The sequence below is a fragment of the Halocynthiibacter styelae genome (assembly GCF_016123485.1).
Taxonomy (GTDB): Bacteria; Pseudomonadota; Alphaproteobacteria; order Rhodobacterales; family Rhodobacteraceae; genus Halocynthiibacter; species Halocynthiibacter styelae.
Map to the genome: position 1 here is coordinate 56,347 of NZ_JADCKQ010000004.1, position 57,671 is coordinate 114,017.

The 57,671-nt window shown below is 56.1% G+C and carries 54 protein-coding genes (2 of these 54 only partly in view); 21 read left to right on the top strand and 33 right to left on the bottom strand.

The window, feature by feature from the left end; genetic code table 11:
* The 10 genes from H1D41_RS06505 to H1D41_RS06550 form a co-directional block, all read right to left on the bottom strand.
* On the bottom strand, positions 1-423 hold the 5' portion of the coding sequence (locus H1D41_RS06505) for a crotonase/enoyl-CoA hydratase family protein (protein WP_228848133.1). The gene continues 369 nt to the left of window position 1, outside the view; 423 of the gene's 792 nt are visible here — the first part of the coding sequence; it begins with the start codon at positions 421-423; its stop codon lies beyond the left edge, outside the window.
* A 71-nt stretch (positions 424-494) separates the two neighbouring features.
* Positions 495-1,349, bottom strand: coding sequence for a hydroxymethylglutaryl-CoA lyase (locus tag H1D41_RS06510; RefSeq protein WP_228848134.1), 855 nt, complete (start codon positions 1,347-1,349; stop codon positions 495-497).
* Positions 1,346-2,029, bottom strand: a complete 684-nt coding sequence (locus H1D41_RS06515; protein WP_228848135.1) for a glutathione S-transferase family protein — start codon at positions 2,027-2,029, stop codon at positions 1,346-1,348. Before H1D41_RS06515 ends, H1D41_RS06510 begins: the two co-directional genes overlap by 4 nt.
* Positions 2,026-2,364, bottom strand: coding sequence for a hypothetical protein (locus H1D41_RS06520; protein ID WP_228848136.1), 339 nt, complete (start codon positions 2,362-2,364; stop codon positions 2,026-2,028). The genes H1D41_RS06515 and H1D41_RS06520 overlap by 4 nt, the downstream gene beginning before the upstream one ends.
* A complete protein-coding gene (locus tag H1D41_RS06525) occupies positions 2,361-4,313 on the bottom strand; it encodes an acetyl/propionyl/methylcrotonyl-CoA carboxylase subunit alpha (RefSeq protein WP_228848137.1) in 1,953 nt (650 codons plus the stop codon). Before H1D41_RS06525 ends, H1D41_RS06520 begins: the two co-directional genes overlap by 4 nt.
* The gene (locus H1D41_RS06530; protein WP_228848138.1) at positions 4,313-4,819 is read right to left on the bottom strand and encodes a hypothetical protein; all 507 of its coding nucleotides are present in this window, start codon (positions 4,817-4,819) and stop codon (positions 4,313-4,315) included. The genes H1D41_RS06525 and H1D41_RS06530 overlap by 1 nt, the downstream gene beginning before the upstream one ends.
* A gap of 5 nt (positions 4,820-4,824) precedes the next feature.
* Positions 4,825-5,490 (bottom strand): hypothetical protein, encoded by a 666-nt coding sequence (locus H1D41_RS06535; protein ID WP_228848139.1) that lies wholly within the window; start codon positions 5,488-5,490, stop codon positions 4,825-4,827.
* A 140-nt stretch (positions 5,491-5,630) separates the two neighbouring features.
* Positions 5,631-7,235 (bottom strand): carboxyl transferase domain-containing protein, encoded by a 1,605-nt coding sequence (locus H1D41_RS06540; protein ID WP_228848140.1) that lies wholly within the window; start codon positions 7,233-7,235, stop codon positions 5,631-5,633.
* The gene (locus H1D41_RS06545; protein WP_228848141.1) at positions 7,236-7,793 is read right to left on the bottom strand and encodes a hypothetical protein; all 558 of its coding nucleotides are present in this window, start codon (positions 7,791-7,793) and stop codon (positions 7,236-7,238) included.
* Positions 7,793-8,311: a lysozyme inhibitor LprI family protein gene (locus tag H1D41_RS06550; RefSeq protein ID WP_228848142.1), complete on the bottom strand. Its 519-nt coding sequence runs from the start codon at positions 8,309-8,311 to the stop codon at positions 7,793-7,795. Before H1D41_RS06550 ends, H1D41_RS06545 begins: the two co-directional genes overlap by 1 nt.
* Before the next feature lie 166 nt (positions 8,312-8,477).
* Between H1D41_RS06550 and H1D41_RS06555 the strand changes: the two genes are divergently transcribed.
* On the top strand, positions 8,478-9,083 hold the full coding sequence (locus H1D41_RS06555; RefSeq protein WP_228848143.1) for an OmpW/AlkL family protein: 606 nt from the start codon (positions 8,478-8,480) through the stop codon (positions 9,081-9,083).
* Between the two features lie 56 nt (positions 9,084-9,139).
* On the opposite strand, the gene H1D41_RS06560 is transcribed toward H1D41_RS06555, so the two are convergent.
* On the bottom strand, positions 9,140-10,303 hold the full coding sequence (locus H1D41_RS06560; protein WP_228848144.1) for an isovaleryl-CoA dehydrogenase: 1,164 nt from the start codon (positions 10,301-10,303) through the stop codon (positions 9,140-9,142).
* Between the two features lie 111 nt (positions 10,304-10,414).
* Between H1D41_RS06560 and H1D41_RS06565 the strand changes: the two genes are divergently transcribed.
* Positions 10,415-10,969, top strand: a complete 555-nt coding sequence (locus tag H1D41_RS06565) for a hypothetical protein (RefSeq protein WP_228848145.1) — start codon at positions 10,415-10,417, stop codon at positions 10,967-10,969.
* A gap of 189 nt (positions 10,970-11,158) precedes the next feature.
* Here the strand turns inward: H1D41_RS06565 and H1D41_RS06570 are convergent, their stop codons facing one another.
* The 4 genes from H1D41_RS06570 to H1D41_RS06585 form a co-directional block, all read right to left on the bottom strand.
* Positions 11,159-11,608 carry an SRPBCC family protein gene (locus H1D41_RS06570; RefSeq protein ID WP_228848146.1) on the bottom strand — a complete coding sequence of 150 codons (450 nt, stop codon included), beginning with the start codon at positions 11,606-11,608 and terminating at the stop codon, positions 11,159-11,161.
* A 119-nt stretch (positions 11,609-11,727) separates the two neighbouring features.
* Complete coding sequence (locus tag H1D41_RS06575; protein WP_228848147.1) at positions 11,728-12,255, bottom strand: GNAT family N-acetyltransferase; 528 nt, start codon at positions 12,253-12,255, stop codon at positions 11,728-11,730.
* Positions 12,256-12,276: 21 nt separating this feature from the next.
* Positions 12,277-13,482 carry a DegT/DnrJ/EryC1/StrS family aminotransferase gene (locus tag H1D41_RS06580; protein WP_228848148.1) on the bottom strand — a complete coding sequence of 402 codons (1,206 nt, stop codon included), beginning with the start codon at positions 13,480-13,482 and terminating at the stop codon, positions 12,277-12,279.
* Between the two features lie 12 nt (positions 13,483-13,494).
* Positions 13,495-14,163 carry an HAD-IA family hydrolase gene (locus H1D41_RS06585; RefSeq protein WP_324250266.1) on the bottom strand — a complete coding sequence of 223 codons (669 nt, stop codon included), beginning with the start codon at positions 14,161-14,163 and terminating at the stop codon, positions 13,495-13,497.
* A gap of 138 nt (positions 14,164-14,301) precedes the next feature.
* Here H1D41_RS06585 and glmU point away from each other — a divergent pair, with 138 nt between their 5' ends.
* Genes glmU through H1D41_RS06600 form a run of 3 tightly spaced genes read left to right on the top strand, consistent with a single transcriptional unit; the run spans position 14,302 to position 18,156 of the window.
* Positions 14,302-15,657: a bifunctional UDP-N-acetylglucosamine diphosphorylase/glucosamine-1-phosphate N-acetyltransferase GlmU gene (glmU, locus tag H1D41_RS06590; RefSeq protein ID WP_228848149.1), complete on the top strand. Its 1,356-nt coding sequence runs from the start codon at positions 14,302-14,304 to the stop codon at positions 15,655-15,657.
* Between the two features lie 4 nt (positions 15,658-15,661).
* The gene (glmS, locus tag H1D41_RS06595) at positions 15,662-17,479 is read left to right on the top strand and encodes a glutamine--fructose-6-phosphate transaminase (isomerizing) (protein ID WP_228848150.1); all 1,818 of its coding nucleotides are present in this window, start codon (positions 15,662-15,664) and stop codon (positions 17,477-17,479) included.
* Positions 17,476-18,156, top strand: a complete 681-nt coding sequence (locus H1D41_RS06600; RefSeq protein ID WP_228848151.1) for a DNA alkylation repair protein — start codon at positions 17,476-17,478, stop codon at positions 18,154-18,156. Before glmS ends, H1D41_RS06600 begins: the two co-directional genes overlap by 4 nt.
* Before the next feature lie 326 nt (positions 18,157-18,482).
* Here the strand turns inward: H1D41_RS06600 and H1D41_RS06605 are convergent, their stop codons facing one another.
* On the bottom strand, positions 18,483-20,105 hold the full coding sequence (locus tag H1D41_RS06605; RefSeq protein WP_228848152.1) for an AMP-binding protein: 1,623 nt from the start codon (positions 20,103-20,105) through the stop codon (positions 18,483-18,485).
* A 66-nt stretch (positions 20,106-20,171) separates the two neighbouring features.
* Positions 20,172-20,369, bottom strand: a complete 198-nt coding sequence (locus H1D41_RS06610) for a hypothetical protein (RefSeq protein WP_228848377.1) — start codon at positions 20,367-20,369, stop codon at positions 20,172-20,174.
* Here H1D41_RS06610 and moaA point away from each other — a divergent pair.
* Complete coding sequence (moaA, locus tag H1D41_RS06615; RefSeq protein ID WP_228848366.1) at positions 20,301-21,275, top strand: GTP 3',8-cyclase MoaA; 975 nt, start codon at positions 20,301-20,303, stop codon at positions 21,273-21,275. The two genes, H1D41_RS06610 and moaA, sit on opposite strands and share 69 nt — an antisense overlap.
* 84 nt (positions 21,276-21,359) lie before the next feature.
* On the opposite strand, the gene H1D41_RS06620 is transcribed toward moaA, so the two are convergent.
* The 5 genes from H1D41_RS06620 to H1D41_RS06640 form a co-directional block, all read right to left on the bottom strand.
* On the bottom strand, positions 21,360-22,283 hold the full coding sequence (locus H1D41_RS06620) for a CehA/McbA family metallohydrolase (RefSeq protein WP_228848153.1): 924 nt from the start codon (positions 22,281-22,283) through the stop codon (positions 21,360-21,362).
* Positions 22,284-22,432: 149 nt separating this feature from the next.
* Positions 22,433-23,602 (bottom strand): M20 aminoacylase family protein, encoded by a 1,170-nt coding sequence (locus tag H1D41_RS06625; RefSeq protein WP_228848154.1) that lies wholly within the window; start codon positions 23,600-23,602, stop codon positions 22,433-22,435.
* A gap of 59 nt (positions 23,603-23,661) precedes the next feature.
* On the bottom strand, positions 23,662-24,828 hold the full coding sequence (locus H1D41_RS06630; protein WP_228848155.1) for a M20 aminoacylase family protein: 1,167 nt from the start codon (positions 24,826-24,828) through the stop codon (positions 23,662-23,664).
* A gap of 5 nt (positions 24,829-24,833) precedes the next feature.
* Positions 24,834-26,018, bottom strand: coding sequence for an acetylornithine deacetylase (gene argE / locus H1D41_RS06635; RefSeq protein WP_228848156.1), 1,185 nt, complete (start codon positions 26,016-26,018; stop codon positions 24,834-24,836).
* 151 nt (positions 26,019-26,169) lie between these two features.
* The gene (locus H1D41_RS06640; RefSeq protein ID WP_228848157.1) at positions 26,170-27,990 is read right to left on the bottom strand and encodes an ABC transporter ATP-binding protein; all 1,821 of its coding nucleotides are present in this window, start codon (positions 27,988-27,990) and stop codon (positions 26,170-26,172) included.
* 445 nt (positions 27,991-28,435) lie between these two features.
* Between H1D41_RS06640 and H1D41_RS06645 the strand changes: the two genes are divergently transcribed.
* The 3 genes from H1D41_RS06645 to H1D41_RS06655 all read left to right on the top strand — a co-directional run bounded on the left by H1D41_RS06645 (position 28,436) and on the right by H1D41_RS06655 (position 32,248).
* A complete protein-coding gene (locus H1D41_RS06645) occupies positions 28,436-30,136 on the top strand; it encodes a peptide ABC transporter substrate-binding protein (RefSeq protein WP_228848158.1) in 1,701 nt (566 codons plus the stop codon).
* Between the two features lie 101 nt (positions 30,137-30,237).
* Complete coding sequence (locus H1D41_RS06650) at positions 30,238-31,245, top strand: ABC transporter permease (RefSeq protein ID WP_228848159.1); 1,008 nt, start codon at positions 30,238-30,240, stop codon at positions 31,243-31,245.
* The gene (locus tag H1D41_RS06655) at positions 31,238-32,248 is read left to right on the top strand and encodes an ABC transporter permease (protein ID WP_228848160.1); all 1,011 of its coding nucleotides are present in this window, start codon (positions 31,238-31,240) and stop codon (positions 32,246-32,248) included. Before H1D41_RS06650 ends, H1D41_RS06655 begins: the two co-directional genes overlap by 8 nt.
* A gap of 93 nt (positions 32,249-32,341) precedes the next feature.
* Here the strand turns inward: H1D41_RS06655 and H1D41_RS06660 are convergent, their stop codons facing one another.
* The gene (locus tag H1D41_RS06660; protein WP_228848161.1) at positions 32,342-32,782 is read right to left on the bottom strand and encodes a helix-turn-helix domain-containing protein; all 441 of its coding nucleotides are present in this window, start codon (positions 32,780-32,782) and stop codon (positions 32,342-32,344) included.
* A gap of 73 nt (positions 32,783-32,855) precedes the next feature.
* On the opposite strand from H1D41_RS06660, the gene H1D41_RS06665 reads away from it, so the two are divergent.
* Entirely contained in the window at positions 32,856-33,347 is a 492-nt protein-coding gene (locus tag H1D41_RS06665; RefSeq protein ID WP_228848162.1) for a DUF2938 domain-containing protein, read from the top strand.
* A gap of 2 nt (positions 33,348-33,349) precedes the next feature.
* On the opposite strand, the gene H1D41_RS06670 is transcribed toward H1D41_RS06665, so the two are convergent.
* From H1D41_RS06670 to H1D41_RS06680, 3 genes are all read right to left on the bottom strand, one after another.
* On the bottom strand, positions 33,350-34,618 hold the full coding sequence (locus tag H1D41_RS06670) for a DUF3422 family protein (RefSeq protein ID WP_228848163.1): 1,269 nt from the start codon (positions 34,616-34,618) through the stop codon (positions 33,350-33,352).
* Positions 34,619-34,772: 154 nt separating this feature from the next.
* Positions 34,773-35,177, bottom strand: a complete 405-nt coding sequence (locus H1D41_RS06675; RefSeq protein WP_228848164.1) for a PaaI family thioesterase — start codon at positions 35,175-35,177, stop codon at positions 34,773-34,775.
* A gap of 58 nt (positions 35,178-35,235) precedes the next feature.
* Positions 35,236-35,679: a helix-turn-helix domain-containing protein gene (locus H1D41_RS06680; RefSeq protein ID WP_228848165.1), complete on the bottom strand. Its 444-nt coding sequence runs from the start codon at positions 35,677-35,679 to the stop codon at positions 35,236-35,238.
* A 143-nt stretch (positions 35,680-35,822) separates the two neighbouring features.
* Here H1D41_RS06680 and H1D41_RS06685 point away from each other — a divergent pair, with 143 nt between their 5' ends.
* Entirely contained in the window at positions 35,823-36,509 is a 687-nt protein-coding gene (locus tag H1D41_RS06685; RefSeq protein ID WP_228848166.1) for a YqiJ family protein, read from the top strand.
* 47 nt (positions 36,510-36,556) lie between these two features.
* Positions 36,557-38,245 (top strand): flotillin family protein, encoded by a 1,689-nt coding sequence (locus H1D41_RS06690; RefSeq protein WP_228848167.1) that lies wholly within the window; start codon positions 36,557-36,559, stop codon positions 38,243-38,245.
* Positions 38,246-38,315: 70 nt separating this feature from the next.
* Here H1D41_RS06690 and H1D41_RS06695 read toward each other — a convergent pair whose 3' ends face one another.
* Together H1D41_RS06695 and H1D41_RS06700 are read right to left on the bottom strand one after the other, a co-directional pair.
* Complete coding sequence (locus H1D41_RS06695; RefSeq protein ID WP_228848168.1) at positions 38,316-39,842, bottom strand: NAD(P)(+) transhydrogenase (Re/Si-specific) subunit beta; 1,527 nt, start codon at positions 39,840-39,842, stop codon at positions 38,316-38,318.
* Between the two features lie 13 nt (positions 39,843-39,855).
* Positions 39,856-41,427, bottom strand: coding sequence for a Re/Si-specific NAD(P)(+) transhydrogenase subunit alpha (locus H1D41_RS06700; RefSeq protein WP_228848169.1), 1,572 nt, complete (start codon positions 41,425-41,427; stop codon positions 39,856-39,858).
* A gap of 342 nt (positions 41,428-41,769) precedes the next feature.
* On the opposite strand from H1D41_RS06700, the gene kynU reads away from it, so the two are divergent.
* Genes kynU through kynA form a run of 3 tightly spaced genes read left to right on the top strand, consistent with a single transcriptional unit; the run spans position 41,770 to position 44,293 of the window.
* Positions 41,770-42,963, top strand: a complete 1,194-nt coding sequence (gene kynU, locus H1D41_RS06705) for a kynureninase (RefSeq protein ID WP_228848170.1) — start codon at positions 41,770-41,772, stop codon at positions 42,961-42,963.
* Positions 42,921-43,439: a GNAT family N-acetyltransferase gene (locus H1D41_RS06710; protein WP_228848171.1), complete on the top strand. Its 519-nt coding sequence runs from the start codon at positions 42,921-42,923 to the stop codon at positions 43,437-43,439. Before kynU ends, H1D41_RS06710 begins: the two co-directional genes overlap by 43 nt.
* An 8-nt stretch (positions 43,440-43,447) precedes the next feature.
* Positions 43,448-44,293 (top strand): tryptophan 2,3-dioxygenase, encoded by an 846-nt coding sequence (kynA, locus tag H1D41_RS06715; protein WP_228848172.1) that lies wholly within the window; start codon positions 43,448-43,450, stop codon positions 44,291-44,293.
* 121 nt (positions 44,294-44,414) lie between these two features.
* On the opposite strand, the gene H1D41_RS06720 is transcribed toward kynA, so the two are convergent.
* Positions 44,415-45,026: a TetR/AcrR family transcriptional regulator gene (locus H1D41_RS06720; protein WP_228848173.1), complete on the bottom strand. Its 612-nt coding sequence runs from the start codon at positions 45,024-45,026 to the stop codon at positions 44,415-44,417.
* A gap of 90 nt (positions 45,027-45,116) precedes the next feature.
* Between H1D41_RS06720 and H1D41_RS06725 the strand changes: the two genes are divergently transcribed.
* Positions 45,117-45,578, top strand: coding sequence for a (2Fe-2S)-binding protein (locus H1D41_RS06725; RefSeq protein WP_228848174.1), 462 nt, complete (start codon positions 45,117-45,119; stop codon positions 45,576-45,578).
* A gap of 3 nt (positions 45,579-45,581) precedes the next feature.
* Positions 45,582-47,822 (top strand): xanthine dehydrogenase family protein molybdopterin-binding subunit, encoded by a 2,241-nt coding sequence (locus tag H1D41_RS06730; protein ID WP_228848175.1) that lies wholly within the window; start codon positions 45,582-45,584, stop codon positions 47,820-47,822.
* Positions 47,823-48,494: 672 nt separating this feature from the next.
* On the opposite strand, the gene H1D41_RS06735 is transcribed toward H1D41_RS06730, so the two are convergent.
* The 3 genes from H1D41_RS06735 to H1D41_RS06745 all read right to left on the bottom strand — a co-directional run bounded on the left by H1D41_RS06735 (position 48,495) and on the right by H1D41_RS06745 (position 51,962).
* Positions 48,495-49,253: a gamma-glutamyl-gamma-aminobutyrate hydrolase family protein gene (locus tag H1D41_RS06735; protein WP_228848367.1), complete on the bottom strand. Its 759-nt coding sequence runs from the start codon at positions 49,251-49,253 to the stop codon at positions 48,495-48,497.
* 132 nt (positions 49,254-49,385) lie between these two features.
* Complete coding sequence (locus tag H1D41_RS06740; RefSeq protein WP_107497579.1) at positions 49,386-49,814, bottom strand: GlcG/HbpS family heme-binding protein; 429 nt, start codon at positions 49,812-49,814, stop codon at positions 49,386-49,388.
* A 3-nt stretch (positions 49,815-49,817) separates the two neighbouring features.
* Positions 49,818-51,962 carry a malate synthase G gene (locus H1D41_RS06745; RefSeq protein ID WP_228848176.1) on the bottom strand — a complete coding sequence of 715 codons (2,145 nt, stop codon included), beginning with the start codon at positions 51,960-51,962 and terminating at the stop codon, positions 49,818-49,820.
* A 287-nt stretch (positions 51,963-52,249) separates the two neighbouring features.
* Between H1D41_RS06745 and H1D41_RS06750 the strand changes: the two genes are divergently transcribed.
* The 3 genes from H1D41_RS06750 (at position 52,250) to H1D41_RS06760 (ending at position 56,569) form a co-directional block, all read left to right on the top strand.
* Positions 52,250-53,062 (top strand): hypothetical protein, encoded by an 813-nt coding sequence (locus H1D41_RS06750; RefSeq protein ID WP_228848177.1) that lies wholly within the window; start codon positions 52,250-52,252, stop codon positions 53,060-53,062.
* Between the two features lie 167 nt (positions 53,063-53,229).
* Positions 53,230-55,773: an aminopeptidase N gene (gene pepN, locus H1D41_RS06755; RefSeq protein ID WP_228848178.1), complete on the top strand. Its 2,544-nt coding sequence runs from the start codon at positions 53,230-53,232 to the stop codon at positions 55,771-55,773.
* 268 nt (positions 55,774-56,041) lie between these two features.
* Positions 56,042-56,569, top strand: a complete 528-nt coding sequence (locus tag H1D41_RS06760; protein ID WP_228848179.1) for a hypothetical protein — start codon at positions 56,042-56,044, stop codon at positions 56,567-56,569.
* Between the two features lie 9 nt (positions 56,570-56,578).
* Here H1D41_RS06760 and H1D41_RS06765 read toward each other — a convergent pair whose 3' ends face one another.
* Entirely contained in the window at positions 56,579-57,163 is a 585-nt protein-coding gene (locus H1D41_RS06765; RefSeq protein WP_228848180.1) for a transglycosylase SLT domain-containing protein, read from the bottom strand.
* A gap of 159 nt (positions 57,164-57,322) precedes the next feature.
* Between H1D41_RS06765 and gatB the strand changes: the two genes are divergently transcribed.
* Positions 57,323-57,671 carry the beginning of an Asp-tRNA(Asn)/Glu-tRNA(Gln) amidotransferase subunit GatB gene (gene gatB / locus H1D41_RS06770; protein ID WP_228848181.1) on the top strand. Its footprint extends 1,163 nt past the window's final position, so the window shows 349 of its 1,512 coding nt (coding positions 1-349); its start codon is at positions 57,323-57,325; its stop codon lies off the right edge, out of view.

Sequence of the window (57,671 nt, forward strand, 5' to 3'; positions counted from 1 at the left end):
GCGTGTTTCCGTCAGCCCGAATTTCGCACCGTCCACACCGATGGCAATGTCACAGACAGACAGCATCCCGATGCCGCCGCCAAAGGCATTGCCCTGCACCCGCCCGATCAGCGGTTTTGGCATGGTGTTCAGCGCCTGCAGCATCTCTGCCAGTTTACGTGCTTCTTTCATGCGTGTCACAGGATCTGCGGCCATCTGATCCTGCATCCAGCGCAAGTCACCCCCGGCACAAAAGCTTTTGCCCGCGCCTGTCAGCACGACAACACGCACTGCCTCATCCGCGCCCAGCTGCCCTGCCACATCCGTCAGTTCTGCCAGCATCTGTGCGCTCATGGCGTTGTGTTTCTCAGGACGATCAAGCGTCAGCCTGGCAATACCGCGATCATCAACGCCAATATCCAGCGTTTCATAAGAATAAGTCATCATATCTCTCCACTCGCATCCGGAATTTTTGAAAAATTCCGACACAGATTTTTTCAAAAAATCTGCGCGCCTCAGCTTTCCCGCATTTTACGTGCCATTACAGCCGCTTCCTGCACGATGTTCGCATCAAGCCCGGTATCAATCCCGATCCGTTCGCAATGCTCCATCACTCGTTCCGTGGCCACATTCCCCGCAGCCCCCGGCGCATAAGGACAGCCGCCAAGACCGCCCACGGCTGCATCAAAGACCTTCACCCCAAGCGAAATCGAGGCATCAATGTTATCAATCGCCCGCCCGCTTGTGTCGTGATAATGCCCCGCCAGACGGTGCACCGGCACAACGTCACGCACAGCCAACAGCATCTTCGCAATGCTATCAGGTGTGGCCTGGCCAATCGTGTCACCCAGGGAAATCTCATAGCAGCCCATGGCAAACAACGCTTCAGCCACACGCGCGACTTCACCCGGATCAACCTTGCCGTCATAGGGGCAATCCGTCACGCAAGACACATAGCCCCGCACCGGCAGATCCACATGACGCGCCGCTTCCATGATCGGCTTAAACCGCTCTAAGCTTTCTTCAATCGTCGCGTTAATATTAGCCTTTGAGAAGCCTTCAGACGCCGATCCAAAGATCGAAATCTCATCCGCTTTCGCTGCGATCGCCCCTTCATAACCACGCATATTCGGCGTCAAAGCCGCATAACTGATACCTTCACCCCGGGTGATACCCGCCAGAACATCCGCACTATCGGCCATCTGTGGCACCCATTTCGGTGACACGAAACTGGCGCATTCAATCCGGCGAAAACCAGCACGCGACAGGCAGTCCACCAAAGCAATCTTTTCAGCCGTTGGGATCTGGCGTTTCTCGTTCTGCAAACCATCCCGCGGCCCACATTCAAAAATCTCAATCGCTTCTGTCATGATGTTTCCTCCGGTTTCCCCACCTCAGGCGGCGGGTAAAAGTCTTTGCGGTAAATCAGCGCCTCCCCTTCCTTGGGCAATGCTTTCGCAAAGCCCGGGCGCGCTTTAAATCTGTCCCACCATGCGCTTAAGTTCGGCATATCATCAAGGCTTGTGAATTTCTCACCGACAAACACGCCATAGGCCAAGGCACAATCCACCGCAGAAAATCCGCCCGCCAGCATCCAGTCGCGCCCGTCCTCCAGCTGCGCCTCAAGCCGCCTCAAAGTCACCGCCAGGCGTTTGGCTTCAAGCCCCATCTGCGTCGGGGATTTCATCCAATCCTGGTACAAAACAATATGCGCCTGGGTCAGGTTCGCACAATGCTGCCCCGTGGTTTCTGCATAATGCAGCAGATCCAGATATTCGGCCCGATCCGGTGTTCCCGGCGCACGCGACAACGCCCCCTCGCCCAGCTCCGCCAGGTATTCAACCGCCGCGCCACTTTCACAAATCACCTGGCCATTCCCGATCTCAAGCGCAGGCACACGCCCCGCCGGGTTCAACGCCTTATATTCCGCACTGCGCAGACTTTTATCAAAGAAGTTGTAACTGACCAGTTCATACTCCAGCCCCAATTCCTCCAACATCCAGATCACCCGCATAGAGCGCGCCTGTGGTGCATGATGTAAACGTATCATAGTCTTCCCCTCACCAGAGCCAATGCCCCGTTTCGATCACATGCTGCGCATAGCCAACAAGAAACGCCACCAAGAGCAGCAGCCAGTAAAACACCGACGTTTTTTTCATTTTCAGGTTGCGCCTCAGTACGCAGCGCATCCTTCCGGAAGACATCCACTATGATCCCGATGGTCCAGCCGAACATCTTCCCAATCGTTAGATAGATCACAAGATCCAGCACTAGCCAGGCCGTGACAATAAGCAACAACCAAGGGTGCAACCCGACAAAATAAGAGCCTACACAGAAGGCCGGGAGAAGCAGCCATTCCAGCAGCGTTCCCCACCCGATCTTCATGCTGCGACCTCGCCTTCATCAGCCAGACGGATCAATGCCGCACCAGCCTCAACCTGCCCGCCTGCTGCGCACAGAACCTCTGCCACCACGCCATCGCGGGCTGCCGCCAATGTGTGTTCCATTTTCATGGCTTCCAGCACCGCCAGGGCGTCGCCTTCTTTTACGACGGCCCCCGCTTCAACCATAACGGCCTTCACCAGCCCCGGCATGGGGGCTTCGATCAGGCTCGGATCACCGCCAGCCCCATGGGCCACGTCCAGCACGTCCACAGCTTCAAAGTGGTAATTGTTGCCCCAGAACACCGTGACATTATCACCCAGAACAGCAATCTGCGCAGGCGTTTTGTCACCGCCAACCCACCAAATACCATCCGTGCGTGTCACCGTGACAAAACCGCCACCCAGCTCAATGTGGAAATTACGATCAGTCATCGTGGTGATCCGTGCTTCGATCTCCTCACCCTTATGGGAAAATTTCACTGTCACAGGCACACGCGCCCAAAGGCCAAAACCGGTTTCCGGCGTATTGTCCCCCGCAAGCCCCGCAAAGCCCAGAGCCGCCAGGCTACGCGCCTTAATGCAAGGCACAGGATCCGGCGTCAGCGTGTCAATATCACGATCAATCAAGCCGGTATCCACACGGCCCGCCGCAAAATCATCATGGCGCACGAGGGCCCGCAAAAACGCAAGGTTTGTCACCGATCCCGCCACCTGGGTTTCCGCCAGGGCCTGGGCCATCTTGCCCAGCGCAATGTCACGTGATCCGCCATGGGTGATGATTTTCGCAATCATCGGATCATACCAAGGCGAAATTTCATCGCCCTTGCGCACCCCACTGTCAGACCGCGCGCCTTCAGGGAATTGCAAATGCGTCAGCGTGCCCGTGGCAGGCAAGAACCCCGCAGGCACATCTTCTGCGTACAAACGCACCTCAAAACTATGGCCATTGATCGTCAGATCTTCCTGACACGCTGGCAGGCTTTCACCACTGGCCACACGCAGCTGCCATTCCACCAGATCAACGCCGGTAATGGCCTCGGTCACAGGGTGTTCCACCTGCAAACGCGTGTTCATTTCCATGAACCAAAACCCATCAGCGCGCAGGCCATCCGACCCATCAACGATAAATTCCACCGTGCCTGCGCCGGCGTAGCCGATTGCCTCGGCCGCGCGCGTGGCCGCGTCCCCCATGGCTTTGCGCACTTCCGCAGTCATGCCCGGCGCCGGGGCTTCCTCAATCACCTTCTGGTGACGGCGCTGCAGGGAACAGTCCCGTTCAAACAGATGCACCGCATCTGTGCCGTCGCCAAAAACCTGCACCTCAATGTGACGCGGGGATGTCACAAATTTCTCAATCAGCACCGCATCATTGCCAAAGGCGGTTTTCGCCTCGCCCATCGCGCTGGCCAAAGCCGCGTCAAATTCAGCTTCCGCCTCAACCAACCGCATGCCTTTACCGCCGCCGCCGGCAACCGCTTTGATCAACACCGGATAGCCGATCTTGCCAGCTTCCGCCTTCAAAAGCGCAGGATCCTGGTCCTCACCGTGATAGCCCGGGACAACCGGCACGCCTGCTTCAATCATCAGGGCCTTGGCCGCGTCTTTCAGACCCATCGCCCGGATCGCTTTCGCAGACGGGCCGATGAAAGCGATACCCGCCGCATCACAGGCCTCTACGAAATCCGGATTCTCGGACAGAAAGCCATAGCCCGGATGAATACCCTCAGCGCCCGTGTCTTTTGCGGCCTGCAGAATACGTTCCTGCACAAGGTAACTGTCCGCAGGCGCATTCGCCCCGATATGCACGGCCTCATCCGCCATGGCGACATGTTTCGCCTTTGCATCCGCATCGGAATAGACAGCCACGGTTTTCACGCCCATGCGGCGCGCTGTTTCCATCACCCGGCAGGCAATCTCACCCCGGTTGGCGATCAGGATTTTCTTAAACATCAGTTTTCTCCCGCGTTATGCGTTTGTGCGGGGGCTCTGCCCGCAGAATTTTCACCCGGCCAGCTGCGATAGCGGTGCCGGAAGGTCAGGTTCGCCCGATCACTGTCGAGCAGATAAAACATCACAAGAAATGACATGCCGCCCGCCACAACGCCCGTGAAAGGCCCCGTCAGTGCAAGCGCAACAGAGGCAGCAAAATGCACGGCGGCAAACATGACGGTCGCCTGCCCCCGTATGGCAAACCCCAGCAGGATCAACACGGTCAGGATCAACAGCACCCCGTGGATCAGCACACCAAAGAAGTTCTCAATCGGGTAATAGCCTGTCAACGCAGCAATGCTGAACAGCGCCACAGAAAGGTAATACAGGATCGCTCCCCACATCAGCCCGCCAACACGGCCCAGCCTGTGCCCATGGGCAACATGGCGCGGCACATAAACCCACTGCGCCCCGGTTGAGGGGTCCAGATCACCACGTTCAAATGTGATTTCGTTCTTCTCTATCATATCCCTCACCACCATGATCCGCTTTTTGCGTCTCTCAGATGTTCCCGTACATAAGCAGGCAAAGGCCAGGCATCCCTATCCATCCTGCTGATCTTTCCCTTCAGCCCGTCGCGATACGCATAATCGTAAAGCTCGGGGTGGATCGTGATCTCAACCCGGCTCAGGGCCTCTTCCACCTGGCAGCGGGTTTTCTCAAACTCATCCACCAGCTTCGCTTCGTCACTTTTTCCGCGCAGAAGCCCCGCAAGCCCGGTCAGGTTCAAAATCTGCTTCCCCGTGCCCAGCGCAATCGCCAGCAAAAGGTTCGCAATGAACCCACCCAGTTTTTCAGCCAGGTTTGTCCCCGGGATCCCCCAGTTCAACCAGCCACCTGATGTTTCGCCAGCCTCCGCCCGCATCCGGTCAAACTCTGCCGCAAACACCTCACGGAACTGACGCGCAAAGCGCAAGCGGCTGAAATCATCGCGCCCGGCAAAAATCCGGATCACAGGGCGCACAAACATCCCGGCTTCGGACCGCGCTTTGAATTCCTCAAAATCAAAGAGGAAAACGTAATCCTCCGCCCCGGCAGAATTATGCACCATATACACCGCGATCTCCGCCTCGCGGGTCATCTCCGGCAGCTTAAACTCCGGCAGATAATCCAGGATTGCCTTGCCAATCGCCATCATGCCCACGCCCCTTCATCTTGCCACAAATACTCCGGGGGAGTCCCCAGGACGGGGGCAGCGCCCCCCTGCAAGAGGGCAGCTGTATACAATTTATATGCATAATATGTGCATAGGATGTGCATGTGTTGTGTATCGCCCGATTACATCCGGAAAACGCCGAATTTGGTTTCCTCAATCGGCGCGTTCAGGGCAGCGATCAGCGACAGATACAGAACCTCACGGGTGTCACGCGGATCAATGATCCCGTCATCCCACAGACGCGCAGACGCATACAGCGGGTGGCTTTGTTCCTCAAACATATCAATGGTTGGCTGTTTGAACTGCGCCTCTTCTTCAGCAGACCACTCGCCACCCTGACGTTCAATCGCATCGCGTTTTACGGTGGCCAACACGCCTGCCGCCTGTTCGCCACCCATCACGGAAATCCGCGAATTCGGCCAGGACCACATGAAACGCGGCTGATAAGCGCGGCCGGACATACCATAGTTACCCGCGCCAAAGGATCCACCAACAACCATGGTGACTTTTGGCACTTTGGTTGTGGCAACAGCTGTCACCATCTTGGCACCATGACGGGCAATACCCTCATTCTCATATTTCCGGCCTACCATGAAACCGGTGATGTTTTGCAGGAATACCAGCGGGATATTGCGTTGCGAGCACAGTTCCACAAAATGCGCACCCTTCTGTGCGGCCTCGGAAAACAGCACGCCATTGTTGGCTACAATCCCGATCGGGCAGCCTTTCAGATGGGCAAACCCTGTGACAAGCGTTTCACCATAGCGCGGCTTGAATTCATCAAATTTTGAGCCATCCACAACGCGGGTAATCACTTCGCGGATGTCATAAGGCGTCTTCAGATCGCCCGGTACAACGCCCAGCAGTTCCTCTGCATCATACAGCGGTTCTTCCGACTCCTGCCATTTCACGGTTGTGGGTTTGGTCAGGTTCAGGCTTTCCACAGCCCGGCGCGCCAGCGCCAGCGCATGTGTGTCATCTTCCGCAAGGTAATCCGCAACACCAGACAGACGCGTGTGCACGTCCCCGCCACCAAGATCCTCGGCAGACACAACCTCGCCCGTCGCGGCCTTCACCAAAGGCGGGCCAGCAAGGAAGATAGTCCCTTGTTCTTTCACAATAATTGACACATCAGACATGGCAGGTACATAGGCCCCGCCCGCCGTACAAGACCCCATCACAACCGCGATTTGCGCGATGCCCATTGCGGACATATTGGCCTGATTGTAGAAAATCCGACCAAAGTGATCACGATCCGGGAAGACCTCATCCTGGTTCGGCAGGTTCGCCCCGCCGCTGTCCACGAGGTAAATACAGGGCAGACGACATTCCTGGGCAATTTCCTGGGCGCGCAGGTGTTTCTTCACGCTCATCGGATAATAAGTGCCACCTTTGACGGTCGCGTCATTGCAGACCACCATCACGTCCTGCCCATGCACGCGCCCAATCCCGGCGATCACACCCGCTGCCGGGGCTGCACCATCATACATGCCGTGGGCGGCAGTTGCGCCGATTTCCAAGAAAGGAGAGCCCGGATCCAGCAGGTTCATCACCCGTTCGCGTGGCAACATCTTCCCGCGTGACAAATGCCGCGCCCGCGATTTCTCGCCCCCACCCGCAGCGGCTGCGGCAGCAGCTTCACTGATGGTTTCAATCATCCCCTCATGCGCCGCCACATTGGCTTTGAATGCGTCAGAGGTTGGGAGGGCTTTGGTGGTGAGTTTCATTTAGTTGTCTCCGTTTTCGGATGAATTGCTCTGGACCATTCGGTTCAGTACTCGAACAGAATGCAGATGCATGGCACTTTCCAGCGCCTCACAATAGTTTTCAGAATATGCATCAGGAACCTCGCAGTTATCAGTCCTGTCTGGTCCCTGACGTGCGGATTCGAGCCTCCGCTTATAACTTCGTGGGGCGAAGCCAGTGCCTTGAATTTCTTCGGGTAACCTACTTAGAATCTTAGCCGCACGATCATTGATCTCAGTCATGACAGCACTCAGACACTCAGGATCAGCCTGGCCACCCTCTTCACAATATCCCAATGGCGTTGAGAGGCATTCAGTATCCAGGCGCGAAGTCAGTACCGACATTGCAATATAGCGCGAACTGCTCCGCTCAGCTTCATCCCGTTGATCCGCTGCATAATCTGTCGTTTCCAGGCAGGCATCCAGATAGGAAACAGCATGCTCAACCGGAGACATTTGGGCGAGAGCCGGAACAGTGTTTGCAACCAAAAAGCCACTGAAGACAGCCATACCTGCAAGCATCTGACGATATCCCCACATCAATCCCCCTCCGCTTCCGTTGCCAGAATAAAATACTGACGTGCAGTTTCATGCATCAGGCAGGCCAGTTGTGCCGGGCCTCCGCCGGTGCCGCCGCCCCAGCGGGCGCGCTCGAACTCACAGCTTGCATCGCGATAGGCGATCCAGGCCACCTGCATCTCACGCAGTGCCCCGGCCTGGGATGTGGTCAGGGCACCGATACGTTCCATCTCGGCATCATCTGCCTCCAGCTTGTCGCGCAGCACGCGGTAGGCGTTGTTCAGATGGTCATCCCACAGCGCGTATTCCTGGTTCAGACAATGCCCCATGCCAACAGTTGAACTGCCCTCAGGGGTGGAGTCCATACAGGCATTTGCAGACAGACCGACACATTCCAGCGCCGGCGCATGGCCCGGGCCAGATCCGCTTTCGTAATAACAGCTGAGCGAAAGCTCGGGATCAAACACAGGCTCTTGCGCCTGAACCGGCAGGGCAAAGGCAAGTAGCCCGGCAATAACGGTAATCTGTGATCTAAGCATGAAAATATCCCTGGTCTGAAAAAGATACATCCAGCTTAGCCGCAAGGTGCGACGTTTTAACAGCGTCGATTTTCCTTTGCGCGCCCGTGGGTTGATATGGGTCAAGGCGACTCAGCCTGCTCAGGCAGAGCCTGGCCGCATAACGAGAACGAAAGGCACGACCGTTATGAGAAAACTTATCTCCGCCCTGAGCCTGAGCGCCGCTGCGCTTGCCCTTGCCGCCCCTGCTGTGGCGCAATCCCAGGGGGACTGGACCTTTGGTGTGGGCGTTGCCCATGTCGCCCCGAAGTCCAACAACGGCACCCTTGCACCTGGCGTTGCCCGGGTCGGCAACGAAACTCAGCTTCAATTCACCGGCGAATATTTCATCCGTGACAACATCGGGATTGAACTGCTGGCAGCCACCCCGTTCACTCATGGGATCAACGTCGATGGCGTTGGCTATGTCGGGGAAGCCAAACAACTGCCGCCGACCCTTTCTGTGAACTATCATATTCCGACCAATGGTAAGATCACACCCTTTGTCGGCGTTGGCATCAACTACACCACGTTCTTTGAAGAAAGATCCACTCTTGGCACGCTGAAACTGGACGACAGCTTTGGTCTGGCGCTGAACCTGGGTGCGGACTGGCAGATCTCGGATCGCGGCGCCATGCGCTTCAACATCCGCTACATCGACATCGACAGCGACGTGACCCTGAACGGCGCCCCCATCGGCACTGCCGAAATCGATCCGATTGTTGCGGGTGTAAGCTACGTGCACCGTTTCTGACCTGTTCAGGATGTTGCGCTCAACTGGCGGCCCCGTCCGGGCCGCCTTTTTTGTGATCAGCTCATGGATGCCATAAGTTCGCGACCAATCAGCATCCGGCGGATTTCTGACGTGCCTGCACCGATTTCCATCAGTTTTGCGTCGCGGAACATCCGGCTGACAGCGCTGTCATTCATGAACCCGGAACCACCCATGGCCTGCACGGCCTGGTGCGCTTGCTTCATCGCTTCTTCAGAAGCGTACAGCACACAGGCCGCCGCATCCTGACGGGTGACTTCCCCACGATCACAGGCTTTTGCAACCTCATACACATAAGCGCGGGCAGAATTCATCGCCGTATACATATCTGCGATTTTACCCTGCATCAGCTGGAAATCCCCGATGCGTTTGCCGAATTGTTTGCGCTCCGCCATGTAGGGCATGACTTCATCCATGCAACCCGCGATGATGCCCGTGCCGATGCCCGACAGAACCACGCGTTCGTAATCAAGGCCAGACATCAGGACGTTCACGCCTTTGCCTTCCTCGCCCAGCACGTTTTCAAACGGCACTTCAACATTGTCGAATACCAGTTCGGCCGTGTTGGACCCACGCATCCCCATCTTGTCGAAATGCGCCGATGTGCTGAACCCAACCATATCTTTTTCAACGATGAAGGTCGTGATGCCCTTGGGCCCCGCGTCCGGGTCAGTTTTCGCGTAAACCACCAAAGTGTCAGCGTCGGGGCCGTTGGTAATCCAGTATTTCGTGCCATTGAGCACATAATACCCGTTGCGCTTTTCCGCCTTCAGCTTCATGGACACCACGTCAGAACCTGAGCCGGCCTCACTCATGGCCAAAGCACCCACATGTTCACCGGAAATCAGTTTTGGCAGGTATTTCTGCTTCTGTTCCTCAGTCGCATTGCGGCGGATCTGGTTCACGCAAAGGTTGGAATGCGCGCCGTATGACAGCGACACAGAAGCCGAGGCCCGCGCGATTTCTTCCACAATAATCACATGCGCCAGATAGGACATGCCCGCCCCGCCGTATTCCTCAGGCGTGGTGACGCCCAACAGGCCCAATTCCCCCATCTCTTGCCACAGCTCTGCCGGGAAGTCGTTTTTCAGGTCAATCTCAGCCGCCATGGGTTTGATGCGGTCCTGCGCCCAACGGTGCACCATATCACGCAGGGCGTTGACGTCTTCACCAAGGTCGAAATTCATCACGGCATTAAACATGGCTGGCTCCCGTTGAGGCTGGTCCGGCGATCTGACGCCCGTGACCTGATTTATTGAACACTTGTTCATTTAATACGTCAAACCCGCGATTCGGGTCAATGGCCGGGAAAAGTGCCCTTACGTCGTGATTATTTACAAAGATGGCTGAACAGATATAAAACCCCAAAATCACTTAAAGAAAATTGGATTATCATGCAAAACACGTCCTCTGTCGCGTGTATTACAGTTGCCAGCTTTACCCTGCTGGTGGGCTTTACTTTTTACCAGGCGTTAAAACCCAGTGTTCTCTCGGCATCAACCAATCAGGACTGTGAAGCTGTATGGCACGAAATGACGGATCACAATCCAGGTGCACGTACTGTTCGCAGTATCCCGGACATTATCCCCGACACCCATAAAGATTGGCTGATACCTGACCCAGAAAATAACTGGGAACTCATATACAGTCGGTATATCTCTGCGGCCTATGGCTTTAAAAGAAACCCGAGTGAGACCAGCGCCCACTACCTTGTGGCATTTGATCGCCTGATAAGTTGCAGTGAAGGGCGCCATTTTGACCACCCTTTGGATTATGTGCAGGCTGCATATCAAAGCGTTCGCGACAGGCACCCAGAATCCCGTCGTCAGAAGTTACTTGATCGCGCCTACCCATATTTGGGGCAATAAACTGAAACCCAAACCTGACTCGCTTGATATACAGTTGTGACCTCGGCCTTAATAATACGCACAATCGGGACGCAATCTTCCAGACTGAAAATCCGCGACAGGGCCTGGATAAAAGCCCTGCAAACGCCACTATGGCGGCACCAACCTGCCGCCGAAACGGGACGGGATTTCATTTTTCAAACAGGCCCTTCAGCCCGCAGCAACCTTATCGGCCAGCCCTTTCAGGTTGCCGTCAATCACTTTGCCCATCATCATTTTCATCAGGGTCCGGCCCAGGATCCAGCCGAGCGGGCCGTATTTCACGCGGTAGTTCAGGCCCCAGATCACGCGGCAATGGTTGATGCCAGAAGGTTCAACCATGATTTTGGCGACACCTTCATGCAGAGGCATGGCGTCCATTTCGGACATGCGCACTTCCATCATGCGGCCGTCTTCCCAGGTGATCGCTTCTTCCACCAGGGATGTACCATTGTCAAAATGACAGCGCCGCTTCGCGCCCAGCCCGGTGGATGCTTCGCTTAATGCGTCCACGGACGCGACCAGGGGCGCGATGTCCGCAAGATCCATAAAGCGGCTGAGTTCCCCCCAGACGGCTTCGGGGGTGGCTTTGATGTCTGCGCTGCGTTGGGCTTGTATCACGGGTTATGTCCTGTTCTCAGAAATTACGGGTTACCATGTCGGCATAGCACCCTTCACGCCGGATGTAACATGCCCCTCCTGACAGCATACTGTCAGGAGGATGACAGCAGGATCGGATTTCAGAACAGGCGCTCTGTCTCTGACAGCTGCATCTTCAGGCAATGCGCACCGTCGCTTTCATCAACAAACCGCCGGGTGATCCTGAAGCCACATCCTGTCAGCAGGCGTTGCGAGGCGATATTGCCCTCAACAAGCTCTGCCCGCACCACATTCAGCCCAAGTTCGTCAAACCCGTAGGCCAGAACCCGGCGCACCGCCTGTGTGGCAATCCCCCGCCCCCAGAACGCCCTGCCGATGACAAAACTGATTTCGGCGGTGCGTAAAGACAGGGACACCGTACCGACATTTTCTGCGGCGCCCGGGCAGTCAATGACCCACTGCAACCGTTCCCCAGCGCGCGTGCGTTCCATTGAACCTGCCAGCCAGATCGCGCCTTCAGAAATGCTTTCCGGCACCCGGTCCCCTGCCAGAGCCGCAGCCTCGCGATCTGTCGCCCGTTGATACCAGCCGGGAATATCGCGCGTTTCCGGCCCGCGCAGGTGCAGACCTGCGGTTCTCAGATCCGGGAGAAAATTTGGCGGCACCATCAGGCGTCCCTTCCAGCGGGGTTATCCCTGCGGCCCCTGATACACCGCCGCAACCTCAGCCCTGATAATCCGGGCGATCTGGGCGCAATCTGCAGGGCTGAAGGTCAGCGGCAGGCGCAGATCAAGGATGCCTTTCAGCACGCGATCGCTGCCTGGCATCGCTTCGCTAGGGGCATAGCGCCAGCTGTCATAGCGCGAGGTAAAGCCCGCAGGTTCCGCGCCACCGAACCATTTCAGCTCGACCCCGCGTTTCATGCAACGGGCGACCACATCATCAATTGCTTCTTCTGACCAGTCGAGCAGCAAAAACTGAAAGCTGGAGGCGACATAGGCCTCGGCTTCAGGTCGGTTGATCAGGGCCAGGCCAGTGGTGTCAGCAAGCCCGTCTTCTACCACTTTATAGCGCTCATTCCAGCGCGCGCACTGCTGATCCAGATCGCGCAACTGCACCCGCAGAATGGCTGCACGCAGGTGGTCCATTCGGCCAGAAATATTAGGGGTTTGGTATTTGGTTTCCGTGAAATATTCCGGCCCGGGCGCGGCCAGATGACGTTCAAACAGCATATAGCTGCCCGACAGCATCGTTGCCTTCGCCATGAGGTCTGGATCATCAGAAATCAGCAATCCACCTTCACCGGAGTTCAGATGCTTATAAGTCTGGGTTGAGTAGGCCGCCATCACCCCATGCCGCCCGGACAAAATCCCGTTCCAGCGCGCCCCCATGGTGTGGGCGCAATCTTCAATGACCTGCACTTCCAATGCGTTACACAGCATCATCAGGTCATCCATGTCACAGATATGACCGCGCATATGTGACAGCAGCAGGATGCGCGAACCGGTGGCTTTGATCTTTGCTTCCAGATCGGGCAGGTCAATCACCAGATCTTCTGTCACACCGACAAACACCGGCACGCCGCCCGTGGATGCAATTGCACCGGGCACCGGGGCCAGGGTAAAGGCATTGGTCAGCACAGGCTCGCCCGGTGCGATGCCAAGGGCGCGCAGGGCCGTTGCGATCGCATAACCGCCGGAAGAAACCGCCAGGCAATATTTGCTGCCCATATAGGCCGCGAATTCCTGTTCCAGCAGGGCAACTTCGCCATCTTCGCCTTCGCCCACGTTGTAGCGATGCAACCGGCCGGAACGCATCACATTAACCGCGGCCTCAATCGCCTCGTCAGAAATCGGTTCCTGTTGGGTGAAATTGCCTGTGAAAATCTCATTCATTTCTTTGTCCTCTCAGCCGATCAGGTCCGCAACCACGTCCTGTAATTCCTCATAATCGGTCAGCAGCGCGTCTGGTTGTAATTCATTGACCTTTTCCCCGTCAGGGCCAAAGGTGACAAGCAATGACGCCACATTGCAGGCCCGCGCGGTTTTATGATCGGTGATCGTATCCCCCACCTGCACCGTGCGCGAAATATCGCCACCAAGGCGTTTCACTGTTTCGATCAGGGGCATCGGGTGCGGCTTGCGTTCACTCAGCGTATCCGCCCCGATCAGTGCGTCAAACAGATCCCGTACACCCAGCCGCGACAACAGAGTTTCTGCCAGACCTTCGGGCTTATTGGTGCAGATCCCCACCGCATAACCTGCGTTACGCAGCCGCGTGATGGCATCAACTGCACCGGGAAACATTCGCGTATAAACATCAATGTTTTCAGCGTAATATTCCAGAAGACGCGGATAATCTTCCAGCACCATCGCCTCATCCGCTGCACCATATTGCCGTGTAAAGCCGGCGGTCAGCATCGCCCGCCCACCTTTCATCCCAATGCCTTTGTCGGCCTCTGGATCCAACAGATCACCCAGACCCCGCGCCCCGAAACAGGCGTTCGCCGCATGGATCAGATCCGCCCCGGTATCTGCAAGCGTCCCATCCAGATCAAACACAACTGTACGCATCATTTTTCCCTGCTTTTATCCGCCCGGCGACATTCCGCACGTGAATTGTAACGAAGCGTAAAGGTTTTTGACCACCCCGCCCCTTGCTTATGTCACTGCAAGGCTTAAAACCCCGGACAACAGAAAGAAAGAGGCACATCTATGTCCGCTGACAAAAACACCGCGCTGATCATTCTTGCCGCAGGCCGTGGCACCCGGATGAATTCAGAACTGCCCAAGGTTCTGCACCCCCTGGGCGGCGTGCCTCTGGTCGTGCATGCAATGGACAGTGCCGCCCGGGCCGAGCCGGAACGCACCGTGATTGTGGCTGGCCACGGCGCGGAGGCGGTCAGCAAGTCTGTGCGCGAATATAATGAAGATGCCGATATCGTTTTGCAGGAAGAACAGCTGGGCACCGGCCACGCCGTTATGCAGGCCCGCGCAGCCCTGTCCGGGTTCGACGGCAATGCGCTGGTTCTGTTTGGTGACACGCCTTTCATCAGCAAAGAAACCATCGACAAACTGCTGACGGCGCGTGAAAACCACGATGTTGTGTTGCTGGGCATGGATTGCGCCGATCCGAAACGTTACGGGCGTCTTGTCACCGATGGCGAAAGCCTGGAACGTGTGGTCGAATATAAAGACGCCGCCCCTCATGAAAAACGCATCACCCTGTGTAACGGTGGCATTGTTGCGGCAGACGCCAGCCTGCTGTTTGAGCTGCTGGATCAGGTGTCAAATGACAACGCAAGCGGCGAGTACTACCTGCCGGATGTGGTGTTCCTCGCTCGTCAGCGCGGATTGTCCGCAGGATATGTCATCTGCGCAGAAGAAGAAACCCAGGGCATCAACACCCGTTCCGACCTCGCGATTGCGGAAAAGCTGTTTCAGGATATGAAGCGCGCAGAAATCATGGAAAACGGCGTGACACTCGCCGCACCTGAAACCGTATTTTTCAGCTATGATACAGTGATTGGCCGCGACAGTGTGATTGAACCCAATGTGATCTTCGGCCCTGGTGTGACCGTGGAAAGCGATGCACAGATCCGCGCGTTTTCCCATCTGGAAGGCTGCCATGTGTCCCGCGGCGCACAGGTTGGCCCTTATGCCCGCCTGCGCCCAGGTGCAGAACTGTCAGAATTCACCCGCATTGGTAATTTTGTCGAAGTGAAAAATGCGCAGATCCATGAAGGCGCCAAGGTGAACCACCTGTCCTACATCGGTGACGCTGAAATCGGTGCGGGATCCAACATCGGTGCAGGCACCATCACCTGCAACTATGACGGCGTGATGAAACATAAAACCACCATTGGCGAACGGGCTTTCATTGGCTCAAACACCATGTTAGTCGCGCCCGTCACCGTGGGGGATGAAGCCATGACGGCATCCGGTTCCGTGATCACATCAGACGTCGAAGCCGGCGCACTTGCCGTGGCCCGTGCCCGGCAGGACGTGAAACCTGGCCTTGCGCGCCGCCTGATGGACAAACTAAAAGCGATTAAAGCGAAAAAGGGTTAAGAGTATGTGTGGAATTGTCGGGGTCCTGGGCACCCATGAAGTCGCCCCTATGCTGGTTGAGGCCCTGAAGCGCCTGGAATATCGCGGTTATGACAGCGCAGGGATTGCGACTGTTAACAATGGCGTTCTGGATCGCCGCCGGGCTGTTGGCAAACTTGTGAATCTGTCAGATGAACTGGTGCACAACCCGCTGGCTGGTAAATCCGGCATTGGCCACACCCGCTGGGCGACCCATGGCGCGCCAACCGTCGACAACGCCCACCCGCACCGCGCCGGTCCTGTGGCTGTCGTGCACAATGGCATTATCGAAAACTTCCGTGAGCTGCGCGAAGAACTGGCGGCGGCTGGCGTTGATTTCGTCACCGAAACCGACACGGAAACCGTCGCCCTCCTGACCGAACAGGCGATGAAATCCGGCCTTACCCCGGTGGATGCCGCGCGTTCTGTCACCGCCCGCCTGGAAGGCGCATTTGCACTGTGTTTCCTCTTTGAAGGCGAACAGGATCTGATGATCGCGACCCGTATGGGTTCCCCCCTGGCAATCGGTCATGGCGACGGCGAGATGTTTGTCGGATCAGACGCTTTTGCGCTCGCGCCAATGACCGCAGATGTGACCTATCTGGAAGAAGGCGACTTCGCCGTTCTGACCCGCACCAGCCTTGAGATCCGGGACGTAAACGGCACGCTCGCCAACCGCAAGAAACAACGGATCAACCTTGATGCCACCCGCGTTGAAAAAGGCGGGCACAAGCATTTCATGGCGAAAGAGATCTTTGAACAGCCAACCGTGCTGGGCGAAGCTCTGTCCCATTACGCACCGGAAAGCGGGCTGAACCTGCCCGCAGAAACCCCGGATTTCAAAGACATCTCCCGCGTCACCATGGTTGCCTGTGGCACCGCCTATCTGGCCTGTCTGACCGCGAAATACTGGTTCGAACAGATCGCCCGCCTGCCGGTCGAGGTCGATATCGCATCTGAATTCCGCTACCGCGAACCACCTCTGCCTGAAGGTACGCTTGCAATTTTTGCCAGCCAGTCCGGCGAAACCGCTGACACATTGGCAGCCCTGAAATACACCCAGGGCAAAGCCGATAAAACCATCGCCGTGGTCAATGTGCCGGAAAGTTCAATCGCGCGGGAAAGTGACCTGATCCTGCCGATCCTGGCCGGCGTTGAAATCTCTGTAGCCTCCACCAAAGCCTTCACCTGCAAGCTGGTGGTTCTGGCCACGCTTGCCCTGAAAGCCGCCCATGATCGCGGTGAGCTGGACGATGCGGGTCTTGCCGAAAAGCTGGCCCATCTGCGCAGCCTGCCCGGGTTGATCAACCAGTCTCTGGCGATTGAGGACAGCGTCAAAGATGCGGCCCACAAAGCCTCCCTTGCCCGTGACGTGCTGTTCCTTGGCCGTGGTCCGCTGTATCCGCTGGCACTGGAAGGCGCACTGAAACTGAAAGAACTCAGCTATATCCATGCGGAAGGCTATGCCTCCGGTGAACTCAAACACGGCCCGATTGCCCTGATTGACGAAAGCGTGCCGGTGGTTGTTATGGCCCCGACGGATCCGCTGTTTGATAAGACAATTTCCAATGTCCAGGAAGTCATGGCCCGTGGTGGCCGTATCACCCTGATCACGGATGCACAGGGCGCACGTGTCGGCGGGGATGGCGTTGAAAACCTCATCACCATGCCGCCATGCGATCCGTTTATCGCGCCCATCCTTTATGCCGTGCCTGCACAGCTTCTGGCCTATCACACCGCGATTGCCAAAGGCACTGACGTGGACCAACCCCGCAACCTCGCAAAATCGGTGACCGTAGAATGATGACTGCAGATGACGCCCTGAAAGAACTTGTGCCCCATGTGGTTGCAGGCAAAGATGCCCAGATGCAGGCGTTTCACAAAGCGGAACGCGTGTATCTTGGCGTACCCAATGCAGCGATTGACGCGGCACAAAAATCCTGGCGTGATCAGATGTCTGTGGAAGACCGCGTAGACCTGGCCCGCGCCCTTTGGGAAAGTGACGTGTTTGAAGGCCGCGTGGCCGCCGCAAAACTGCTGACACAAGCCCGCCTGCGCCCGGATGATCAGGCCTGGTCCCTGCTGCAATCCTGGGTCACGCAGATCGATTGTCAGGCCATCGCCGATCTTGTCGCGACCGCCGTGCAGAAACGCCTTGTCGCGGATCCGTCCCGCATTGAAGCCGTGCGCGCCTGGGCTGAATCCGAAGATCTCTGGACCAAATGCGCAGCCCTTGACGCGACCCTGCCCTGGGCCAAGCTGAACAACCTCAAAGAGGTCGACGAAGCCATCCGCACCGAGGCCCTGACATGGGCCGCGGCCTATATGGCCAACACCACCTGGGCCACACAAAAAGCCGCCACCAACTGGCTGATCGCGCTGGCAAAGCATGACGCAGAGCGCGTAAAAACCACACTGGCAGCGTATGGCGAGACCCTGCGCCCCTCCCTGCGCAAAGACGTGGAAAAACGCCTGAAGTAAGGCTGCGCGCGCAGCCCCTTCACTTCCTTAACAGATTTCCCGCATCATTCCCCCAATCGCGATTATCCCCGGCCAGACACAGCCGGGGAACCACAACGGAACAGAGGCCCCTTAAAGCAGGGCGGATATAAGCTTCCTCACCGGGGTTAACACCTCCGGTCTCACCCTCCGTATGGGCGGCGCTGCCACATTACCAACCGGCATCACTTCCATACTTAAACAACGTATGACAACCGGGCAGAGACATCTCTGCACCGGCAATACTTCTGCTTTCTTTTCAGCCTAAATATCCCGGGGGTCCGGGGGCTGGCCCCCGGCCTGCGTTCTCAATCCTCGCGCAACGCCCGGCGCAGGATCTTCCCCGTCGCTGTCATCGGCAGGCTTTCACGCAGCTCAATCACCTTCGGCGCCACATGCGGGCTGACGTGGGATTTCACACGGTCAATCAATACACGATCCAGCCCGTCCCACTCCGCGCCATCGCGCAATACAACAAAAGCCTTCACCGCCTGACCACGGATTTCATCCGGGACGCCAATCACCGCAGCCATAATCACATCCGCATGCCCTGTCAGACAGTCTTCAATCTCTGATGGACCAATCCGATACCCTGCCGAGGAAATCACATCATCTGAACGGGACGCAAAGCGGATCCATTCGCCGTCCATCACGCCAAGATCCCCCGTCCGCAGCCAGCCATCCCGGAATTTCTCAGCTGTTTCTTCCGGCTTATTCCAATAACGCAGCATCATCACCGGATCGGGGGCTTTCACGCAGATTTCGCCGATCTCACCATCCGCCACGGGCGCGCCATCCTCGCTGATAATCGCCAGCTCGTGCCCGGGCACCGCCGTGCCGATCCAACCCTCGCGCGTGATGCCGGCACTGCGGATGGATCCCGCCACCAGGTTACATTCCGTCTGGCCGTACATTTCATTCACATCTGCACCGAACACGTCTTTCGCCCAGGAAATCAGATCCGCACCCAGACTTTCACCACCCGAAGAAATCACCCGCACACCAAGGCCTGCAGGCACATCTTCCTTACGCATCATCTTCAGCGCAGTCGGCGGCAAGAACATCACATTGGCCCCGGTCGCCCGGATCAGATCATATGTCCTGGCAGGGGTGAACTTCCGCATACGATGACTGACCAGAGGCAGGCCGAAATACAGCGCCGGCATCGCCAGATCCATCAAGGCCCCGATCCAGGCCCAATCGGCCGGCGTCCAACAGATGTCACCCTCATGCGGGAAGAAATCATAATACATCTCAACCGATGGCAAATGACCGATCAGGAAGCGATGGGCATGCAATGCCCCCTTGGGCGACCCCGTCGTGCCTGAGGTATAGATCAGACAGGCCGGATCCTCCGCAGAGGTCACAACCGGGCTGAACGCCACTTCAGCCGCCTCCAGCTCTTCCTGAAAATCCAGCACATCAAAATCGGTTTCATCAACACAAAGCACCGCCTGAAGTTCCGGCAGCTCCCCCTCAATCGCCTCCAGATGCTCCAGCGTCTCCGCCGAGGTCACAGCGACCCGCGCCCCACTGTCCGACAGGCGATATTCCAACGCATCCGGACCAAACAAAGCAAACAGAGGCAAAGCCACGGCGCCCAGTTTGTAGGCCGCAAAATGGCTGATCAGGGCTTCGGGGCATTGCGACAGAATGATCGCAACACGATCCCCCTGCTGAACGCCCTGCGCGCGAAAAACATTGGCCATGCGATTGCTGGCCTCTTCCAACTGCGCATAACTCCAGATTTCCTGACTGCCGTCCTCATGAATGTGGATCAGCGCAGTTGCATTCGGGGTGGCCACTGCATGACGTGAAACGCAGGCTTCTGCGATATTAAAATTCTCCGGTACATCCCAGGAAAACTCAGCCAGGGATTTCGCCCAGTCCCCCGGATATTTCAACCGTCGGTCAGCCTGCATATATGTCATGTGTTCCTCTCCCCTCACCTGAATTGAACAAGCGTTCATTTACTCTGCCCTCTGCGACAAAAACTGTCAATTGTCTGTTATTGCGGTTTCCGCGTCGTGGTTGAACTTGCCGCCCCTGCCCTGCGTGCTTACATAAGACCCATGACACAGCCAGATACAGCCAGCGACCTCCTGATCGATCCCTTCCAGCGCCGGGTGAATTACCTGCGCCTGTCCGTAACAGACCGCTGCGATTTCCGCTGTGTTTACTGCATGTCGGAACATATGACATTCCTGCCCAAGGTGGAACTTCTGACCCTTGAGGAACTGGATCGTCTTTGTACTGCCTTCATCCATATGGGTGTCGAAAAACTGCGCATCACAGGCGGTGAACCCCTTGTGCGCAAAGGGATCATGACCTTCTTTGAAGGCATGTCACGCCATCTGGACAGCGGTGCACTGAAAGAACTGACCCTGACGACAAACGGATCGCAACTCGCCCGCTTTGCGCAGCCTTTGTATGATGCTGGCGTGCGGCGAGTGAATGTCTCTCTGGATACGCTGGACAACGATAAATTCGCAGATATCACCCGCTGGGGCCGCCTGCCCCAGGTGCTGAAAGGCATCGAAGCCGCACAAAACGCTGGGTTGCGGGTGAAACTGAATGCGGTTGCTGTGAAAGGGTTCAACGATGGCGAACTCTTTGATCTCACCCAATTCTGCGCAGAACGTGACATGGATCTGACCTTTATCGAGGTCATGCCAATGGGCGAAGACATTGAAAACGCGGCGCGTCTTGGTCAATTCTGGTCCCTGAAAGATCTGCGCAATGATCTGGCAGAACGCTTCACGCTGACCGATTTGTCGGAACGGTCCGGCGGTCCTGCCCGTTACGTGCGGGTTGAGGAAACCGGCCAGAAAATCGGGTTCATCACGCCTCTGTCTCATAACTTCTGTGAAAGCTGCAATCGCGTCCGCGTGACCTGCACCGGTGAGATTTACACATGCCTTGGCCAGGAAGGCAAAAGTGACCTGCGCAACGCTCTGCGTGCGGATACCAACAGCAATGAGCCTCTGAACGCCGCCATCCGCGCCGCCATCGGGCTGAAACCCAAAGGCCATGATTTTGATTATTCCCGCCAGGATGTGGCTGGCAGAATGACCCGCCACATGAGCCATACCGGCGGCTGATCAAACATAAAAGGGCGCTCAGTCGCGCCCTTTCATCTTGCTGAAAATACTCCCGCCGGAGGCAAGGGTTTTCGAAGAAAACCCTTAATCCAGCCAGATCGGGTTAGACCAGGCCATTTTTCCGGCGCGATCCACAATCGTCACGCGGAACCAGGGGGATTTCCCCATCTTATTCACCGGCATTTCTGCCTTCGTCATGCTTTCCCCCCAGATCGCATGCGCTTTGCAACCACGTCCCTGCACGACCACCCGATACGCGGCAGAACATTCCACATGGATCTTCTTATCCTTCACCTCTATATGATGAATTTCCGGCCCCTGTGAGGAATAGAAATCACCGGCCTTCAGCGCCTCAAGCAGTTGATCCGGATCGTTTTTCTCAGCCTTCACCATGACCCAGCCACCAAAGGCATCAGGGTCTGCGAAATGCGCATCATCCGTGGCAATCACATTGACCCGCCGCCCCTTCATCAACATGACATCCAGCGTGTGGAACCCGTCCGGGCGGGCCGCATCCACCATACAGCTGTGGTTATAGCCTTCCACCGCATGGGCGGCAGTCACGGACATGGCGTCATCATTCGTCAGACCGGACCATTCCGGGTGGGCGATTGCCACAAAGGCCCCAGCATCCACCGCACGCTGCGCAATTTCCGGGCCGGTTTCCTGATCGTCTTCCGCCACAAAGAACTTTGTCTTTGTCGGTGCAAAATCCGCAGGCAAACCAACGGCCACAATATGCCAGAGATCACCGTTTTCCTGCGCGCCAGAGTGCAGCTCTGCCCCTAAAATCGTTGTGAATTCATCATCCCGGAAGGGCACTGTATCCGCGATCGGGAAGTTGAACAGACCAACAAAGTGATCCGTCAGCGAGATAAAGTCATAGCCCTCTGCCTTGTAACGACGGCAAACCTCTTCCGGCGAAATCGCCCCGTCAGACAGGTTGGAATGGGTGTGCAGATTGCCGCGAAAGAAACGGCCGGGTTTTGCGAAAGCGGATGGGATCATGATGCGGGCTCCTGTTTTAGCGCGCTTTTAACCGGGTCAGGTAACGAGAATACGGCAGCGACCAGGCGCTGCCGTAGAAATGAGTATTTTCAGAAAGATGAAGCGGAAATTGTTTCCCCGCGACATCTCTGTCTGATTTGCGCCAGCAATTAAGCCGCAGGCATGCCTTTTTCAACGATCTCTGCATACCAGGAACAACCGGCCGGCAGGGTTTCGTCGTTAAAGTTGTATTTCGGGTGATGCACCATGGCGCCGTCTTCCCCGTTGCCAACCAGAATATAGGCGCCAGGGCGGGCCTGTGACATGAAGGCGAAATCTTCACCGCCCATGATCAGATCGGCATTGTCATCCACAGAACCAGAAACAGAGCGCGCCACATCAGCGGCGAATTTTGTCTGCTCTTCCGCGTTCACCATGACCGGATAGCCGCGCATATAATTCACATCGACAGAGCCACCATAGGTCGCCGCAGTGCCTTCACAGATCGCCTTAAAGCGGGCCTCAACTTTGTCCTGCACATCACTGTCCAGCGTACGCACAGTGCCGCGCAGGGTCACAGTTTCAGGGATCACGTTGTGCGCTTTGCTTTCCGTTTCAAAGCTGGTGACAGATACCACAACCTGTTTCACCGGATCCACGGTGCGCGATGCAATGGATTGCAGCGCGATCACCATATGCGACGCCATCACAGTGGTATCGATACACTCATGCGGTTTCGCCGCATGGCCGCCCAGACCTTTAACAGTGATCTGGAACTGATCCGCAGCGGCAAAGAACGCGCCCGGACGGATCGCAAATTCACCCACAGGTTTGCCCGGCCAGTTGTGCATACCGTAAACTTCGTCGATCTTATATTTGTCAAAGACACCTTCATCCACCATGACACCGCCACCGCCGCCACCTTCTTCGGCAGGCTGGAACAACAGTACACAGGTGCCGTCAAAATTGCGGGTTTCTGACAGATATTTCGCAGCCCCCAGCAGCATAGCCGTGTGCCCGTCATGGCCACAGGCATGCATCTTGCCAGGGGTTTTGGACGCATATTCCAGACCCGTATCTTCAAAGATCGGCAGCGCATCCATATCCGCACGCAGAGCAATGGTCTTGCCGGTGGTGTTGGTCTTGCCTTTGATCACAGCAACAACGCCGGTCTGTGCCACACCGGTTTCAATGCTGTCGACGCCGAATTCTTTCAGGCGGGCCTCAACAAAAGCAGCGGTTTCATGGCAATCAAACAGCAGTTCCGGGTTTTCGTGAATGTGGCGGCGCCAGCCGGTGATTTCACTTTGCAGTTCAGCAAATCGGTTCTTAGGAGGCATATTTCTTTTCCTTCTCTTTCAAAAGGGTCAGCCTCCCCGACTGACCCGCAATTCATGGGTCAGCCAAGCGGCATTCGTCGTTCTGCAAGTTCCACAAACCAGGCGCTGCCAAAGGGGATCGCTTCGTCGTCGAACTGATATTCCGGGTGATGGCACATCTGCGTGTCACCATTGCCAAGGAAGATATAAGCGCCGGGACGTTCTTCTAACATATAGGCGAAATCTTCAGAGGGCATGATCGGATCTGCCTTATCGTCCACCTGCGCAGATACAGCGCGGGCGGCTTCTGCGGCATAGGCGGTTTCAGCTTCGGTGTTGAACGTCACCGGATAGCCGGGGGTCCATTCGACCTCTGCCACCGCGCCAAAGGCCGAAGCCGTATCCATGGCCACGCGTTTTACACGTTCTTCACAGATCGTGCGATATTCGCTGTCGAGCGTGCGCACGGTGCCTTCCATCACCACCTCATGTGCAATGACATTGCTGGCAGCACTATCGGTGTTGAACGTCCCCACGGTCAGAACCACGCGTTTCAGCGGATCAACATTACGTGCAACAACACTTTGCAAAGTCACAACAATCTGCGCGGCCACAAGGGTTGTATCAATCGCCAATGCGGGTTCGGCCGCATGGCCACCTTTGCCGGTGACGGTGATTTTGAACTCATCGGATGCGGCCAGAAGCGCACCGGGGCGCATGGCAAATTCGCCCACAGGAATGCCTGGTGCGTTGTGCAGACCGTAAACTTCCTGAATGTTCCAGCGGTCCATCATCCCGTCCTGGCACATGGCAAGCCCGCCTGCCCCACCTTCTTCTGCGGGCTGGAAAATCAGGGCGACGGTACCGTCAAAATTGCGGGTCTCGGCCAGATATTTCGCAGCGCCAAGCAGGATCGAGGTATGGCCATCATGCCCACAGGCATGCATTTTACCAGGAACGGTAGAGGCATAATCAAGCCCGGTCGCTTCTTCAATCGGCAAGGCATCCATGTCGGCGCGCATGCCGATCACCCGGCCTTTTGTATCGCTCTTGCCTTTTATCAGGGCAACAACACCGGTTTTGCCAACCCCTGGCGTGATTTCATCAACGCCGAATTCCTTCAGGCGTTCTACCACAAAAGCTGCGGTTTCATGCACATCATACATCAGTTCCGGATTGGCGTGCAGGTGGCGTCGCCAGCCGGTGATTTCTTCGTGCATTTCAGCAAAACGGTTTTTAACCGGCATGGGGTTTATCCTTCACACAGACGTTCAAGCAGACGTTCCTGGAACCGAACGCCCGCGTTAAATTCAGAAATCTCAATGAATTCATCCGGTTGATGCGCTTGCGCAATGTCGCCCGGGCCACAAACCACGCTTGAATATCCGCCTTCCTGGAATTGCCCGGCCTCTGTGCCGTAAGACACAACATGGCTGGCGTTATCACCCGTGATGGACCGCACCAGTGTTTCCGCCACGCCATCTTCTTCCGGGCGCAGAGGTGGCAGCGCGAAATCTTCATTCATGATCACTCCTGCTTCCGGGTGACGGGCTTTCAGTTCTGCATCCAGTTCCGCAATAAACGGCAGCAGGCGCGCTTCCCATTGGGCCCGGTCCTCATCCGCGACAATGCGGAAATCCAGATCAAAACGGCAATCCGCAGCAGTGATATTGCCCGCTGTGCCGCCCTCAATCGTGCCGGAATGCACGGTGGTGAAGGGTGGTTCAAACATTGCGGCAATCGCTGTGGGTTCTTTGGCGGCAAGTTCTGCGTTGGTCTCATTGATCCAGGTCAGGATCTTTGCGCTTTCCAGGATCGCAGAGACACCGGTGTGCATCAGGGATGAATGCACCTCAAAACCCTTTACATGCACATCCCAGCCAAAACCACCCTTATGGCCGGTCACCGCCTGCATGGTGGACGGTTCGCCAATGATCGCCGCTTCCGCGCGGGGTATATCCGTGTTCGCCACCATATGCGCGATCATGGGCGGGGCGCCGGTACAGCCGATTTCTTCGTCATAAGACAGGGCCACCTGCAGCGGTTTCTTCAGCTTGCCGTCCGCATGCAATTTCGCCGCCTGCCCCATGGCCCAAAGCGCAATGGCGTCAAAGCCCTTCATGTCACAGGTGCCGCGCCCGTAATAGCGGCCATCGCGTTCGGTCACAGTCCAGGGATCGCTGTTCCAGTCCTGACCATCCACCGGCACAACATCGGTGTGACCGGACAGAACAACGCCGCCGGGCGCATCGGGACCGACCGAAGCATAGATCGCTGATTTATTGCCCTCAGGGTTGGGCACGCGTGTGGAGGAAATGCCATGGGAAGTCAGGTAACTTTCCACCCAGTCGATCAGATCCAGATTGCTGTCGCGGCTGACGGTCGGGAATGAGATCAGCTTTGTCATGATCTCAAGGGCGGAAAGGTCCATACTCATCGTCGTTCCGTTTTCTTTGCAGGTTGAAGGCGCAGTGCTTCCATCTGCCGGACATATTCCGGCAGTGGTTGCATCTGGCTTACAGTGTTTACAGCAGGGCTGCTATACCGGGGAAATAACGTAGTCATCGCGAACTTCCCCGACGCAGGTATCAGTACCAGTCACCCTTCAGGATGAAGTGATCCGGGCCGATCTGATCGTATTCAGACGGGCCAGCTGTATGAGTGACCGGGAAGATCGGGCTTGGGATCGGCTTAAAGTTCAGCTCTTTCCCGATCATCTTATTGTTCGGATCTGCCACAGGCACCGCAGACATCAGGGATTTGGTATAAGCGTGCTGCGGGTTTTCAAACACCTGCGCACGCGGGCCAATTTCCACGATCCGGCCCAGATACATCACAGCTGTGATATGGCTGACCCGTTCCACAACCGCCATGTCGTGGCTGATAAACAGGAAAGCCAGGCCCAGTTCGGCCTGCAGTTCCATCATCAGGTTCAGAACCTCGGCCTGCACAGATACATCCAGCGCAGACACCGCTTCATCCGCGATGATCAGCTTCGGATTCAGGGCAAGGGCACGGGCAATCGCCACACGCTGACGCTGACCACCTGACATTTCATGCGGATAGCGGCGCATGAAGGTACGTGGCAGCTGCACGCGGTCAAACAGGTTTGCAACACGGTCTTCCAGTTCAGATCCGGAACAGATGTTATAATTACGCAGCGGTTCCGCCACCTGATCAAACAGGCGCACCTGCGGGTTCAGGGATGCAAAAGGATCCTGAAAGATCATCTGCATATCGCGGCGTTCCAAACGCATTTCTTCCGGGGACAGGCTGAGGATATCCTTGCCTTCCATGGTCACCGAACCGGATGTTGGTTCCACCAGACGCAGGATGGAACGCCCCACCGTGGATTTACCACAACCGGATTCGCCCACAAGTGAAACAGTCTGACCGGCTTTGATGGTAAAGCTGACATCTTCCACCGCATGCACATTGGCCACGACTTTCTGGATGATACCTTTCTTCACCGGGAAACGGGTGATCAGGTTCTTCACCTCAAGCAGTGGCTTTGGCTCAACAACCGGCGCATCCGGCACTTCGGGTGCAGGCTGACCAATCAGACGCATGGGTTCCGGGCGATCCTTGCCCTTCATTTCACCAAGACGTGGCACAGCGGCCAGCAAGGCTTTGGTGTAATCTTCTTTCGGATTCTCAAAGATTTCCGCAGCGGTGCCTTCTTCCACCATATTTCCACGGAACATCACCAGCACGCGGTCGGCCATCTGGGCCACAACCGCCATATCGTGGGTGATGAAGATCACCGCCATATCGTTTTCACGTTTCAGACGGTCAATCAGGGCCAAAATTTCAGCCTGAATGGTCACATCAAGTGCGGTGGTCGGTTCATCGGCGATCAGAAGCTTTGGCTCACAGGCCATGGCGATCGCGATCACGACACGCTGGCGCATACCGCCGGACAGCTCATGTGGGTATTGGTCAAAGCGGCGTTCCGGTTCCGGAATGCGCACCTGTTTCAACAGTTCAATCGCGCGTTCTTTGGCTTCGGCTTTGGTCATGCCTTTGTGAATGCGCAGGCCTTCGGTCAGCTGACGGCCGATTGTGAACACCGGGTTCAGGGCTGTCATTGGTTCCTGGAAGATCATCGCGATCTCATTGCCGCGGATCTGACGCATCAGTTCAGAATCAGCATCCTCAACCGCAACCTCACCTTTGTCACCGCGATCAAACTTCAGGGAACCGCCGGCAATCTCACCACCACCGAATTCCACAAGTCGCATCAGAGACAGAGAGGAAACCGATTTACCGGATCCGGATTCACCAACGATACAAAGGGTTTCGCCGGGTTTTACGTTAAAGGATACATCTTCAACGCCCACAACGATCCCGTTGGATGTTTCAAATTCCACACGCAGATTCTGAATGTCGACAAGCGGCTTATCCAGCATGAATTATTCCCCCCCGGGATTGTCTTATTATCAGGTTTTGACAGCGAAGCTACGCGCCGGATTGCGCCCCTGTCAAACAAGTAACACATTCACAGAAACTTCATTTGTCGCGAAATCCCCTGGGAAGCCGGGAAAAACAGAATCGATTCCAGGGAGCGAAACGCGAGCGCTAACAATCTGACGCTACGTAACGGATTTTGCGCCCACGACAGTTTATATCGCTACCGCCGCCTGCCCCGTTAATTTATTGCGTTTGCTATGGGGTTTGCCGCAAATATCGGTAATTTTTGGCAATACGCTTGCATTTCGCCGCCGGATTGTCTGAACTGAGCGCACTTGTCTCAGCAGTGAACAGGCCGGTGAACGGTCGGACTGATAATAACGACTGATGACAAAAGGGACTTTGATCACCGGAAAAACGGGGATCACCAACAAGGAGAGAAGAATGAACTTCAAGGCAACCCTTCTGGGCGCTGCAGCTGCTTTTGCAATGGCCCCTGCGGCCATGGCGGAACGTGGTGCAGACGGCCACGTCAATATTATCTATTGGCAGGCCCCATCCGGCATGAACCCGTATCTGTCCGGCGGCACAAAAGAACTTGAGGCTGCAAGCCTCGTGATTGAACCGCTCGCACGTTACAACGAAGAAGGCACCATGGTGCCGTGGCTCGCAGAATCTGTACCAACCGTTGAAAACGGTGGCGTTTCTGAAGACCTGACTTCCATCACATGGACCCTGAAAGAGGGCCTGCTGTGGTCTGACGGCACGCCTGTGACATCTGAGGATGTTCGTTTCTCCTGGCAGTATTGTACTGCTGAAGGTGGCGGCTGTGCGCAGGGTGAAAAATACAACGATGTGACCGATGTTGAAATCATCGACGATCGCACCGTGACCGTGCACTTCGGCGTATCCAAGCCTTTCCCATATGGTCCGTTTGTTGGTGCACAGGCGCCGATCATTCAGGCCGCTCAGTTTGCTGACTGTCTCGGTGCGAAAGCGCCTGAGTGTACAGACGCAAACTTCCAGCCAATCGGCACCGGTCCTTTCACAGTGACTGAATTCCGTTCCAATGACGTTGTGTCCCTGGCTGCAAACGAAAACTACCGCGATGCATCTAAGCCGGCATTTGCGACTGTGACCCTGAAGGGTGGCGGATCCGCAACTGACGCTGGCCGTGCTGTTCTGGCGACCGGCGAATTCGACTACGCCTGGAACCTGCAGCTGGCACCAGATGTACTTGCTGAAATGGCTTCTGCGGGCAAAGGCACTGTAGTGTCTTCCTTCGGCACCCTGGTAGAACGCATCATGGTGAACATGACTGACGTTTCTGCTGATCTGGGCGAACGTCGCGGTACTGCTGACAATGCACACCCGTTCCTGTCCGACATCAACGTGCGTCAGGCCCTGTCCATGGCAATCGACCGTGACCTGCTGGTTGAAATCGGTTACGGCACTGCGGGTCGCCCGACCTGTAACGTTCTGCCGGCACCTGCCATCTACAAATCCACAGCAAACGACGCATGCCTTGTTCAAGACATCGCTGCGGCAAACGCTCTGCTGGACGAAGCTGGCTGGGAAATGGGTTCTGACGGCGTACGTGCAAAAGACGGCGTTCGTCTTTCCATGCTGTACCAGACATCCACAAACGCTGTTCGCCAGGATTTCCAGGCGCTGATCAAACAGTGGTGGGCTGAAATCGGTGTTGAAACCGAACTGCGCAACATCGACGCATCTGTATTCTTCGGCGGCGACCCTGCGTCTAACGACACCTTCCAGAAGTTCTTTGCTGACGTTGAAATGTACGCGAACAACTTCGACGGTACAGACCCTGAGTCATACATGGCGAACTGGGAATGTTCACAGGCACCACGTCCTGAGACACAGTGGCAGGGCAACAACATGCCACGCTTCTGTTCCGAGGAATATGATGCGCTGGTTGCTGAAATGGCAACAACCGGTGATCTGAACGAACGTGCGCGTCTGGCGAAAGCCATGAACGACATGCTGATGCAGGAATATGTGATCATCCCACTGGTGGACCGTGGTCGTGTATCTGCACATGCAAACACCCTGGGTGGCGTTATCCTGAACACCTGGGACTCTGAACTCTGGAATGCCGCTGACTGGCATCGTGTTGACGGCTGATCCCGTTACAGGTAGCTGCGCTGCCTGACACGACAGAACGGATTTGCCCCGCCCCGCGCGGGGCAAATCTTACCTGGAACGCGCATCCTGAGGCTTGCTCAATGCTCAACTTTATCATTCGTCGCTCGGGCATATCCGTGCTGACGTTGTTCTTCATCTCCTTCGTTATCTTCATGTTGCTTGCACTTGCACCAGGTGATCCGACGGCAAGCCTGCCTTTGTCGATCCCTGCCGAAGTGAAAGCACAAATCCGTGAATCCCTTGGTCTCGGGCAGAACCCGCTGGTTCGCTTTGTAAAGTGGTTCTATGCCTTCTTCTGGGTTGAACCGATGTACACCATCGAACAGCTCACAGGTCTGAACACCTATGGCGATCAACAACGGATTATCTCTTTCCAGAGCCGCTCTCCCGTGATGGATATCGTCTGGCAGCGTATTCCTCAGACCCTCTGGGTGGTTGGTCTGGGTTATGTGGTCGGCACGCTGATCGCGCTCCCGATCGGGATTATCTCAGCCTATCGCCAATACAGTTGGTTTGATCAGCTCGGAACATTCATCTCTATGGTAGGTTTCTCTGTTCCGACCTTCTTTACCGGTGTTCTGCTGATTGTGATCTTCTCTGTGAACCTTGGTTGGTTCCCGTCGATCTATGACACGACCCTGGTGGTCGACAGCTGGGCAAACTTTGTCAAACAAGCCAAGCAAATGGTTCTGCCGGTATCCGTGCTGGCGCTGTATAACGCAGCCCAGATCAGCCGGTTTATGCGGGCGTCTATGCTGGACAACCTGAACCAGGACTATGTGCGCACCGCCCGGGCCAAGGGCCTTGGTGAAAAAGCCGTTGTGCTGGTCCATGTGTTGCGCAACTCCATGATCCCGGTTGTAACCGTGATTGCCCTGGGTGTGCCTCAGGTGTTTGGTGGCGCGATCATCACCGAACAGGTGTTTAAGGTGAACGGCCTTGGTCAGCTTCTGATCACAGCCATTCAGGCCAATGACATCCCGATGGTACAAACCCTGACTGTGATCTTCGCGGTCCTGATCATTCTCTTTAACCTGATTGCCGATGTTCTCTACGGCGTGCTTGATCCGAGGATCCGTTATGACTGATAAAACCGTAACCGAACAGGATATCGCCGCAAGCGCATCGCGCAGCCAGTGGTGGGATGTCTGGGGACAGTTCCGCACCCACCGAGGCGCGATGATCGGGGCTTTCGTCTTCTTGCTGATCGTATTCGGCATTGTGCTTGGGCCATGGCTGTGGTCGACAGATGCGACCTATATCGACATCCGTGCAAAGAACGCCCGTGCCATCACATCCTGTTTCTCACAGGACTGGGGCATGATCTGGACATGTCTGTCTGATCCGACCTCGATGAAGGCGGAAACCGGGCTGAAAGTCTACTGGTCCCACCCTCTGGGCACCGACCAGCTAGGCCGGGATAACCTGGCACGTGTGATCAAAGGCGGTCAGGTTTCCCTGGCTGTTGGCGTGACTGCGATGCTTCTGGCGCTGTTTGTCGGCACACTTGTCGGCGTGATGGCGGGCTTTTTCAAAAAGCTCGACGGCATTCTGATGCGCCTGACAGATCTTTTCCTGGCCTTGCCTCTGCTGCCACTGCTGCTGGTGATGTTCATGCTGTTCCGCGACGCTCTGAACTCCAGCTTCGGTCCGGAAATGGGGGCGTTCATTCTGATGGTCTCCGCCATCGGGATCACAAGCTGGATGCCAACAGCCCGTATTGTACGTGGTGATGTTCTTGCGATCAAAGAGCGTGAATTCGTATTGGCGGCGCGTTCCATCGGGACCACCAACAGCAAGATGATCATGCGCCATGTGCTGCCAAATGTCATGTCACCGATCATGGTGTCTGCAACCCTTGGCATTGCGAATGCGATCATCACGGAATCTGCGCTGTCCTTCCTGGGCCTGGGCTTCCCACCGGATTTCCCGACCTGGGGGCGTCTGCTCTATGATAGCACCGACTTCCTCGTGAGCTACCCGGAACGCGTGATCTATCCGGGCCTTGCAATCTCTCTGACGGTTCTGTCTGTGAACTATATCGGTGATGGTCTGCGCGATGCTCTGGATCCACGGATCCGCGGGCGCTAAACCCCGGTTTCTTTCAAAGAAACCGTCCCGGAATTTTTGAAAAATTCCGGCTACCACTAAGTAAAATGGCCCGGCAGAAATGCACGGGCCATTTTACTTAGTGCGGCGCTTTTTCTGCATATCCTGTGACGCCCCCTGCCCCAGACGCGCCAAAGCGATCTTGGTTATTCTCTGAAACTTCGGACAACTGGCGTGTGTTGGCGCGCTGCATTGCGCAACATGGCGCAACCCGTCCCGCAATGCGGTCAGCTCTGTGATCCGCTGTTCAATTTCATCAGCTTTCGACAAAAGAGCCTCGGCGGGAATATCGCTTTCTCCCCCCGGGCAGACAAAGGCACGGATCTCATCCAGCGAAAACCCCGCCTTTTTCCCAAGCAATATCAGCGACAGCACTTGCAGAACGGAAGGATCATAAAGCCGCCGCAACCCTTTGCGCCCGGATGGGCTGATCAGCTGTTTCGTTTCATAATAACGCAGTGTCGCCGCAGACAGACCCGTCTGTTCTGACACCTCTCCAATATCCAGATCTTTCATCCTTGACCTCAAGCTGACTTCAAGTGGCAGACTGCATGTTCTCAGATAAAGAGGCAACAGAAAGGCCCCCCTGATGGAAAGTTATATTTCTTTTTTCCAATACGCCCTCATCGGAATTGGTGCGACACTGATCATGGATCTCTGGGCCTTGACCCTGCGCCGTGCGTTTGGGGTTCCCTCGCTCGATTTCGCGCTGGTCGGGCGTTGGCTTCTGCAAATGCGTCACGGGATCTGGTTCCACAGGCCCATCACTGGCGCGCCGTATCAACAAGGTGAACGGCCGCTTGGATGGCTTCTGCACTATGCGATTGGCGTGATCTTTGCTATCACATTCGGCATATACGCCGGAACCACCTGGATCACGCAGCCCACGCCTGCACCCGTCATCATCTTTGGGCTTCTGACGGTCGGATTTCCCTTCCTAATCATGCAGCCCGCCTTTGGGGCGGGGATCGCAGCCGCCCGTACGCCCTGCCCTGGCAAAGCCCGCGTCAAAAGCCTGATGACCCATCTGGTCTTTGGGGTTGGGCTCTGGTTAAGCGCAATGGCCCTGGCGCAGTTCTGATCTCAGTGAAACGCGTTTCTGATCCGCCGTACGGTCAACCACACGGCACCAATCACCGGCGGGATCAGAAGCGCGGTCAGCGTGGCCTTCGACAGCCCCCCAAATTTCGCCAATGGATAAACCGCATAAGTCGCAAGGTTCACGGCATAATAGCTGATCGCCACCACGGACAAACCTTCCACCGTCTTTTGCAGATGCAACTGCTGATCTGCACGGCGATCCATGCTTTCCAGCAACTGCTGGTTCTGCGCCGAACGTTCGACTTCCACCCGTGTGCGCAAAAGTTCAGCAGCGCGAAACGCCCGGGCAGAGATATTCTGCAATTGCGCCTCAACCGCTTCCGAGGTCCGCATCGTGGGTTCGAACCGACGCGCCATGAATTCCTCAAAGGTTTGTCGCCCGCCCACACGGCGTTCCCGCAGCACCATGATCCGATCCGCCACAAGCGAACTATAGGCCCGCGTGCCGGAAAAGCGGAATGCCGACTGGGCAGACAAGGCTTCAAGTTCGGCCGTCAGAGGCAGCAATGCCGCAAGAACAGCCTCGGGTTCCGCCCCGCTCATCCGGTCAATCAACCGGTTCAGGCGCATATCAATATTGCCCAGCTGACGCTGCACCTCTTTCGCACGCCGATACCCAAGCATCGACATCGCCTTGTAGGTTTCAATCTCACATAGCCGCTGCACAATCCGGCCAATGCGCTGCGATCCGGTCTGCGCAGCACTGATCACCTGGAAGTTCATCTGACCGCGCGCGTCTATGCGGAAATCACCGGCAATGATCGCCGCCCCGTCCAGAACATTGCTGACCGCCAGACTTTCCGGCACAAAATCTTCCTTCAGGATACGCGCGAGCCTGGCTTTATCCTGCGGCTTTTCGACGACACGGATCATCGCCGACGTCAGGCGTACCCCCGGCATTTCTGCCAGCCATTTTTCGGGAAACAGGTCAAACCCATCGCCATCAGGCACCTTGCCTTCGACAAACAACGTGTAGCTCACAAATTCGGTGTGGCTTTCCCATTTGATGCCATGGCCCCCGATGCGGCCAGAATAATGGGTGGCCCCCGGGCGCGGATGATCTGCGCCGAAATGATTCAGCAGCGCCAGCAGATGATCCAGATCCGCCTGACGATCCCGCCGCGCCGCATCCGCCGGGCGTTTCACCGCAAGGTAAAGCGCCGTCGCCCCCGTCCCCAATGTCGGAAAAGGCCGCGCGTGCAGCTCATTGGTCAACGCATATCGGTCCTGGTGATCGGTGATTGCAGTCATGTCCTGTCCCCTTGTGCCCCACGCTCTCCGGGGCCCTTCAGGCGGACGCTAAACCGCAAAATCAAAACAGGTAAAGAGTTTTTTTGTTATTTTTCAGCACGTTACAGAATACCGCAGTATACCGATTAATTTCGAGGCAGATCATATAGCGGCCTCAGGAAACCGGCATCACCGTGCCCTGGGCAATCCCACAGATCTTTTCTTCTCCGTTTTCAACGGCATAGACTTTTGCCTCGCAAACCGCCTGCCGTTTCCCATGGCTTAAAACCTGTGCACGACTGATCAAAAGCGCACCTTTGGCGGGACGGATGTAGTTGATCTTCATTTCAAGCGTCAGCACATCCCCCAACAAGGATCCCGCCGCAAAGGTCAGCGCATTGTCGGCAAGATAGCTGACAACACCGCCATGGGCGAATCCATGTTGTTGTTTGTGATCCTCCTGCAAAGGCAGCTCGATCACAGCCTTTCCGTCACCAAGTTCCGTCAGTTCCGCACCCAAAGATTTGCTGAACGGCTGCAATGCCAGGATCGTCTGGCCCATTTTCAGAATATCGGTCATAGGCCAGCTTCCCGCGTGACCCGCGGAAAGTCAAATGCGACGTCAGGACAAGCGACCGTCAGTCAGCCCAGAAATCTGATGGCATGTCATGCAATTGCTGCGCTGCCATATCGTCAATCCAGTCCTGCTGATCCTCTTTGGGCAGCGTTGCAAACCCCGGATCTTCCCCCGCAGCACGTTTTGCATTGCGCCTGGCCTGTTTGTATTTCAGCTGTTCCACCGGTTCATCCGGCACAATCGCATAGACGAAACGACCGCCCATGGCTTTGGCCAGATTTTCCATCTGCTTCAGCGACACCGCGCCGTCTTTTTCGCTGCGTTCTGCCTGATAGACCGCATTCCGGCTGACACCTTTGCGCAGCGCCACCTGTTCCGCAGACATGCCAAGCGCCAACCGCATCGTCGCGATCCAACCCTTTTCGGGCATTTCAACATCTGTCAGCCTGGCAGCAGCCCGGTCAAGGATACGGGCCAGACGCCGGCGCTGGATAAAATCTGGCATGCAGGGCTCATTCGTTGTTTCACCATATAAAACTAACAAAAAGGCCACAAATTGCAACTTACTTTATAGTTTTGGCATGTTTTTGCATATATATACCTAAACAAATTGAAAATCATACCTATATATAATCCGAAAGGACACCAATGATCGAAACATTTCTCGCTCCGAACTCCTGGCCGTTTGCCATTGCGCTGGCTGTGACTGCCGGCCTGTTCATTCTGGAAATTCTCATGTCGCTCATCGGCGGCAGTTTTCTGGGCATGGGCGGCGAAGGGCCTGACATTGATGTAGATACAGATTTTGATTTGTCCACTGATATGGACATGGATATTGATCTGGACGCCCCGGATGTGGATGCGGATATGGCTGAAATGTCCGCTGCACCTTCTGGTTTCCTGGGCTGGCTTGGCATTCAGGATGTGCCCTTCCTGATCTGGCTTGTGTCCTTTCTGACGATGTTCGGCCTGTCCGGCCTGATCATCCAAAGCATCGCAATGGCTGTGCTGGGGGTTTCCCTGTTCACATCTCTTGCTGTGTTTGCGGCACTGCTGCCTGCTCTGGCGGTTACACGTATCATCGCCAATCAGGTCGCCCTGATCATGCCGAAAACAGAAACCACTGCGATGCGCACAAGGTTTCTCGGCGGGCATCGCGGTGTGATCACCCAGGGCACCGCCACACGTGGCAGATCGGCGGAAGCCAAAATCAAAGACCGGCATGGCAACCTGCATTATCTGCGGGTGGAGCCCCTGGAAGACGATGGTGTTTTCCCACAGGGCAGCGATGTCACACTGATCCGGAAGCGCGGCGACAGGTTCTATGTGATCTGAACGCGTCGCGCCCCTGTTAAAAACTTACATTTCTGAAGGAGTTCTTTATGGACCTGACCTCTATTGCAATCATTGCAGGCAGTATCGTTGGCCTCTTGCTGTTTATAGGCATGATCATGGCGCGGCTTTACAAACGTGCAACCCGTGAAACCAGCCTTGTGAAAACCGGCTCCGGTGGCCGCAAAGTCATCATGGATGGCGGCACAATTGTTGTGCCTTTCCTGCATGAGATTTCCAAAGTGAACATGAAAACACTGCGTCTGGAAGTGGCCCGGGTGAATGAACAATCCCTGATCACCAAAGACCGGATGCGTGTCGATGTGGGTGTAGAATTTTATGTGTCTGTGAATGCGACCGAGGACGGCATTTCCCGTGCGGCGCAAACCCTGGGCGATCGTACATTCCACGTCGATCAGCTGCGTGAAATGATCGAAGGTAAACTTGTAGATGGCCTGCGTGCGGTTGCCGCCCAGATGTCCATGGACGAGCTGCATGAAAACCGCGCAAGCTTTGTGCAGGAAGTGCAAAACGCGATCTCTGAAGATCTGCTGAAAAACGGTCTGGAACTGGAAGCCGTGTCTCTGACGGCCCTAGACCAGACACCGTTTGAATCGCTGGATGAAAACAACGCCTTTAACGCGGTTGGTATGCAGAAGTTGGCAGCTGTGATTGCGACATCCCGCAAACAACGCGCTGAAATCACGGCAGAAGCAGATGTTGCTGTGGCCCAGTCAGAAATGGAAGCTGAAAAGCGCAAATACCAGATTGATCGCGAACAACAGCAGGCGCATATCGCACAGATTGAAGAAATTCAGTCCCTGCAGGCCAGCCAGGAAGCGGAAATCGCCCGCAACCAGGAGGCCTCTGATCAGGCCAAAGAACAGGCCCGGATTGAACGTGAACGCGCTGTTCGTGCTTCTGAAATTGAACGTGAACGCACCATTCGGGAAGCCGAAATCGCCAAAGAACGTGAACTGGAAGTTGCCGATCAGGAACGCCAGATCATCATCGCGCGTAAATCCGAAGAAGAAAGCCAGGCACGTGCGTCAGCGGACAACGCCCGCGCAGAGGCCAAGAAAGCTTCAGAAGCGATTGAAACCGCGCGTGCCGTTGCCGAAGCTGAACGTCGCAAGCAGATCACATTGATCCAGGCGCAGGAAGATGCGGAACGTCAGGCAACCGCTGTTCGACTGGCTGCTGAGGCCGAGAAAGAAGCAGCAAGTGACCGTGCGGCGGCGAAACTGGAAGAGGCCCAGGCGGACGCGAATGCGATCACCGTGCGCGCAGAAGCCAAGAAAACCGACCTGCTGGCAACTGCGGAAGGTCAGACCGCGATTGCCAACTCTGAAAATGAGCTAAGCCAGGAAATCATCGCCATGAAGATCCGCCTGGCACAACTGGAAGCCATGCCTGCGATCATCGCTGAAATGGTGAAGCCGGCTGAGAAGATCGACAGCATCAAGATCCATCAGGTGACCGGTATGGGCAATGCGGCAACCGGCAATGGCGGCGCTGCATCAGGCGGCACCCCGGTGAACCAGGCGCTGGACTCTGTCCTTGGCATGGCGCTTCAGATGCCCGCGATGCAGGCGCTTGGCAAGGAACTGGGCCTGAGCCTTGAAAACGGCGTGGCAGGTGCAGCCAATGATGTGCTGGATGTCGCACCGGAAGCGGACGCAACGCAGGAAGCACCAACGCCCGCGGCCGAAACCGCCACAGAAGCCCCGGCGCAATAAACCGCCCAGAAAAAACACAAAAAGGCCCGCGAAATCGCGGGCCTTTTCTTTTGTCAGCATTTCTGATGCGTCAGCTGATCATGGTCAACAGCTGATCAAGGCTTGCCTTTGCATCCCCATAGAACATCCGGGTGTTTTCCTTGAAGAACAGCGGGTTCTCGATGCCGGAATACCCGGTGCCCTGGCCACGCTTAGACACAAACACCTGCTTGGCTTTCCAGCATTCCAGAACCGGCATACCCGCGATTGGGGAGTTCGGATCTTCCTGGGCCGCCGGGTTCACGATGTCATTAGACCCAATCACAATCGCCACGTCGGTTTCCGGGAAATCATCGTTGATTTCATCCATCTCCATCACGATGTCATAAGGCACTTTGGCTTCCGCCAGCAGCACGTTCATATGGCCTGGCAGGCGCCCCGCAACCGGGTGGATCGCAAAGCGCACGTTCTTGCCTTTGGCCCGCAGACGACGGGTCAGTTCCGCCACATTCTGCTGTGCCTGGGCAACCGCCATACCGTACCCCGGGATGATGATCACACTGTCAGCGTCTTCCAGCGCGGATGCAACACCATCCGCTTCAATCGCGATCTGTTCACCTTCCACTTCCATCGCAGGGCCCGTGGTGCCGCCAAAGCCGCCCAGTATCACAGAGATGAAAGACCGGTTCATCGCCTTACACATGATGTAAGACAAGATCGCACCGGAGGAGCCCACAAGCGCGCCCACAACGATCAACAGGTCGTTGCCAAGCGAGAAACCAATCGCCGCAGCTGCCCAGCCGGAATAGCTGTTCAACATAGACACAACAACTGGCATATCCGCGCCGCCAATGCCCATGATCAGGTGATAGCCGATAAACAGTGCCGCAAGCGTCATCAGGAACAGCGGGAAGAAACCGCCCGTGTTGAAATACCAGATCAGCGCCAGCACAGACACGCCAGCCGCGCCCGCATTCAACATGTGACCACCGGGCAGTTTTTCCGCCTTGGAATTCACTTTGCCCGCCAGTTTGCCATAGGCAATGACGGAACCGGTGAAGGTCACCGCACCGATGAAGACACCGAGGAAAAGCTCCACCCGCAGGATGGCAATCTCAACAGGAGTCTTTTTTGCAAGAAGGGCAGAGAACCCGTCAAAAATACCCACTAAAGCTTCACGACTTTTCATAAGTGCAGCAGCTTCGCCTTCAAGCGGTGGATAGAGAGAGTAAGCCCACGGATACTCCAGGTAAGGGATTTCTGCCTGAGCGAAAATTGACGCAACACGCGCCAGCTCAATATGCGCATTATAGCCGATAAACACCGCCGCCAGACCAACGAGTGAGTGCATCGCCGCCACAAGCTCCGGCATCTGGGTCATCTGCACTTTATTCGCCAGTTGCCAGCCGATCACCGCACCGCCTGCGATCAGAATGATCGTCAAAAGCCACAGGCCGGAACCGGGACCAACCAGCGTTGCAAACACCGCCAGCGCCATGCCCGCAATCCCGTACCAGACCGCGCGCTTTGCGCTTTCCTGGCCGGAGAGTCCCCCAAGGGAGAGAATGAAAAGAACCGCCGCGACAACATAAGCCGCTGTTGTAAAACCGTAATCCATCTATCCGGCCCCCTTAAGATTTCTGGAACATGGCGAGCATGCGCCGTGTCACCATAAAGCCACCGAAAATGTTGATCCCGCACATGAAGACCGCAAGCGCGGACAGAAGGATCACAAGGAAAGACCCCGATCCGATCTGCATCAAAGCGCCCAGGATCACGATGGAGGAAATCGCATTTGTCACCGCCATCAGAGGTGTATGCAGGCTGTGCGCCACGCCCCAGATCACCTGGAAGCCGATAAAGACCGACAGCACGAACACGATGAAATGCTGCATGAAGCTTGCCGGGGCGACAAGGCCAACCGCCAGCAGGAACGCCGCACCTACCCCGATCAAAGTCACCTGATTGCGGGTCTCTTTCTTAAACGCCGCAACTTCTTCCGCACGCTTTTCTTCCGGCGTCAGTTCTTTGACTTCGACCTTCGGCTGCGCTGCAATCGCCTGCACCTTTGGTGGGGGCGGCGGGAAGGTGATTTCACCTTCAAACGTCACAGTCGCGCCGCGGATCACGTCGTCTTCCATGTCGTGATTGATCTGACCGTCTTTTTCAGGGGTCAGGTCAGTCATCATGTGGCGAATATTGGTCGCATAAAGGGTCGAGGCCTGGGCCGCCATGCGCGATGGGAAATCGGTGTAACCGACAATAGTCACGCCATTGTCGGTAACGATTTTTTCATCCATCACGGTCAACTTACAGTTGCCGCCTTTTTCTGCTGCCAAATCGACGATCACGGAACCTGGCTTCATCGCTTTGACCATATCTTCGGTCCAAAGCTCTGGCGCTTCGCGGTTCGGGATCAGGGCCGTGGTGATGACGATGTCAACTTCTGGTGCGAGTTCGCGGAACTTTGCAAGCTGTGCTTCGCGGAACTCAGGGCTGGACACTGACGCATATCCACCAGATGACGCGCCATCTGCCTGTTCTTCCTCAAAATCGAGGTAAACAAATTCAGCACCCATGGATTCAACTTGCTCAGCCACTTCGGGCCGCACGTCAAACGCCAATGTAATCGCGCCAAGGCTTGTAGAGGTGCCGATTGCAGCCAGACCTGCAACACCCGCACCCACAACCAGAACCTTCGCTGGGGGCACTTTGCCCGCCGCGGTGATTTGGCCTGTGAAGAAGCGGCCAAAGTTGTTGCCCGCCTCAATCACCGCGCGATAACCCGCGATATTCGCCATGGACGACAGCGCATCCATCTTCTGAGCACGTGAAATACGTGGCACCATTTCCATGGCAATCACGTTTGCGCCTTTGGCTTTCGCCGCTTCCATACCCTCGTCGTTGGCCGCAGGGTTAAAGAAGGAAATCAGCGTCTGACCTTTATCCAGGCGTTTCAGCTCGGTCGCGTCCGGCTGGCGCACTTTGGCGACGATATCGCAGGCCTTAAACAGCGCCGCGCCGGTTTTCAGAACCTCAACGCCCGCTTCTTTATACATAGCGTTGGAAAAGCCCGCTGCCTCGCCCGCGCCACTTTCAATGGCGCAGTCATAGCCCAGCTTCTGCAATTGTTTTGCCGAATCCGGCGTCATGGCAACGCGCGCTTCCCCGGCAAATGTTTCCTTTGGTGCTCCGATTTTCAAACCTGTTCCCCTATTCCTGCAACTTTCCGGAAAAATCATCTCTGCGACAAGATAGTCCCTCACAGCGACATTTTTCAGTCCCGGCATGCTTAACGTGGGTAACAATATTTCACAACAGCCTGACACAACTGTGAGGATGTTACGCGTCGCGTTTCTGCGGGGAAAATTGTCGCATTTTCCCCACTGGGATTACGCTTCCTCCCGGGGCGATCCAGATTTACTTTTATACCCCTCCAGGGCAAAGCCCGGAAAATCAGCAGAGGCTTGCTATCTGGCGCGTAAATATGTTTTATACATAAAACAATTGCGTGCACGGGCCATCGCCCGGCCAGGGGAAGTCTGATGTCTGATTTTGCAAAAACCAAAGCCATGTTCCACATTCCTGAGGACATGATTTATCTGGACGGCAATTCCCTGGGGGCTATGCCCTGGGCGACCGCAGTGAAAGTCGAACGCACCATTACCGATGAATGGGGCGATATGCTGATCACCGGCTGGAACAAAGCGGGCTGGATGGCAAAACCCACCGATATTGGCGATCGTATCGGGCGGCTGATCGGGGCAGAGAAAGGGTCCGTTGTCATGGGCGACACCCTGTCGATCAAAGTCTATCAGGCGGTGGCATCTGCCCTGGAAATGAACCCGGGACGCAAGGTTGTGCTGTCTGACAATGGCAACTTCCCAACCGATCTCTATATGGCGGATGGCCTGTGCAAAACCATGGGCGCAGATTATGAGGTGCGCACTGTGGACCCGGAAGCTGTTGAGGCCGCCCTGTCTGAGGACATCGCCGTTCTCATGCTGACCGAGATTGATTACCGCACCGGCCGTAAACATGATATGAAAGCCCTGACGGAAAAGGCCCAGGCCCTTGGCATTATCACCATCTGGGATCTTGCCCATTCCGCCGGTGCCCTGCCCGTCGATCTGGCCGGCTGCAACGCGGATTTCGCGGTGGGCTGTACCTATAAATACCTGAACTCCGGCCCCGGTGGCCCGGCATTTATCTATGTCGCCCCGCGTCACCAGGATGTGGCACGCCCGGCCCTGTCCGGCTGGCTGGGCCATGATGCGCCTTTCGCCTTTGATCTGGATTACCGCCCCGGTGCCGGGATCGAACGTATGCGCGTCGGCACTCCGCCCATCCTGCAACTGGCGGCGCTGGAAGCCTCGATGGACATCTGGGACCAGGTCGACATTCACGATATTCGCAAGGCATCCATCGCGCTGTGTGAACAATTCATCGCGGGCGTTGAAGAAAGCTGCCCGACGCTGAAACTCGCCTCACCCCGCAATGCCGATGATCGCGGCAGTCAGGTGTCCTTCGCGCATCCGGAAGGTTACGCCATCATGCAGGCCATGATTGCCCGCAACGTGATCGGTGACTTCCGCGCCCCGGATATTATCCGTTTTGGATTCACCCCGCTTTACATTGACGAAGGCGATGTAGACGGCGCAGTGTCAATCCTGAAAGACGTGATGGAGAACGACCTGTGGGACAAGCCGGAATACAAGATCAAAAGCCGTGTGACCTGAGTGATCTCATCCTGCGCCCATATCGCAGCAGTGACCGCCGCGCGGGGTTCGACGTCTATTATGACGCCGTACGCAACGGTGCTGCGCGTGCCTATACATCAGAACAACGTGCGGCCTGGGCGCCAGCGGATGCTTTCCGCCCTGAGACCCCGGATCAGATGCTTGATATGGTTGCCTTCGTGGCTGAACATCCTGACTGCGCGGGACGGATTGAAGGCTTCATGGCGATGGAACGAAACGGCCACCTGGATCGTGCCTTTGTGCGGCCCGGCTGGATGGGTCGCGGTCTGGCGCAAAATCTCTATGACCTCTTGCTTGAATGGGCGCGTGGGGCTGGCTTAACCCAGCTCACCACCGAGGCCAGCCACCTTGCCCGCCCCTTCTTTGCGAAGAACGGCTGGCAGGTTGTGGCCCCGGAAATCATTACCCGCGATGGTGTGGAAATCGAAAGGTTCCGCATGTCGCTTGCCTTGTGAGGCCCCAAATGACTGACGCAAAATGCCCTTTTAACCCGGAAGATGACGGTGCCGAGATGCGCTTTGACGGGCGGATGTCTTATTCTGACTACCTGTCGCTGGATCCGATCCTGAACGCCCAGAACCCGATATCTGACGCCCATGACGAAATGCTGTTCATTATCCAGCATCAGACGTCCGAGCTGTGGATGCGCCTTGCGATCCATGAACTTCAGGCGGCGCGAAAATTGCTGCTGGCAGGCGACACTCGCCCGGCGTTTAAGATGCTGTCCCGCGTGGCGCGGATCTTTGAACAGCTGAATTCCGCATGGGATGTGCTGCGCACAATGACCCCGTCAGATTACACGACCTTCCGCGAAACCCTGGGGCAAAGTTCGGGCTTTCAATCCTGGCAATATCGCCTGATCGAATTCATGGTCGGAAACCGCAACCCCGCCATGCTGAAACCCCATGAACACCGCGAAGAATATGTCACGCCCCTGCGTGCAGAGCTGACACAGCCCTCGCTTTACGATGTGGCCCTGCGCGCCCTCGCCGGTTCCGGCATTGCCGTGCCAGATGTCGTCCTGTCGCGTGATCTGACGCAAATGTATCAGCCATCCGATGCGGTCAAACAGGCCTGGGCCATTGTCTATAAAGATCCCCAGAAATACTGGGAGCTTTACGAGCTGGCAGAAAAGCTTGTGGATTTTGAAGATTACTTCCGCCGCTGGCGTTTCAACCATGTGACAACTGTGGAACGTATCATCGGCTTCAAACGCGGCACTGGCGGCACCTCCGGCACGTCTTACCTGCGCAAAATGCTGGATGTGGAAATCTTCCCGGAACTCTGGCACCTGCGCACAGATCTGTAAAGGTCAGCGGCCAACCCCCGTCCCTGCGGGATATTTGATGAACAAAAATGGGTTAAAAAAACGTTAACCCATTTCACCTTCCACAAATACTCCGGGGGTGTGGGGGCTGGCCCCCACGTCCTCAGGCTTCAATCATTGCACCAAAGCTTTCGGCCAGCACACGCTGCCCTTCGCGGTAAGTTTCAATGGTTGTAAACCCGGCCTTCAGCCCCAGAAGCGCCAGCAACAACGTATTGGCAAAGCCTTCCGCCGTTCCGGATGTGCGCGCAAGCGTAAGGCTTCCGGCTGCAACACCTTCCTTCACCCAGATAGCAAACACCGCCCGCATCTGATCCTCACCCGCAGCCACCACCTCGCGGGCAACGGTCTGTTTCAGATCCAGAAGTTCCGGCCCATGGGGGGTCAGCATCATCTTTTCGATAACCTCACCATCCTTGGCCAGCATCGCAGCCAACAGGCAATCCGCAGCACTCCCGGCCTGACGCAACGCATCAGCCATGTCGGCCGCAGCCTGAGTGAAATAACCGGAAATCAAGGCCTCAAGGATCGCATCTTTATTCGGAAAATGCAGGTATAACGCTGGACGGGACATGCCCGCAGCCTTCGCAATATCCGCCATAGATGTGCGCTGCACCCCGTAATTCATGAAACAGGTGAACGCGGCCTCAAGAATGGATTTCACCTTTGGATCAAGGCTTTGGGCACGGGGAATATTCGGGGTGTCAGTCGTCATGCTCCACCTCTGACAGTTTTAACAAAAAATGTCAATTGACACACTGACACTTTACGGCAATAATGTCAGAAAGCTGAACCGGAGGAAGCAATGGCCACCCGACTGACTGTAAACGGCAAGACACTTGAAACCGATCTGCCCGAAGATGTGCCCCTGCTCTGGGTGTTGCGGGATGAATTCAACATGACCGGCACAAAGTTTGGCTGCGGCGTTTCTGCCTGTGGGGCCTGCACCGTGCATATTGACGGCGAATCGCAACGCAGCTGTCAGGTGCGTCTGGGCGATATCTGGGGTGAAGTCACCACCATTGAAGGCCTCGGCACACCCGATAACATGGCCGTGCTGCAGCAGGCCTGGGTTGATCATCAGGTGGCACAATGTGGCTGGTGTCAGTCCGGCCAGATCATGCAGGCCGCAAGCCTTTTGCAACAAAATCCAAAGCCGACGGACCAGGATATTGATGACGCCATGCAGGGCAATCTCTGCCGTTGTGGCACCTACCCCCGTATTCGCGCCGCCATCCATGACGCCGCCAGCAAGATCGGAGGCTGATCCATGGCCAATTTCAAGAAAATCGCCCGCCGGACGTTCCTGATCGGTTCCGCCGCTATTGTTGGTGGTGCTGCCTTTGGCGCCTGGTATGTCAGCCGCCCCGCCGAAAACCCCCTGAAATCACCGGAAGGTGGCGCGGCCTTTAACCCATTCGTGATGATCGATCAGAACGGCGTCACGCTGATCGCGAAACACGTGGAAATGGGTCAGGGATCGCGCACAACCCTTGCCGCACTGATTGCCGAAGAACTGGATGTACGGCTTGAAGACGTAAAGGTGCTGCAAGGCCAGCCCGCGCAGGCCTATTACAACAGCGCGCTTCTGGGGGAAGTCCTGCCCGGCAAAGGCTATGATCGTGGCGATTTCGCCCATGCTCTGGGGGAAACTCTGGGGGTGCTTGGCAAGGTTCTGAACATGCAGGTGACCGGTGGGTCTTCTGCCATGAAAGACGGGTTTACCGAGATGCGCCTGGCTGGTGCCTCGGCCCGGGAAGCCCTGAAAGACGCAGCAAGCGCGCGCCTGGGCGTTGCAAAAGCCGATCTGAAAACCGAAAACGGCCAGGTCATTGCACCGGATGGCACGGCGCTTGCCTATACTGAACTGGCAGCAGAAGCAGGCCAGATGGATCTGTCTGAACCCGAACTGCGCCCGGCCAGTGAATGGAAATACATCGGTAAAAACATGCCCCGTGTCGACATGGCTGCCAAAGCCACGGGCACCGCAGAATACGGCATGGATGTACGCCCTGAGGGTCTGAAATTCGCAGCCCTGCGCGCCAACCCACGCCGCAGCGGCATGACCAGCTTTGATGCGGCCGCCGCCCTGACCATGCCCGGTGTCGAAGGCGTCTATGGCCTGGGCGACGCAATTGCTGTGGTCGCCAACAACACCTGGATCGCTATGCAGGCGGCAGAGGCGGTTGATATCACCTGGGGTGCGGCAAACTACCCGAATAAAACCGATCAGATCTTTGCGCGCATTGAACAGGGGTTTGATACGGAAGCCAATTCCACCATGCGCGACGATGGCGATGCAGGGACTGGTGCGCCCGAAGGCAGCACCCCGGTTGAGGCCAGCTATAAGGTGCCCTATCTCGCCCACGCGGCGATGGAACCTCTGAACACAACCGCGCTTTACACAGGCGATCACCTGGAAATCTGGTCCGGCAACCAGGGGCCGATGCTGCACCGTCAGCACGCGGCAACCGAAGTGGGTCTGGCGGAAGAAAACGTCACTCTGCACACGCCTTACCTGGGCGGTGGCTTTGGGCGACGGGGGGATTTTGACTACACCGTTTATGCCGCACGCCTGGCGAAACTGATGCCCGACACGCCGGTCATGCTGACCTGGTCACGCGAAGAAGACATGCGCCATGACTTCTACCGTCCCGGTGCCCTGGCCCGCATGAAGGGTGCTGTGCAGGATGGGCGCGCGGTGCTGTTGGATGGTCAGGTCTCTGCCCAATCCACCACGGTTCAGATCATGAAACGCTGGATGGATTTCGAAGCAGGCGGCCCTGACAAAGGCCATGTGGATGCGCTGTTTAACGCGCCCTACGCGATTGAGAACCACCGGGTGCGTGGCTACCACGCGGATGTGGATGTGCCGGTGGGGGCCTGGCGCTCTGTTGCGGCCTCTTTCAACGCGTTCTTCCAGGACAGTTTCATGGATGAAATGGCCCATGCCGCCGGTGTCGATCCGCTGGAATTCCGCCTGCAACATATGCGCGAAGAATTCCCCGAAGGCGCCGCCTGCCTTGAGAAAGTGCGCGACATGTCCGGCTGGACCGGCGAAACACCCGAGGGTGTCGGGCGGGGCGTGGGCTTTGCCTATAGCTTTGGCACCCCTGTCGCCCAGGTGGTTGAGGTCGTGCAGCAGGACAGTGGCATTCACGTGAAGAAGGTCTGGATTGCCTGTGACATGGGCACAGCACTTGATCCGTCAATTGTGAAAGCCCAGATGTCTGGCGGCATGGTTTATGGCCTGTCGGCTGCGATCTATGAGGAGATCACCTTCTCTGGCGGCGAGGTTGAGCAGTTCAATTTCCCGGATTTCGACGCTACCCGCATGCATACAATGCCCGAGGTGGAAGTTGCGATCCTTGAAGGTCAGAAACATCTTGGTGGCGCAGGCGAGCCGGGCACACCACCGATTGCCCCCGCGCTTGCCAATGCTTTGTATGACCTCACCGGCACCCGCGCCCGTGAGCTGCCGCTGAACAAGACATTTGATTTCAAATACTGATATTGTGCCTGGCGGGGGAATGCTCCCGCCAGGTTATCATTCTTACGAATGCAACCTGTTGGGCCGGGCACGCTTCGCGTGCCTGATTTTTCGCGAGACAATATCGGAGGGAGCCAGCCCCCGTCAGCTGCGCTGTCTCCCCCGGGATATTTCAGGCAAGAGGAAATCAGGACGAAAACGCGAAGGCCTATGCTTCCTGAAAGCTGTCGAACACATCAGGGAAATCGAACCTGACAGGTGTTGCCTTATAAAACTCCCGAAACTTAAGCACCTGTTGTTCCTTGCGAAGATATTGACAGAGCGGTTTCCTGAAACGGGAGGGTTTCGCCCGCGCAGGCAGCTTTGCCAGCCAGTGGCGCGTGGGGCGTCCAATACGTGTACCATTGGGCAGGCGAGAACCAGATGGGAGCGGGTTCTGCTTCATCACGGAGAGGAAGTGGTCAAGTTCTTCCGGCATCGCAAACCGAAGGTCGACCCCGTTAAAATGCACATCCAGCAAACACCACAAGCGACGCTGATCCAGGAATGGGTGTCCACTCTGAAAAGGGCGTTGCGGTTGCCCGCTGTCAGTAAACCGGACATGCCACGCGAAAAACCGTGCCCCGGCCCAGGAACTTACAGGCGTTGCCGGGAACGTCCTGTGGTATGATAACTGCGCGGTTTTCATTCACTTCAGCCTGCCCGCCCCGCCTTAAACGCCCGTGCGGCATCACCGAAGGCTTCAAACAGTGGTTTCGACACCGGATCATTTTCCGTGTTCCATTCGGGATGCCACTGCACAGACATGGTGAAGCCCGGGGCGTTTTCCACATAGATCGCTTCCGGAGTGCCGTCATCGGCGCGCCCGTCAATCACAATGCGCGGGCCGGGTTGGCAGATGCCCTGGCCGTGCAGTGTGTTGGTCAGCACGCGTTTTGCGCCGAACATGTTATGGAACGGGCCGTTTTCGGACACTTCCACTTCATGGCGCAGTTCGAACTTTTCTTCTAAAGTGCCATCAGGCGGCATACGGTGGTTCTGGCGACCTTCAAGTTCGCGAATTTCCGGGTGCAGCGTGCCGCCCATGGCGACGTTCACTTCCTGAAAACCCCGGCAAATGCCCATTACCGGCTGCCCCGCCTCAACACAGGCGCGCACCAGCGGCAGTACCAGGCGATCGCGGTTGCGGTCAAATTCACCGTGGGCTTCGGTTTCTTCATGGCCGTATTCTTCCGGATGCACATTCGGGCGCCCGCCGGTCAGAACAAACCCATCAAAATGCGCCATCAGATCATCAATACTGCCGTAATCGGGGATTGCAGGAACGATCAGGGGAATACAGCCTGACACACGGGCGATGGCCTCTGTGTTCATGGTTCCGGCGGCGTAGACCGGATATTGATCGTTCAGCTCGTAAAAATTGGAAATGATACCGATGACCGGGCGCAAGATCTCTCTCCTGAGGTAAATGAATTGCCTGCCAATCTAACCTGTGCGCCTGAGTGGGTCGAGAGGTTTCACAACGCAAAAACGCACAAGTCCGCTACGTGACCTGTGCGTTTTAAAGGTATTATGAAGTGCGGATCAGATTTCCGCAGTCAGACCAGCAGCCTCAATTCCGGCCTTCGCCGCAATCGCGTCATTGTCTGATGTGTCGCCGGTCAGGCCAACTGCGCCAATCACGGCACCATCCGCATCACGCACCAGCACACCACCCGGCACAGGCACAACCTGACCGCCGTAAACGCCATTCACCGCTGCCATGAAATAGGCCTGCTGTTCGGCACGCGCCATTTGGGCTGTGCCCGCCATGCCCAGCATCACGGCACCGTAAGCTTTGCCATGGGCGATGGGGAAACGACCAGGGGCCGCACCGTCTTCACGCAGGAACGCTTTCACGTGCCCGCCCGCATCCAACACCACCACCGAGAGCGGCTTCAGCCCCATCTCGCGGCCTTTTTCCAGCGCGACTTTCATCATGGTCTGCGCCTGATCCATTGTAATTTCAGTCATGTCTTATCCTTCTGCTTTCGCCTCAAGACGGCGGGCATGCAACACAGGTTCCGTATAGCCGGATGGCTGCACGCGCCCCTTAAACACCAGATCACAGGCCGCCTTAAAGGCGACCGTATCATAACCGGGTGCCATTGGCTTATAGCTTGGGTCATCCGCGTTCTGCCCGTCGACAATCGCCGCCATCTTGCGCATTGCCGCCATGGCTTCATCTTCCGTGATCACACCGTGGTGCAGCCAGTTCGCCATAGCTTGTGATGAAATCCGGCAGGTCGCGCGGTCTTCCATCAGGCCAACGTCGTGAATATCCGGCACTTTGGAACAGCCAACACCGGCATCCACCCAGCGCACAACATAACCAAGAATACCCTGAGCGTTGTTTTCAATTTCCTCGCGGATGTCTTCAGGTGACCAGTTCTGGCCACGCGCCACAGGCACGCTGAGAAGATCTGACAATGTGCCACGTGCTCCGCCTTTGATCAGATCAGCCTGAAGCGCGAAAACATCCACTTTGTGATAATGCGTGGCATGCAAAGTTGCGGCGGTTGGCGATGGCACCCAGGCACAGTTCGCGCCGGATTTCGGGTGACCGATCTTCACGTCCAGCATCTCTTTCATGCGATCCGGCATCGCCCACATGCCCTTGCCGATCTGCGCCTTACCGGACAGACCACAGGCCAGACCAATATCAACGTTGCGATCTTCATAAGACGCGATCCATGGGCTGGCTTTCATATCACCTTTGCGGATCATCGGGCCCGCTTCCATGGCGGTGTGGATTTCATCGCCGGTGCGATCAAGGAAGCCTGTGTTGATGAAGGCAACCCGGGATTTCGCAGCACGGATACATTCTTTCAGGTTGGCGGATGTGCGGCGTTCCTCATCCATGATACCGATCTTCACGGTGTTTTGTGGCAGGCCCAGGACCTTTTCCACATGGGTAAAGATGCGGTCGGTGAAAGCAACCTCTTCCGGCCCGTGCATCTTTGGCTTCACGACGTATACGGATCCATGAACCGAATTCCCGCCGTCACGCGCCAGATCATGCATGGAACCCAGAACCGTCACCATCGCGTCAAGGAAGCCCTCGCCCGCTTCACGGCCCTCAACATCAAGAACCGCCGGGTTGGTCATCAGATGGCCCACATTGCGCACCAGCAACAGCGCGCGGCCTTTCAGGGTCTCTGTAGTGCCCGCAGGTGTTGTGACCTCAAGATCCGGGCTCAGGGCGCGGGTGAAGGTCTTGTCACCTTTGCTGATTTCTTCGGTCAGATCGCCGCGCATCAGGCCCAGCCAGTTGCCCCAGGCCAGAACCTTATCCTCGGCATCCACCGCAGCCACGGAATCTTCGCAATCCATGATTGCGGACATGGCGCTTTCCATGCGGATGTCAGAAATGCCCGCCGGGTCAGCACCGCCCACGGGCGTGCTTGCATCAATATCAAGGATGATGTGCAAGCCGTTGTTTTTCAGAACAATTGCAGAAGGCGCTTCCGCCGCCCCGATGTAGCCGGCATAGCCTGCGCCATCTTTCAACGCCGGGGTCAAATCAGCACCCGCTTTGATCGCAGTGACATCCGCCCAGGATCCGCTTGCCAGAGGCACAGCATCATCCAGAAACGCCTTGCCCCAGGCAATCACACGCCCGCCGCGTTCCGCATCATAGCCCTTGCCTGTTGGCAGATCGCCCAGCGCATCCGTGCCATACAGCGCATCATAAAGACTGCCCCAACGGGCATTCGCCGCGTTCAGCGCATAGCGCGCATTCATCACCGGCACCACAAGCTGTGCCCCCGCAACTTTTGCAATTTCAGGATCGGTATTCGCGGTTTCAATCGCGAAATCTTCACCCTCAGGCACCAGATAACCGATCTCACGCAGGAAGGCTTCCTGTGCGGCAGGGTCCAGCGCCGCATCGCCCTGTTCTTTATACCAGGCATCAATCTGCCCCTGGATCTCTGCCCGTTTCGCCAGAAGCACGCGGTTTTCATCCCCAAAGCCGTTGATCAGATCTGACATGCCCGCCCAGAAATCATCCGCCGTCACACCCGTGCCCGGCAGCGCATTGCCTTCGATAAATTCAACAACCTGGCTGTCGACCTTCAGGCCGGATTTCTCGATATATGTGGACTTGGAAGATGCGGGCATGGGAGATTTCCTCAGGATTTCACAATTCCCCGAGTTGATACGAAAGTTTCCTCTGCGAGACAATCCAATGGTCAGATCATTTTACCAATGACGCAGCGAAAAGCTTTCCTGGCGGATTTGATAATCTGGAGAATTATTCGGCAACAAGCAGTTCAATAGAATTCCCGGAACCGGTGTTTTACTTTCTCTGCACTTTGAGTATCGTTGGCACACTAAATTTGTTCCTCCGGCTGATAGTAAGAAACAAGAAATTTTCGCTTAAAGAAACCTCTACTCAGGAAACCTCAATGGATTATCGAAACACCGCACGCAGTTTGTGCAATTCAGCAAAGTGCCTTATTTCCAGTGAAGAAGATGATAACCTGCTATTTGCTGCGCTCAAACTTCGTATGGCTCTTGAAAGCATCACCTACGATCGTTCAAAAAAATATTCTGACGAACTGGGACCAGAGGTCATGAAAACCTGGCAACCCAAAAAACTGATGGAACGCATGCTGGAAGTAAATCCACATGTGGACCAAGACACCACTTTATCTTGTGGTGAAGAACCTTACCCTGGAGGCACACCAGAAGTTATGCGAATGCTGGGAACAGATCGGGTCCTGAATTTAAAAACACTAAAAAAACACTATGATGCACTTGGTTCCTACTTACACACCCCAACAATTCATCAACTGGAGGCCGGCAAAGAGCACGACTATAAAAAACTGCGCAAACGATGCAATGAGATAGTCTCTGCTCTCGAAGACGCTCTAAGCTCCCCGGTGTGGAATGCCCGGTTTTCTTTGCAGGGCAACTATGAGTGCGCTGAGTGTGGAAATAAAATCAAAAGATCTTTACCCACCGAAATGCAAAAACGAATTGTGTATTGCTGGAACTGCTCTGCGAGCTACACGATGGCGAGAGTAGACGCAAAGAAAGTGACTTTTGAACCACGTCAACACCAGATCGAATGTCCCATAGAGGATTGCGACGAAATCTCCTTGATATGGGAAAAGGACCTCAAACTGAACGAGCATTGGCAGTGCAATGGATGCCACTCAGAACTCACAATTGCCTTGGGAGTTTCTACAGCTAAAACATCTGAAACTCCGAAGTAGAGAACCTCTTACACCAGACTTCTCGACGTTAACACCGCCTTCCCCCCACCGCACGCCCGATATGCATAAGTTGTGCATAACATGTGCATGCTTTGTGCATATGATATTCGCCCCTTGCCCTGCCCCATGGATGCGCTACAAATTCGTTAGCATTGCAGGAGCACATCATGACCATTCAGGAAACCATTTACCTTTCAGATTACACGCCTTTTGGCTTTATCGTGGAAGATGTGCATCTGACATTTAAGTTGGCCCCGACGACAACCCGCGTGATCTCCCGCATTCGTTTTGCGCCAAACCCTGACAGCTCATCCCGTGATTTTTTCCTGCATGGTGAAGGGCTTAACCTGCACTGGGCGAAGGTCGACGGTGCGGATGTGGCGCCTGATCTGGTCAAAGGCGGGTTGCGTTGTGACGTGCCGGATACCGCTTTCACCTGGGAATGTGAGGTCGAGATTGATCCACAGGGCAACACAGCGCTGGAAGGGCTTTATATGTCAAACGGCATGTATTGCACACAGTGCGAGGCCGAAGGGTTCCGTAACATCACCTTCTATCCGGATCGCCCGGATGTGATGTCTGTATTTACCGTTAGAATTGAAGGGGATAACCCCGCTCTTCTGTCAAACGGCAACCCTGCGGACAGCGGCGAAGGTTGGGCCGAATGGCACGATCCATGGCCCAAACCTGCATACCTCTTCGCCCTCGTCGCCGGTGATTTGCGCAACTATCCGGGCAGCTTTAAAACCATGTCCGGGCGTGATGTTGAGCTGAACCTCTGGGTACGTCCCGGGGATGAAGGGAAATGCGCCTTCGGCATGGAAGCCCTGAAGAAGTCCATGATCTGGGATGAAGAAGTCTACGGGCGCGAGTATGACCTTGATATCTTTAACATTGTTGCGGTGGATGACTTCAACATGGGGGCGATGGAAAATAAAGGACTGAACATCTTTAACTCTGCCGTAGTTCTTGCCAGCCCGGAAACCTCAACCGACGCGAATTTCGAACGCATCGAAGCCATCATCGCCCATGAATATTTCCACAACTGGACCGGCAACCGCATCACCTGTCGTGACTGGTTTCAGCTGTGCCTGAAGGAAGGTCTGACCGTCTTCCGCGACCAGCAGTTCACCGGCGATATGCGTGGTCATGCGGTGAAACGTATTAACGATGTTGTCACCCTGCGCAGCCGCCAGTTCCGCGAAGATTCCGGCCCGCTGGCGCACCCACCGCGTCCGGATCAGTTTGTTGAAATCAATAACTTTTACACCGTCACCGTCTATGAAAAAGGCGCCGAAGTGATTAATATACTGAAGCATCTGGTGGGCGACGATGGATATAAAAAAGCGCTGGATCTTTACTTTGACCGCCATGACGGCGACGCTGCGACGATTGAAGACTGGCTGCAGGTGTTTGAAGATGCAACAGGCCGTGATCTGACTCAGTTTAAGCGTTGGTACACAGACGCAGGCACGCCGCATGTGAAAGTGGCGGACAGCTTTGACAATGGCATCTATACGCTGACCTTCACCCAGGAAACCGCCCCGACACCGGGGCAGGATGACAAGCCTGCGCGTGTGATTCCGATCGCCGTAGGTCTCCTGGACCCCAATGGGAATGAGGTCCTTCCAACCCAGATCCTGGAGATGGCAGAAACGACACAAAGCTTTTCATTTGAAGGCCTTAGCGCGAAACCCGTACCGTCCATCCTGCGCGGGTTCTCGGCCCCTGTGGTACTGGAACGCGAAACTTCGGCAGAAGAACAGGCCTTCCTGCTGGCCCATGACACCGACCCGTTCAACAAATGGGAAGCGGGCCAGGCGCTGGCAAAAGACTGCCTGATTGCTATGACACAGGGCGGCACGCCGGATCAGGGGTTGCTTGATGGCATGACCACTGTTGCCCGTGATCACAGCCTTGATCCCGCTTTCCGCGCCCTGGCCCTTGGCCTGCCAGCCCAGGATGATATTGCCGCAACCCTGGCCGCCCGCGGTATCACGCCGGACCCGGATAAAATCTGGCGTGCCCATCAAGCCCTGAAACAGGCAATCGCCCAGCATCTGCAGGACGTCTGGCCACGCTTGCTGGCGGAAATGGCAACCCCTGGCCCCTATTCGCCGGATGCGGAACACGCTGGTAAGCGCGCATTGCATGGCGTGGCCCTGGCCTATCTGTCACAGATCGACGGCGGCACGGCAGCCAAGGCGGCCTATACGACGGCGGGCAATATGACAGAACAACTGTCTGCGCTTGCCTGTCTGTTGTCAGTGGAAAAAGGCACCGATGAACTGGCAACCTTCCGCGAACAATGGCAGCATGATCGCCTGGTCATGGACAAATGGTTTGGCCTGCAGGTCGGCTATGCCAGCCCGGAAAACTGTGTCGCCACCGCGAAACGCCTGTCCGAAGATGCAGACTTCAACTGGAAGAACCCGAACCGTTTCCGTGCGGTCTTTGGCGCCATGATGATGCATCACGCCGGTTTCCATCAGGCGGATGGCAGTGGTTACAACCTTCTGGCGGACTGGCTGATTAAACTTGATCCGGTCAACGGCCAGATTTCTGCCCGCATGTCCACGGGTTATGAAACCTGGAAACGCTATGACGCCGATCGTCAGGCAAAGGCCCGCGCGGCACTGAAGCGTATCAACGGCGCGCCGGATCTTAGCCGGAACCTTGGGGAAATGGTGACGCGGATCCTGAAGGCCTGAAAATCAAAGCGGGAAAAATGCAGCACATTTCCCCTTAGGCGTGCAATTGGTTTCGCATAGGTTGATCGCATAAGAGTGAAATTGTTTTGTTTAAAAGAGAGTGTCCGTATGGTTATCAAGTAGGCTAGGTCTGAGTCTGCCAGTCGATTTGCGCAAATCGCCTCAGGCTACCGGCAGGGTATGAGTAACGGACCTCGATATTATGGCCTTGCACCGGTTGGGCTGATCGGGCAGTTTTCTGATATCTTTCTTGAAATCAGGATATATTATGCCCATTCTTCTTGCCCTTATCAGTGCTGCCATGGTCGCTTACTTCTGGTTCAACCGCGCAAGGAATACCGTCGATATCGCAGGAGATCTGGCCAATGCGGCCAATGATGTACGTCTGGCGGCACGGCGATTTGGGTTCAGACGCCGCGCAAACATTCATCCGGTGGAATCGATTGAAGACCCGGATGTTGCGGTTGCAGCCCTGGCCGCCGCTTTCCTTGAACTGGATGAACTGCCGACCTCTGAGCAGCGTATGGCACTGGAAGGCGGGCTTTCCCGCAGTCTGACCCTGCCGCAAAAAGATGCGGCTGAACTGACTGTTCTGGGCCATTGGTTTGTCGGAGAATGTGGCACGCCCGGACAAGCCGTTGCGCGGATTTCACGCAAATTATTCAAGCTTAATGGCGGCGATAGCTTTGAACCGCTGATGGATATCCTGGGGGCCATTGCCGCCGCTGGAAACGGATTAAGCGACAATCAGAAAGACGCGCTTGAAGATGTCAAACGCGCCTTCCACATTCGCTGATCCCACGCCTCAGCTGCAATAAGGCTGCGCCCGGCTCCAGGCGATCATATCTTCGCGCTTGCGTTGTGAATGAAACGGTCCCCAGTCGGCAGCGACACCGCGCCAGCCCTCAGACACCACCCCGTCCCGCACAGCGGTATGCGCAATGATACGAACCGCGCAGGATAGGTTGGCTCCGCCGTCTTTCAGGGCTTCACCTGTACGGGCTTCACATCCATAGCCCCGTGCCGTCGCAGGCGTGATCTGCACCAGACCAAACCAGCGCCCTCCGCCACCGACAGCCTGCGGGTTCCAGGTGCTTTCGTGTTTGGCAAGCGTTGATAGCAAACCGGCCCAAAAGGCCGCGCGTCCCTCAGAGGCCTGATTTTCATAATCCGGACACCATACTGCGGCATCACCAGGCACCATCTGAACCAGTGCCTGACCATGGTTTTCAATTGCCGCCAGAGAGGCCCGGGTCCAGGTATCCCCCTGTGCCAGGTGGCTCCAGCGCAGGTCTGGTAAACCTGTTGGTGTCTCGCGTGACACAGGTTCATCCCCACCGCCGCAGGCCGCCAGAAACAGACAAGCTGCAAAAGTCATTGATTTACGCATATTCACCCCATGATCCACGTTCCACACAGGGTGACATCTTTTACGCCCACACGGAATGGGGCAACCCCCGATTACAGTCTGTCCCACTCTGCGCGGGCTCTTGCCCCCGGAGCCTGGCTGACATAGAAGAAGCGTAACGTATTAAGAGGCCCGGACCGAATGCTTGATCTTACCTACAAAGCCCCGAAACCCAAAGTGATCGCTGGTATGCGCGACGATTGGGAACTTGTAATCGGGATGGAAATCCACGCGCAGATCAGCAGCGAAGCAAAGCTGTTTTCCGGCGCGTCCACCAAATTCGGCAATGAACCCAATTCCAACGTGGCTTTTGTTGACGCGGCCATGCCGGGCATGCTGCCTGTGATCAACGAATACTGCATTGAACAAGCCGTGCGCACGGGCCTTGGTCTGAAAGCTGAAATCAATCTGTTTTCCGCTTTTGATCGCAAAAACTATTTTTACCCGGATCTGCCGCAGGGCTATCAGATTTCTCAGCTGTATCACCCGA

Bases quoted from the DNA above. Each gene is read 5' to 3' on its own strand.
- H1D41_RS06510 (WP_228848134.1), bottom strand. From the start codon at position 1,349: ATGACAGAAGCGATTGAGATTTTTGAATGTGGGCCGCGGGATGGTTTG.
- H1D41_RS06515 (WP_228848135.1), bottom strand. From the start codon at position 2,029: ATGATACGTTTACATCATGCACCACAGGCGCGCTCTATGCGGGTGATC.
- H1D41_RS06520 (WP_228848136.1), bottom strand. From the start codon at position 2,364: ATGAAGATCGGGTGGGGAACGCTGCTGGAATGGCTGCTTCTCCCGGCC.
- H1D41_RS06525 (WP_228848137.1), bottom strand. From the start codon at position 4,313: ATGTTTAAGAAAATCCTGATCGCCAACCGGGGTGAGATTGCCTGCCGG.
- H1D41_RS06530 (WP_228848138.1), bottom strand. From the start codon at position 4,819: ATGATAGAGAAGAACGAAATCACATTTGAACGTGGTGATCTGGACCCC.
- H1D41_RS06535 (WP_228848139.1), bottom strand. From the start codon at position 5,490: ATGATGGCGATTGGCAAGGCAATCCTGGATTATCTGCCGGAGTTTAAG.
- H1D41_RS06540 (WP_228848140.1), bottom strand. From the start codon at position 7,235: ATGAAACTCACCACCAAAGCCCTCCCAACCTCTGACGCATTCAAAGCC.
- H1D41_RS06545 (WP_228848141.1), bottom strand. From the start codon at position 7,793: ATGTGGGGATATCGTCAGATGCTTGCAGGTATGGCTGTCTTCAGTGGC.
- H1D41_RS06550 (WP_228848142.1), bottom strand. From the start codon at position 8,311: ATGCTTAGATCACAGATTACCGTTATTGCCGGGCTACTTGCCTTTGCC.
- H1D41_RS06555 (WP_228848143.1), top strand. From the start codon at position 8,478: ATGAGAAAACTTATCTCCGCCCTGAGCCTGAGCGCCGCTGCGCTTGCC.
- H1D41_RS06560 (WP_228848144.1), bottom strand. From the start codon at position 10,303: ATGTTTAATGCCGTGATGAATTTCGACCTTGGTGAAGACGTCAACGCC.
- H1D41_RS06575 (WP_228848147.1), bottom strand. From the start codon at position 12,255: ATGGTGCCGCCAAATTTTCTCCCGGATCTGAGAACCGCAGGTCTGCAC.
- H1D41_RS06580 (WP_228848148.1), bottom strand. From the start codon at position 13,482: ATGAATGAGATTTTCACAGGCAATTTCACCCAACAGGAACCGATTTCT.
- H1D41_RS06585 (WP_324250266.1), bottom strand. From the start codon at position 14,163: ATGATGCGTACAGTTGTGTTTGATCTGGATGGGACGCTTGCAGATACC.
- glmU (WP_228848149.1), top strand. From the start codon at position 14,302: ATGTCCGCTGACAAAAACACCGCGCTGATCATTCTTGCCGCAGGCCGT.
- glmS (WP_228848150.1), top strand. From the start codon at position 15,662: ATGTGTGGAATTGTCGGGGTCCTGGGCACCCATGAAGTCGCCCCTATG.
- H1D41_RS06600 (WP_228848151.1), top strand. From the start codon at position 17,476: ATGATGACTGCAGATGACGCCCTGAAAGAACTTGTGCCCCATGTGGTT.
- H1D41_RS06605 (WP_228848152.1), bottom strand. From the start codon at position 20,105: ATGACATATATGCAGGCTGACCGACGGTTGAAATATCCGGGGGACTGG.
- H1D41_RS06610 (WP_228848377.1), bottom strand. From the start codon at position 20,369: ATGTTCCGACATGCAGTAAACACAGCGGAAATCGCAGCGGTCTGTTAC.
- H1D41_RS06620 (WP_228848153.1), bottom strand. From the start codon at position 22,283: ATGATCCCATCCGCTTTCGCAAAACCCGGCCGTTTCTTTCGCGGCAAT.
- H1D41_RS06625 (WP_228848154.1), bottom strand. From the start codon at position 23,602: ATGCCTCCTAAGAACCGATTTGCTGAACTGCAAAGTGAAATCACCGGC.
- H1D41_RS06630 (WP_228848155.1), bottom strand. From the start codon at position 24,828: ATGCCGGTTAAAAACCGTTTTGCTGAAATGCACGAAGAAATCACCGGC.
- argE (WP_228848156.1), bottom strand. From the start codon at position 26,018: ATGAGTATGGACCTTTCCGCCCTTGAGATCATGACAAAGCTGATCTCA.
- H1D41_RS06640 (WP_228848157.1), bottom strand. From the start codon at position 27,990: ATGCTGGATAAGCCGCTTGTCGACATTCAGAATCTGCGTGTGGAATTT.
- H1D41_RS06645 (WP_228848158.1), top strand. From the start codon at position 28,436: ATGAACTTCAAGGCAACCCTTCTGGGCGCTGCAGCTGCTTTTGCAATG.
- H1D41_RS06650 (WP_228848159.1), top strand. From the start codon at position 30,238: ATGCTCAACTTTATCATTCGTCGCTCGGGCATATCCGTGCTGACGTTG.
- H1D41_RS06655 (WP_228848160.1), top strand. From the start codon at position 31,238: ATGACTGATAAAACCGTAACCGAACAGGATATCGCCGCAAGCGCATCG.
- H1D41_RS06660 (WP_228848161.1), bottom strand. From the start codon at position 32,782: ATGAAAGATCTGGATATTGGAGAGGTGTCAGAACAGACGGGTCTGTCT.
- H1D41_RS06665 (WP_228848162.1), top strand. From the start codon at position 32,856: ATGGAAAGTTATATTTCTTTTTTCCAATACGCCCTCATCGGAATTGGT.
- H1D41_RS06670 (WP_228848163.1), bottom strand. From the start codon at position 34,618: ATGACTGCAATCACCGATCACCAGGACCGATATGCGTTGACCAATGAG.
- H1D41_RS06675 (WP_228848164.1), bottom strand. From the start codon at position 35,177: ATGACCGATATTCTGAAAATGGGCCAGACGATCCTGGCATTGCAGCCG.
- H1D41_RS06680 (WP_228848165.1), bottom strand. From the start codon at position 35,679: ATGCCAGATTTTATCCAGCGCCGGCGTCTGGCCCGTATCCTTGACCGG.
- H1D41_RS06685 (WP_228848166.1), top strand. From the start codon at position 35,823: ATGATCGAAACATTTCTCGCTCCGAACTCCTGGCCGTTTGCCATTGCG.
- H1D41_RS06690 (WP_228848167.1), top strand. From the start codon at position 36,557: ATGGACCTGACCTCTATTGCAATCATTGCAGGCAGTATCGTTGGCCTC.
- H1D41_RS06695 (WP_228848168.1), bottom strand. From the start codon at position 39,842: ATGGATTACGGTTTTACAACAGCGGCTTATGTTGTCGCGGCGGTTCTT.
- kynU (WP_228848170.1), top strand. From the start codon at position 41,770: ATGTCTGATTTTGCAAAAACCAAAGCCATGTTCCACATTCCTGAGGAC.
- kynA (WP_228848172.1), top strand. From the start codon at position 43,448: ATGACTGACGCAAAATGCCCTTTTAACCCGGAAGATGACGGTGCCGAG.
- H1D41_RS06720 (WP_228848173.1), bottom strand. From the start codon at position 45,026: ATGACGACTGACACCCCGAATATTCCCCGTGCCCAAAGCCTTGATCCA.
- H1D41_RS06725 (WP_228848174.1), top strand. From the start codon at position 45,117: ATGGCCACCCGACTGACTGTAAACGGCAAGACACTTGAAACCGATCTG.
- H1D41_RS06730 (WP_228848175.1), top strand. From the start codon at position 45,582: ATGGCCAATTTCAAGAAAATCGCCCGCCGGACGTTCCTGATCGGTTCC.
- H1D41_RS06740 (WP_107497579.1), bottom strand. From the start codon at position 49,814: ATGACTGAAATTACAATGGATCAGGCGCAGACCATGATGAAAGTCGCG.
- H1D41_RS06745 (WP_228848176.1), bottom strand. From the start codon at position 51,962: ATGCCCGCATCTTCCAAGTCCACATATATCGAGAAATCCGGCCTGAAG.
- H1D41_RS06750 (WP_228848177.1), top strand. From the start codon at position 52,250: ATGGATTATCGAAACACCGCACGCAGTTTGTGCAATTCAGCAAAGTGC.
- pepN (WP_228848178.1), top strand. From the start codon at position 53,230: ATGACCATTCAGGAAACCATTTACCTTTCAGATTACACGCCTTTTGGC.
- H1D41_RS06760 (WP_228848179.1), top strand. From the start codon at position 56,042: ATGCCCATTCTTCTTGCCCTTATCAGTGCTGCCATGGTCGCTTACTTC.
- H1D41_RS06765 (WP_228848180.1), bottom strand. From the start codon at position 57,163: ATGCGTAAATCAATGACTTTTGCAGCTTGTCTGTTTCTGGCGGCCTGC.